This is a genomic window from Hydrogenophilus hirschii (assembly GCF_054656675.1).
The window spans coordinates 342,694-398,987 of the sequence record NZ_BAAHXQ010000001.1 but is presented as its reverse complement, the minus strand read 5'-3'; the positions used below and the strand labels follow the sequence as shown (position 1 = coordinate 398,987).

53 protein-coding genes (2 of these 53 only partly in view) are annotated in these 56,294 nt (G+C 63.1%); 23 read left to right on the top strand and 30 right to left on the bottom strand.

Going from position 1 to position 56,294, the window contains the following annotated elements:
- The 8 genes from ACYQ4Z_RS02020 to ACYQ4Z_RS01985 form a co-directional block, all read right to left on the bottom strand.
- Positions 1 to 2,736: the 5' portion of a 2-oxoglutarate dehydrogenase E1 component gene (locus ACYQ4Z_RS02020; protein ID WP_219973067.1), read on the bottom strand. It extends 96 nt beyond the left edge of the window; the window shows 2,736 of its 2,832 coding nt (coding positions 1-2,736); the start codon lies at positions 2,734 to 2,736; its stop codon lies beyond the left edge, outside the window.
- Positions 2,737 to 2,855: 119 nt separating this feature from the next.
- On the bottom strand, positions 2,856 to 4,148 hold the full coding sequence (gene gltA / locus ACYQ4Z_RS02015) for a citrate synthase (protein WP_217125637.1): 1,293 nt from the start codon (positions 4,146 to 4,148) through the stop codon (positions 2,856 to 2,858).
- A 14-nt stretch (positions 4,149 to 4,162) separates the two neighbouring features.
- A complete protein-coding gene (locus tag ACYQ4Z_RS02010; protein ID WP_119334654.1) occupies positions 4,163 to 4,447 on the bottom strand; it encodes an FAD assembly factor SdhE in 285 nt (94 codons plus the stop codon).
- Between the two features lie 10 nt (positions 4,448 to 4,457).
- Entirely contained in the window at positions 4,458 to 5,168 is a 711-nt protein-coding gene (locus ACYQ4Z_RS02005; protein ID WP_119334653.1) for a succinate dehydrogenase iron-sulfur subunit, read from the bottom strand.
- A gap of 19 nt (positions 5,169 to 5,187) precedes the next feature.
- Positions 5,188 to 6,981, bottom strand: coding sequence for a succinate dehydrogenase flavoprotein subunit (gene sdhA, locus ACYQ4Z_RS02000; RefSeq protein WP_459859896.1), 1,794 nt, complete (start codon positions 6,979 to 6,981; stop codon positions 5,188 to 5,190).
- 3 nt (positions 6,982 to 6,984) lie between these two features.
- A complete protein-coding gene (gene sdhD, locus ACYQ4Z_RS01995) occupies positions 6,985 to 7,332 on the bottom strand; it encodes a succinate dehydrogenase, hydrophobic membrane anchor protein (RefSeq protein WP_219973064.1) in 348 nt (115 codons plus the stop codon).
- Positions 7,326 to 7,712, bottom strand: a complete 387-nt coding sequence (sdhC, locus tag ACYQ4Z_RS01990; RefSeq protein WP_119334650.1) for a succinate dehydrogenase, cytochrome b556 subunit — start codon at positions 7,710 to 7,712, stop codon at positions 7,326 to 7,328. The genes sdhD and sdhC overlap by 7 nt, the downstream gene beginning before the upstream one ends.
- 58 nt (positions 7,713 to 7,770) lie before the next feature.
- A complete protein-coding gene (locus ACYQ4Z_RS01985; RefSeq protein WP_219973062.1) occupies positions 7,771 to 8,496 on the bottom strand; it encodes a GntR family transcriptional regulator in 726 nt (241 codons plus the stop codon).
- Positions 8,497 to 8,651: 155 nt separating this feature from the next.
- Here ACYQ4Z_RS01985 and ACYQ4Z_RS01980 point away from each other — a divergent pair, with 155 nt between their 5' ends.
- The 3 genes from ACYQ4Z_RS01980 to ACYQ4Z_RS01970 all read left to right on the top strand — a co-directional run bounded on the left by ACYQ4Z_RS01980 (position 8,652) and on the right by ACYQ4Z_RS01970 (position 12,099).
- Positions 8,652 to 9,644 (top strand): malate dehydrogenase, encoded by a 993-nt coding sequence (locus tag ACYQ4Z_RS01980; protein ID WP_219973061.1) that lies wholly within the window; start codon positions 8,652 to 8,654, stop codon positions 9,642 to 9,644.
- Positions 9,645 to 9,766: 122 nt separating this feature from the next.
- Positions 9,767 to 10,765, top strand: coding sequence for an HpcH/HpaI aldolase/citrate lyase family protein (locus ACYQ4Z_RS01975; protein ID WP_459859895.1), 999 nt, complete (start codon positions 9,767 to 9,769; stop codon positions 10,763 to 10,765).
- Positions 10,766 to 10,809: 44 nt separating this feature from the next.
- Positions 10,810 to 12,099 (top strand): lytic murein transglycosylase, encoded by a 1,290-nt coding sequence (locus tag ACYQ4Z_RS01970; RefSeq protein WP_459859893.1) that lies wholly within the window; start codon positions 10,810 to 10,812, stop codon positions 12,097 to 12,099.
- Between the two features lie 77 nt (positions 12,100 to 12,176).
- On the opposite strand, the gene pepN is transcribed toward ACYQ4Z_RS01970, so the two are convergent.
- Together pepN and ACYQ4Z_RS01960 are read right to left on the bottom strand one after the other, a co-directional pair.
- Positions 12,177 to 15,089 (bottom strand): aminopeptidase N, encoded by a 2,913-nt coding sequence (gene pepN / locus ACYQ4Z_RS01965; protein ID WP_459859891.1) that lies wholly within the window; start codon positions 15,087 to 15,089, stop codon positions 12,177 to 12,179.
- The gene (locus ACYQ4Z_RS01960) at positions 15,090 to 15,536 is read right to left on the bottom strand and encodes an RDD family protein (protein ID WP_459859889.1); all 447 of its coding nucleotides are present in this window, start codon (positions 15,534 to 15,536) and stop codon (positions 15,090 to 15,092) included.
- Positions 15,537 to 15,655: 119 nt separating this feature from the next.
- Between ACYQ4Z_RS01960 and ilvB the strand changes: the two genes are divergently transcribed.
- The 4 genes from ilvB (at position 15,656) to ACYQ4Z_RS01940 (ending at position 20,924) form a co-directional block, all read left to right on the top strand.
- Positions 15,656 to 17,386: a biosynthetic-type acetolactate synthase large subunit gene (gene ilvB, locus ACYQ4Z_RS01955; protein WP_459859887.1), complete on the top strand. Its 1,731-nt coding sequence runs from the start codon at positions 15,656 to 15,658 to the stop codon at positions 17,384 to 17,386.
- A gap of 10 nt (positions 17,387 to 17,396) precedes the next feature.
- A complete protein-coding gene (gene ilvN, locus ACYQ4Z_RS01950; protein WP_219973055.1) occupies positions 17,397 to 17,888 on the top strand; it encodes an acetolactate synthase small subunit in 492 nt (163 codons plus the stop codon).
- A gap of 36 nt (positions 17,889 to 17,924) precedes the next feature.
- Positions 17,925 to 18,941 carry a ketol-acid reductoisomerase gene (gene ilvC / locus ACYQ4Z_RS01945; RefSeq protein ID WP_119334642.1) on the top strand — a complete coding sequence of 339 codons (1,017 nt, stop codon included), beginning with the start codon at positions 17,925 to 17,927 and terminating at the stop codon, positions 18,939 to 18,941.
- A 105-nt stretch (positions 18,942 to 19,046) separates the two neighbouring features.
- A complete protein-coding gene (locus ACYQ4Z_RS01940; protein ID WP_459859884.1) occupies positions 19,047 to 20,924 on the top strand; it encodes a cation:proton antiporter in 1,878 nt (625 codons plus the stop codon).
- Here the strand turns inward: ACYQ4Z_RS01940 and tilS are convergent.
- Genes tilS through ACYQ4Z_RS01925 form a run of 3 tightly spaced genes read right to left on the bottom strand, consistent with a single transcriptional unit; the run spans position 20,848 to position 23,414 of the window.
- On the bottom strand, positions 20,848 to 21,978 hold the full coding sequence (gene tilS / locus ACYQ4Z_RS01935; protein WP_459859882.1) for a tRNA lysidine(34) synthetase TilS: 1,131 nt from the start codon (positions 21,976 to 21,978) through the stop codon (positions 20,848 to 20,850). The genes ACYQ4Z_RS01940 and tilS overlap by 77 nt on opposite strands.
- Positions 21,979 to 21,991: 13 nt before the next feature.
- Complete coding sequence (locus ACYQ4Z_RS01930; protein ID WP_459860458.1) at positions 21,992 to 22,954, bottom strand: acetyl-CoA carboxylase carboxyltransferase subunit alpha; 963 nt, start codon at positions 22,952 to 22,954, stop codon at positions 21,992 to 21,994.
- A gap of 16 nt (positions 22,955 to 22,970) precedes the next feature.
- Positions 22,971 to 23,414 carry a MaoC family dehydratase gene (locus ACYQ4Z_RS01925; RefSeq protein WP_119334639.1) on the bottom strand — a complete coding sequence of 148 codons (444 nt, stop codon included), beginning with the start codon at positions 23,412 to 23,414 and terminating at the stop codon, positions 22,971 to 22,973.
- Positions 23,415 to 23,580: 166 nt separating this feature from the next.
- Between ACYQ4Z_RS01925 and argH the strand changes: the two genes are divergently transcribed.
- Entirely contained in the window at positions 23,581 to 24,978 is a 1,398-nt protein-coding gene (argH, locus tag ACYQ4Z_RS01920) for an argininosuccinate lyase (RefSeq protein ID WP_438438702.1), read from the top strand.
- Between the two features lie 38 nt (positions 24,979 to 25,016).
- Entirely contained in the window at positions 25,017 to 25,898 is an 882-nt protein-coding gene (locus tag ACYQ4Z_RS01915) for a fructosamine kinase family protein (protein WP_119334637.1), read from the top strand.
- A gap of 42 nt (positions 25,899 to 25,940) precedes the next feature.
- Here ACYQ4Z_RS01915 and grxD read toward each other — a convergent pair whose 3' ends face one another.
- The 4 genes from grxD to hemA all read right to left on the bottom strand — a co-directional run bounded on the left by grxD (position 25,941) and on the right by hemA (position 29,544).
- Positions 25,941 to 26,270 carry a Grx4 family monothiol glutaredoxin gene (gene grxD / locus ACYQ4Z_RS01910; RefSeq protein WP_119334636.1) on the bottom strand — a complete coding sequence of 110 codons (330 nt, stop codon included), beginning with the start codon at positions 26,268 to 26,270 and terminating at the stop codon, positions 25,941 to 25,943.
- Positions 26,271 to 26,334: 64 nt separating this feature from the next.
- A complete protein-coding gene (gene prmC, locus ACYQ4Z_RS01905) occupies positions 26,335 to 27,198 on the bottom strand; it encodes a peptide chain release factor N(5)-glutamine methyltransferase (protein WP_285615251.1) in 864 nt (287 codons plus the stop codon).
- Entirely contained in the window at positions 27,191 to 28,288 is a 1,098-nt protein-coding gene (gene prfA, locus ACYQ4Z_RS01900; protein ID WP_219973045.1) for a peptide chain release factor 1, read from the bottom strand. The genes prmC and prfA overlap by 8 nt, the downstream gene beginning before the upstream one ends.
- Positions 28,285 to 29,544, bottom strand: a complete 1,260-nt coding sequence (hemA, locus tag ACYQ4Z_RS01895) for a glutamyl-tRNA reductase (RefSeq protein ID WP_459860457.1) — start codon at positions 29,542 to 29,544, stop codon at positions 28,285 to 28,287. The genes prfA and hemA overlap by 4 nt, the downstream gene beginning before the upstream one ends.
- Before the next feature lie 70 nt (positions 29,545 to 29,614).
- Between hemA and ACYQ4Z_RS01890 the strand changes: the two genes are divergently transcribed.
- The 4 genes from ACYQ4Z_RS01890 to rapZ are packed head-to-tail and all read left to right on the top strand — an operon-like array spanning position 29,615 to position 33,261.
- Positions 29,615 to 30,295, top strand: coding sequence for a response regulator (locus tag ACYQ4Z_RS01890; RefSeq protein WP_119334632.1), 681 nt, complete (start codon positions 29,615 to 29,617; stop codon positions 30,293 to 30,295).
- Positions 30,276 to 31,691, top strand: a complete 1,416-nt coding sequence (locus ACYQ4Z_RS01885; RefSeq protein ID WP_459859879.1) for a sensor histidine kinase — start codon at positions 30,276 to 30,278, stop codon at positions 31,689 to 31,691. Before ACYQ4Z_RS01890 ends, ACYQ4Z_RS01885 begins: the two co-directional genes overlap by 20 nt.
- A gap of 47 nt (positions 31,692 to 31,738) precedes the next feature.
- Positions 31,739 to 32,299 (top strand): thioredoxin family protein, encoded by a 561-nt coding sequence (locus ACYQ4Z_RS01880; protein ID WP_219973043.1) that lies wholly within the window; start codon positions 31,739 to 31,741, stop codon positions 32,297 to 32,299.
- Entirely contained in the window at positions 32,296 to 33,261 is a 966-nt protein-coding gene (gene rapZ, locus ACYQ4Z_RS01875) for an RNase adapter RapZ (protein ID WP_459859878.1), read from the top strand. The genes ACYQ4Z_RS01880 and rapZ overlap by 4 nt, the downstream gene beginning before the upstream one ends.
- A gap of 24 nt (positions 33,262 to 33,285) precedes the next feature.
- Here rapZ and ACYQ4Z_RS01870 read toward each other — a convergent pair whose 3' ends face one another.
- The 5 genes from ACYQ4Z_RS01870 to ACYQ4Z_RS01850 form a co-directional block, all read right to left on the bottom strand.
- Positions 33,286 to 34,515, bottom strand: coding sequence for an ammonium transporter (locus tag ACYQ4Z_RS01870; RefSeq protein ID WP_119336043.1), 1,230 nt, complete (start codon positions 34,513 to 34,515; stop codon positions 33,286 to 33,288).
- Positions 34,516 to 34,545: 30 nt separating this feature from the next.
- Entirely contained in the window at positions 34,546 to 34,884 is a 339-nt protein-coding gene (glnK, locus tag ACYQ4Z_RS01865) for a P-II family nitrogen regulator (RefSeq protein WP_119334628.1), read from the bottom strand.
- 12 nt (positions 34,885 to 34,896) lie between these two features.
- The gene (locus ACYQ4Z_RS01860; protein WP_219973041.1) at positions 34,897 to 35,628 is read right to left on the bottom strand and encodes a TorF family putative porin; all 732 of its coding nucleotides are present in this window, start codon (positions 35,626 to 35,628) and stop codon (positions 34,897 to 34,899) included.
- A 204-nt stretch (positions 35,629 to 35,832) separates the two neighbouring features.
- Complete coding sequence (locus ACYQ4Z_RS01855; protein WP_459859877.1) at positions 35,833 to 36,993, bottom strand: sensor domain-containing phosphodiesterase; 1,161 nt, start codon at positions 36,991 to 36,993, stop codon at positions 35,833 to 35,835.
- On the bottom strand, positions 36,980 to 37,690 hold the full coding sequence (locus tag ACYQ4Z_RS01850) for a type 1 glutamine amidotransferase (RefSeq protein ID WP_217125604.1): 711 nt from the start codon (positions 37,688 to 37,690) through the stop codon (positions 36,980 to 36,982). The genes ACYQ4Z_RS01855 and ACYQ4Z_RS01850 overlap by 14 nt, the downstream gene beginning before the upstream one ends.
- A gap of 43 nt (positions 37,691 to 37,733) precedes the next feature.
- Here ACYQ4Z_RS01850 and ACYQ4Z_RS01845 point away from each other — a divergent pair, with 43 nt between their 5' ends.
- From ACYQ4Z_RS01845 to zapD, 5 genes are read left to right on the top strand one after another with little or no spacing between them, the layout of a single operon-like run.
- Positions 37,734 to 39,323 carry a biotin--[acetyl-CoA-carboxylase] ligase gene (locus tag ACYQ4Z_RS01845; RefSeq protein ID WP_459859876.1) on the top strand — a complete coding sequence of 530 codons (1,590 nt, stop codon included), beginning with the start codon at positions 37,734 to 37,736 and terminating at the stop codon, positions 39,321 to 39,323.
- The gene (locus ACYQ4Z_RS01840) at positions 39,320 to 40,699 is read left to right on the top strand and encodes a TrpB-like pyridoxal phosphate-dependent enzyme (protein ID WP_459859875.1); all 1,380 of its coding nucleotides are present in this window, start codon (positions 39,320 to 39,322) and stop codon (positions 40,697 to 40,699) included. The genes ACYQ4Z_RS01845 and ACYQ4Z_RS01840 overlap by 4 nt, the downstream gene beginning before the upstream one ends.
- Positions 40,700 to 40,723: 24 nt before the next feature.
- Positions 40,724 to 41,749 carry an SPOR domain-containing protein gene (locus ACYQ4Z_RS01835; RefSeq protein ID WP_119334623.1) on the top strand — a complete coding sequence of 342 codons (1,026 nt, stop codon included), beginning with the start codon at positions 40,724 to 40,726 and terminating at the stop codon, positions 41,747 to 41,749.
- Positions 41,746 to 42,429 carry a dephospho-CoA kinase gene (gene coaE / locus ACYQ4Z_RS01830; protein WP_119334622.1) on the top strand — a complete coding sequence of 228 codons (684 nt, stop codon included), beginning with the start codon at positions 41,746 to 41,748 and terminating at the stop codon, positions 42,427 to 42,429. Before ACYQ4Z_RS01835 ends, coaE begins: the two co-directional genes overlap by 4 nt.
- A complete protein-coding gene (zapD, locus tag ACYQ4Z_RS01825) occupies positions 42,426 to 43,190 on the top strand; it encodes a cell division protein ZapD (protein WP_459859874.1) in 765 nt (254 codons plus the stop codon). Before coaE ends, zapD begins: the two co-directional genes overlap by 4 nt.
- Here the strand turns inward: zapD and ACYQ4Z_RS01820 are convergent.
- On the bottom strand, positions 43,184 to 44,221 hold the full coding sequence (locus ACYQ4Z_RS01820; protein WP_459859873.1) for a Nudix family hydrolase: 1,038 nt from the start codon (positions 44,219 to 44,221) through the stop codon (positions 43,184 to 43,186). The genes zapD and ACYQ4Z_RS01820 overlap by 7 nt on opposite strands.
- The gene (locus ACYQ4Z_RS01815; RefSeq protein WP_438438944.1) at positions 44,218 to 45,096 is read right to left on the bottom strand and encodes an ATP-binding protein; all 879 of its coding nucleotides are present in this window, start codon (positions 45,094 to 45,096) and stop codon (positions 44,218 to 44,220) included. The genes ACYQ4Z_RS01820 and ACYQ4Z_RS01815 overlap by 4 nt, the downstream gene beginning before the upstream one ends.
- A 16-nt stretch (positions 45,097 to 45,112) precedes the next feature.
- Between ACYQ4Z_RS01815 and mltA the strand changes: the two genes are divergently transcribed.
- Positions 45,113 to 46,663 carry a murein transglycosylase A gene (gene mltA / locus ACYQ4Z_RS01810; RefSeq protein ID WP_459859871.1) on the top strand — a complete coding sequence of 517 codons (1,551 nt, stop codon included), beginning with the start codon at positions 45,113 to 45,115 and terminating at the stop codon, positions 46,661 to 46,663.
- Here the strand turns inward: mltA and ACYQ4Z_RS01805 are convergent.
- From ACYQ4Z_RS01805 to ACYQ4Z_RS01790, 4 genes are read right to left on the bottom strand one after another with little or no spacing between them, the layout of a single operon-like run.
- The gene (locus ACYQ4Z_RS01805; RefSeq protein ID WP_459859870.1) at positions 46,626 to 48,152 is read right to left on the bottom strand and encodes an ATP-binding protein; all 1,527 of its coding nucleotides are present in this window, start codon (positions 48,150 to 48,152) and stop codon (positions 46,626 to 46,628) included. The two genes, mltA and ACYQ4Z_RS01805, sit on opposite strands and share 38 nt — an antisense overlap.
- Complete coding sequence (locus tag ACYQ4Z_RS01800; protein WP_438438689.1) at positions 48,124 to 48,405, bottom strand: PP0621 family protein; 282 nt, start codon at positions 48,403 to 48,405, stop codon at positions 48,124 to 48,126. Before ACYQ4Z_RS01800 ends, ACYQ4Z_RS01805 begins: the two co-directional genes overlap by 29 nt.
- Positions 48,405 to 49,619 carry a methionine aminotransferase gene (locus ACYQ4Z_RS01795; RefSeq protein WP_459859868.1) on the bottom strand — a complete coding sequence of 405 codons (1,215 nt, stop codon included), beginning with the start codon at positions 49,617 to 49,619 and terminating at the stop codon, positions 48,405 to 48,407. The genes ACYQ4Z_RS01800 and ACYQ4Z_RS01795 overlap by 1 nt, the downstream gene beginning before the upstream one ends.
- Positions 49,600 to 50,493, bottom strand: a complete 894-nt coding sequence (locus ACYQ4Z_RS01790) for an NAD(P)-dependent oxidoreductase (protein WP_459859866.1) — start codon at positions 50,491 to 50,493, stop codon at positions 49,600 to 49,602. The genes ACYQ4Z_RS01795 and ACYQ4Z_RS01790 overlap by 20 nt, the downstream gene beginning before the upstream one ends.
- Positions 50,494 to 50,580: 87 nt before the next feature.
- Here ACYQ4Z_RS01790 and ACYQ4Z_RS01785 point away from each other — a divergent pair, with 87 nt between their 5' ends.
- Positions 50,581 to 51,900, top strand: a complete 1,320-nt coding sequence (locus tag ACYQ4Z_RS01785) for a sigma-54-dependent transcriptional regulator (RefSeq protein WP_459859864.1) — start codon at positions 50,581 to 50,583, stop codon at positions 51,898 to 51,900.
- Positions 51,901 to 52,002: 102 nt separating this feature from the next.
- Here the strand turns inward: ACYQ4Z_RS01785 and ACYQ4Z_RS01780 are convergent, their stop codons facing one another.
- Positions 52,003 to 52,302, bottom strand: coding sequence for a nucleotidyltransferase domain-containing protein (locus ACYQ4Z_RS01780; protein WP_119336040.1), 300 nt, complete (start codon positions 52,300 to 52,302; stop codon positions 52,003 to 52,005).
- A 62-nt stretch (positions 52,303 to 52,364) separates the two neighbouring features.
- On the opposite strand from ACYQ4Z_RS01780, the gene ACYQ4Z_RS01775 reads away from it, so the two are divergent.
- Positions 52,365 to 52,907, top strand: a complete 543-nt coding sequence (locus ACYQ4Z_RS01775) for a Gx transporter family protein (protein WP_459859862.1) — start codon at positions 52,365 to 52,367, stop codon at positions 52,905 to 52,907.
- Positions 52,908 to 52,982: 75 nt separating this feature from the next.
- Here ACYQ4Z_RS01775 and ACYQ4Z_RS01770 read toward each other — a convergent pair whose 3' ends face one another.
- Positions 52,983 to 53,582 carry a DUF3782 domain-containing protein gene (locus ACYQ4Z_RS01770; protein ID WP_459859860.1) on the bottom strand — a complete coding sequence of 200 codons (600 nt, stop codon included), beginning with the start codon at positions 53,580 to 53,582 and terminating at the stop codon, positions 52,983 to 52,985.
- A gap of 102 nt (positions 53,583 to 53,684) precedes the next feature.
- On the opposite strand from ACYQ4Z_RS01770, the gene tviB reads away from it, so the two are divergent.
- Complete coding sequence (gene tviB / locus ACYQ4Z_RS01765) at positions 53,685 to 54,959, top strand: Vi polysaccharide biosynthesis UDP-N-acetylglucosamine C-6 dehydrogenase TviB (RefSeq protein ID WP_459859858.1); 1,275 nt, start codon at positions 53,685 to 53,687, stop codon at positions 54,957 to 54,959.
- An 80-nt stretch (positions 54,960 to 55,039) separates the two neighbouring features.
- Positions 55,040 to 56,294, top strand: the 5' portion of a protein-coding gene (locus ACYQ4Z_RS01760) for an oligosaccharide flippase family protein (RefSeq protein ID WP_459859856.1). Its footprint extends 134 nt past the window's final position; 1,255 of the gene's 1,389 nt are visible here — the first part of the coding sequence; its start codon is at positions 55,040 to 55,042; its stop codon lies beyond the right edge, outside the window.

Genomic DNA, 56,294 nt, shown 5'->3' with positions numbered 1-56,294 from the left:
CCGTGCCACGAGGAGCAGCCGCTTGCCTTTCCCAAGCATGTTGTCGAGATGCTGACGCGACAGCAGCCAGTACCATGCGCCCTGGTTGCGGGGCTCCTCTTGCACCCAGACGTACTCTTTCAACTGGGTAAAGGGCGCGAGCGCCGCCTCGAGCGCTTTCGCCGGGAAGGGATAGAACTGCTCGAGCCGAATGATCGCGACGTCCTCGATCCCTTTCTCTCGGCGATACGCGGCGAGTTCGTAATAGACCTTACCCGAACAGAAGAGTACCCGTTTCACCTTCTTCGGATTGAGGTCTTCGACCTCGCCGATCACCGTCTGAAAGCCCCCTTGGGTGAAGGCCTCACGCGGCGACGCCGCTTCTTTCAAGCGCAATAGCGACTTCGGCGTGAAAACGACCAACGGTTTGCGGAGCCGGCGCAGCATCTGCCGACGCAGCAGATGGAAGATTTGCGCTGCGGTGGTGGGTTGGCACACCTGCCAGTTGAGCTCGGCCGAAAGCTGGAGGTAGCGCTCGATGCGCGCCGAGGAGTGCTCCGGCCCCTGCCCTTCGTAGCCGTGTGGCAACAACAGGGTGATGCCGCTCAGTCGTCCCCACTTCGATTCGGCCGAAGAGATGAACTGGTCGATCACGACCTGCGCGCCGTTGGCGAAATCCCCGAACTGTGCTTCCCAGATCGTCAGTTGGTTCGGTTCGGTGAGCGAATAGCCGTAATCGAAACCGAGCGTCCCTTCTTCCGAGAGGGTGGAGTCGAACACATAAAACGGCCCTTGCCCCTCTTGGATGTTTTGCAGCGGCACGTAGGTGCCGGCATCCCAGCGCTCGCGGTTCTGGTCGTGCAACACCGCATGACGGTGAAAGAAGGTGCCGCGCCCCACGTCTTCCCCGGAGAGGCGAATGCCAAATCCTTGCGCGACGAGCGACGCATACGCCAGGTTTTCCCCAAACCCCCAGTCGGCCGGAATTTCGCCGCGCCCCATGGCTTTGCGGTCTTCGATGATCTTCTGCACCCGCGGGTGGAGTGCAAACCCTTCAGGAATGGCCGTCAGTCGTTCCGCAAGACGTTCGACTTCGGAAACGGGGATTGCGGTGTCGCACTCGTCGGTATAGGGCTGGCCTAGGAACGGCGTCCAATCGACCGCGTGTTTGCGCACGACGTTATTGACCACCGGGTTGTACAACAATTCACCACGATCGAGTGCGTCGCGATAGCGGGCGATGAACGCGTCGGGTTCGTCTTGCGGGATCACCCCCTCTTGCACCAGTTTTTCGGCATAGCGTGCGCGTGTACCCGGATGCTGCCGTACCTTGCGGTACATCAGCGGTTGCGTCACCGCCGGTTCATCCTGCTCGTTGTGACCGAGTTTCCGGAAGCAGACGATGTCGATCACGACATCTTTCTTGAACTCCTTGCGAAATTCGAGCGCGAGTTGCGTGACGAACGCGACCGCTTCCGGGTCGTCGCCATTGACGTGGAAGATCGGCGCTTCGACCATCTTGAAGACGTCGGTGCAGTAGGTGGTCGATCGCAAATCGCGTGGGTCCGAGGTGGTAAACCCGATCTGGTTGTTGATCACGATATGGACCGTGCCGCCGACCCCATAACCCCGCGTTTGCGAGAAGTTGAGCACCTCTTGGTTGACCCCTTGCCCCGCAACCGCAGCGTCTCCATGGATGAGGATCGGCAACACTTCGTCTTTCGCACTCGGAGTGCCACGCCGCACTTGCCGCGCATAGACCGACCCCAAGACCACAGGGTTCACGATTTCGAGGTGCGACGGGTTGAACGCCAACGAGAGATGGACCGGACCACCCGGGGTCAAGACGTCGCTCGAAAAACCCATGTGGTATTTGACGTCACCCGATGAGAGGTCGGAGGCCTTCTTCCCTTCGAACTCGTCGAAGAGCATTTTCGGCGACTTCCCGAGCACATTGACGAGTACGTTGAGTCGCCCCCGGTGGGCCATCCCGATCACGATCTCTTGCGCCCCGTTCCGCCCGGCAGTACGAATGGCTTCGTCGAGCGCGACGATCGCCGATTCGCCCCCTTCGAGGGAAAACCGTTTCTGACCGACATAACGGGTGTGGAGGTAACGCTCCAAGGTCTCTGCCGCGGTCAACCGCTCCAAGATCCGCTTCTTCTGGTCGGCGTCGAACTTCGGCCGGTTGCGGATCGGCTCCATACGCGCCTGCAGCCACCGCTTTTCCGCGGTGCTGGTGAGGTACATATATTCGACGCCGATGGTGCTGCAGTAGGTCTGCCGCAGCGCGTCGAGGATCTCACGCAGCGTCCCGGTCTGTTTCCCCAACCCCTGGAACGAACCGACGTTGAATTCGCGGTTGAGGTCTGCTTCGGTAAAGCCATAGGTCGAAGGTTCGAGCTCGGCAACCGCCGGTTTTTCGAAGCGCTTCAGCGGGTCGAGATCGGCGATGCGGTGCCCCATGAAGCGGTGGGCGTTGATGAGCTGCAGCGTCGCCACCTGGTACTGCCCATCATCCGAGCCCGTTTTGACGAAGCGGACCGGGCCCATCCGCCCGAGCTGCTCGAACGCGGCGACGATCGGCGAATGGGGCCGCTCGTCGATTTGCGGCCCTTGGGCACGAATCTGTTCGAAATAGGCGCGCCACGCTTCCGGAACCGACATCGGGTCGGCGAGGAAATGTTCGTAGAGCGCTTCCACGAACGGGGCGTTGCTGCCAAAAAGGGCGGAGTTCGCCAAAAAATCACGATACATGGCAGGTCTCTCTCGTTGCGTCACTTCCCTGGTTACACAAAAGGCACAAGGCGCCCCCCAGCGGGCGGCGCCTTGTCGTCAACCGTCAAACGGCGTTCTTCTCCTGGGTTCGTCTGGCATCACCGCTCACTCATCGGAACGACGTCGCGGCGCGGCGAACCGACGTAGAGCTGCCGCGGACGTCCGATCTTGTATTCGGGGTCGGTGATCATCTCTTCCCACTGCACATACCAACCCACCGCACGCGCGAGCGCGAAGATGCAGGTAAACATCGAAGTGGGGATACCGATCGCACGCTGGACGATGCCGGAGTAGAAGTCGACGTTGGGGTAGAGTTTCTTCTCGACGAAGTATTCGTCCTCGAGCGCGATTTTCTCGAGCGCCATCGCCAATTTGAAGAGCCGGTCGTTTTCGAGCCCCAGTTCGCCCAAGACTTCGTGGCAGATCTTGCGCATCAGCTTCGCGCGCGGATCGTAGTTCTTGTAGACGCGGTGCCCGAAGCCCATGAGCTTGAACGGATCGTTCTTGTCTTTCGCACGTTTGATGTATTCGCCGACGCGCGAGACGTCGCCGATCTCTTCGAGCATGCGCAAGCACGCTTCGTTCGCCCCGCCATGCGCCGGCCCCCACAGGCAGGCGATCCCTGCCGAGATACACGCAAAGGGGTTCGCGCCGGAGGAGCCCGCAAGGCGCACCGTCGAGGTCGATGCGTTCTGCTCGTGGTCGGCGTGCAGCGTGAAAATCACGTCCATCGCGCGCACCAACACCGGATTCGGCTCGTACCGCTCGCACGGCGTGCCGAACATCATGTGGAGGAAGTTCGCGGTATAGCCGAGGTCGTTGCGCGGGTACATGAAGGGATGGCCAATGTTGTATTTGTAGGCCATCGCAACGATCGTCGGCATTTTCGCGATCAGGCGGATGAACGAAAGATCGCGGTGCTCTTGATCGGAGAAGTCCATCACGTCGTGATAGAACGCCGAAAGCGCCCCCACGACACCGACCATCACGGCCATCGGGTGGGCGTCGCGCCGAAAGCCTCGGAAGAAGTGGTTCATCTGGTCGTGCAGCATCGTGTGCTGCATCACGTCGCGCTCGAATTTCGCGAGTTCGTCAGCCTTCGGCAGCTCCCCTTTCTTCAGGAGATAGGCGACTTCCAGGAACGAGCACTGTTCGGCCAACTGTTCGATCGGGTAACCGCGGTAGAGCAACTCACCCTTTTCTCCGTCGATATAGGTGATGGTCGAGCGACAGCTCGCGGTCGAGAGGAACCCCGGGTCATAGGTGAACACTTTCGCTTCGGACCCGAGCTTACGGATGTCGATCACTTCGTTCCCGTAGGTCGGGGTCATGATCGGGAACTCGTAGCTTTTACCGTCGATGGTCACCGTTGCGGTGCGTTGTTGCGTCATGATACTTCACTCCTTTATGCGTTTGTCTCACCCCCTGGTGTCCCCAGGAGCTCCTGCGTTTGGCGACGATGTGCCGCCTGAATCTTCGCGATCAGCGCTTGCCAATCGCTACGCGGCGCGGGTTTGGTGCCATGGACCATCGGCCAGAGGTCGTGGTCTTCGAGCGCGAGCATTTCGTCCAGCGCCGCCAACTCGGCATCGCTCAGCTGGTCGAAGCCTTCGGCAAGAAAGGGGCGAAAAACGAGGTCGAGCTCGAGCAACGCCCTGCGGCACCGCCATCGAATTCGCCCTTTCTCCATCGCCGGCACCTCACACCATCCGCGAGACCATCAGGTCTTTGATCTTGCCGATCGCCTTCGTCGGATTGAGGTGTTTCGGACAGACATCGACACAGTTCATGATCGTGTGGCAGCGGAACAACCGATACGGATCGTTCAAATTGTCCAGCCGCTCGTTGGTTGCCTGGTCGCGGGTATCGGCGATGAAGCGGTATGCCGCGAGTAACCCTGCCGGCCCGACGAATTTGTCCGGGTTCCACCAGAACGACGGGCACGAAGTCGAACAACAAGCGCAGAGGATGCACTCGTACAAGCCGTTCAACTCTTCGCGATCCTGCGGCGACTGCAACCGTTCGCGCTCGGGTGGCGGATCGTTGTTGATGAGGTACGGTGTAATCGAGTGATACTGCTTGAAGAACTGCGTCATGTCGACGATGAGGTCGCGGATCACCGGCAAACCAGGCAGCGGACGCAGGACGATCGGCTGTTCGAGCGAATCGAGGTCCGTGAGACACGCCAAGCCATTCTTGCCATTGATGTTCATCGCGTCCGACCCGCAGACCCCTTCGCGGCAGGAGCGCCGAAACGCCAGCGAATCGTCTTTGGCTTTCACTTTCACCAGCGCTTGCAGGAGTTTTTTGTCGGTCGGTTCGATTTCGACCGAGATGTCCTGCATGTACGGTTTTTCGTCCTTGTCCGGGTCGTAGCGATAGATGCGGAAATGGACCACACGGTTGGTCATGGCTAAGGCTCCTTCGCAATCAGTAGGTGCGTTTCGCGAGCGCAATCGGCTGGGTATCGGGGTGCAACGGCTTGAGATGCACCGGTTTGTAAGTCAAACGATTCCCTTCGCGATACCACAGCGTGTGCTTGAGCCACTCTTTGTCGTTGCGGCCGTTCGGAAACTCCGGCGTATCGGGGCAGTCGTCGCGCACATGCGCGCCACGCGACTCTTTGCGCGCCTCGGCCGAGACCATCGTCGCTTTCGCGACCTCGATCATATTTTCGAGCTCGAGCGCCTCGATGCGCGCGGTGTTCCACACCATCGACTTGTCGTTGATGAAGGTGTGCTTGACCCGTTCCTCGACCTGCAGGATGCGTTCGACCCCCTCCTTGAGGAGATTCGCGAAGCGGAAAACGCCTGCATGCTTTTGCATCGCCCGCTGCATGTCGAGCAACACGTCGGCCACCGGCTCGCCGCTCGTTGCGGTGTTGAGGCGATTGATCCGCGCAAGCGACAGATCGGCCGCATCTTTCGGCAACGGCTTCAGACGCAGGTTGCCGCTTTGGATGTCTTCGATCACGGTCTCACCCGACGCTTTGCCGAAGACCAAGAGGTCCAGGAGCGAGTTGGTCCCAAGCCGGTTCGCGCCGTGAACCGAGGCACACGCGCATTCTCCTGCAGCATAAAAGCCGACGACCGGCACTTCGGGATCGTCCCCTTTGGGCACCACCACTTGCCCCTTGTAGTTGGTGGGAATACCCCCCATCTGGTAGTGCACGGTCGGCACCACCGGGATCGGTTCGTTGATCGGGTCGACCCCCGCGAACTGAATCGCGATTTCGCGAATCCCCGGCAACCGTTTCATGATCGTTTCCGGCGGCAGGTGGGTGATGTCCAAGAGCACGTAGTCTTTGTTCGGACCGCAGCCACGCCCTTCGTTGATCTCGGTCACCATCGCACGCGAAACGACGTCGCGACTCGCCAGATCCTTGAGGTTCGGCGCGTAGCGCTCCATGAAGCGCTCGCCGTTACAGTTGCGCAGAATGCCACCTTCCCCCCGCACCCCTTCGGTGATGAGCACGCCTGCACCCGCGACACCAGTGGGGTGGAACTGCCAGAATTCCATGTCTTCGAGCGGAATTCCCGCACGCGCGGCCATGCCCAACCCGTCACCCGTGTTGATGAACGCGTTGGTCGAAGAGTAGTAGATCCGTCCCGCGCCGCCGGTCGCGAAAATGGTCGCTTTCGCGTGGAAGATCGCGACTTTGCCGGTCTCCATCTCCATCGCGGTGACGCCAAGCACATCGCCATCCTGGTCACGGATGAGATCGAGCGCCATCCATTCGACGAAGAACTGGGTACGCGCGCGCACGTTGCGCTGATAGAGCGCGTGCAACATCGCGTGACCAGTGCGGTCCGCCGCAGCGCAGGAGCGCATCACCGGCGCTTCGCCGTAATTCATCGAATGGCCACCGAACGGCCGCTGGTAGATCTTCCCTTCGTCGGTGCGGTCGAACGGCATCCCGTAGTGCTCGAGTTCGATCACCACTTCGTTCGCCTTACGGCACATGAACTCGATCGCATCCTGGTCGCCGAGCCAGTCGGACCCCTTCACGGTATCGTACATGTGCCAATGCCAGTGGTCGGGGGTCGAGTTGCCGAGCGACGCCGCAACCCCCCCTTGCGCGGCAACCGTATGGGACCGTGTGGGAAAGACTTTGGTCAGCACCGCGGTGCGCAACCCCGCTTCAGCGAGTTGCAACGCCGCACGAAGCCCCGCGCCACCCGCGCCGACGATCACGGCATCAAACGTATACTTTTCGACGTTCATCGTTTACAGCCTCCAAAGCACGCGGGCCACCCATGCCAGATAGCCGATGAGTACCAATGCGGTTGCCACATGGAGCGCGATCCGAATTCCGAGTGGCTTGATGTAGTCCATCCAGATGTCGCGCACGCCGATCCACGCGTGGTAGCACAACGACGCGAAAAAGAGGAAGGTGAGGAACTGCATGAGCCGCCCCGAAAAGAGCGCATGCCAGTGTTCATAGGTCATCGCTGGCAACGTCAGCGCCGCAAACGCAAAAATCACCGTATAAAGCGCCATATAGGCAGCCGTGATCCGCTGGATCAGCCAATCCTTGATGCCGTAATGGGCACCCACCACCAGTCGCTTCACCATAGCCAGACTCCCAGAATCACGGTGAGCGCCAAGCTCACCATCAAGACCACGCGGGCACTCTGGCGTGCCGGCTCCAGCTCGATGCCTTTGTGCAGATCGAGGAGCAAGAAGCGAACCCCGGCGCAAAAGTGGTGCAGATAGGCCCAGAGAAGCCCAAACAAGATCAATTTCACGAACCAGTGCCCGACGATCGCCTTATAGGTGGCGAACGTTTCCGGCGAGGTCAAACTCAGGTCAAAGAGATAGATCAGGAACGGCAAAAAGAGAAAGAGACCGCCCCCGCTGATGCGGTGCAGGATCGAAACGATCCCGGGCAACGGCAGCCGGATTTCTCGAAGATCGAGAAACTTTGGCCGGTTCTTCACTTGGGTCTGCATCATCGTCACTCCCCAGGTTGCACAACTCGAGCGCTCACACGAACGCCCCCCCCAAAACCACTCACGTCAGCTCATTGTAGTAGTGATACGACTCGGTTGCATAAAAACCTTTGCGCCACTCGACGGGTCGATCGTTATAAGTATAGGTCACCCGCTCGACGAACAGGAGCGGCGAGCGCTCCCCAACCCCCAGAACTTCGGCAGTCACTCGGTCTGCCGCGACCGCCTTCAGCCGCTCTTCGGCACGCACCATGCGCACGCCGAAACGGGTTTCGAAAAAGCTGTAGAGCGAACCGCGCCACTCCTTGAGGGCATCCAACGAAAACGCCGCAAAGAGGTCTCCCGGCAGGTAGATCTCGTCCAAAACGAGCGGCTTTTGGGCAAAGCGCAATACCCGCCGGAAGATCACGATCGGTGACCCCAACGGAATCTGCAAGATTCGGGAAGCCTCCTGCCCCGCTTTGGCGCGCCAACAGTCGATGGGGACGCTCGTTGCCTGCACCCATTCGCCATCGTCGCGCCGCAAACGCAGAAAACGATAAAACTGCCGGGGGTCGCTGTGCGAGACGACGAACGTCCCCTTTCCCTGCTTGCGCACAAGTAAATTTTCGGCAACGAGCTCATCGATCGCTTTGCGCACCGTACCTTGTGACACACCAAACCGCGCCGCGAGCTCCTGCTCGCTGGGAATGGCTTCGCCGGGACGCCACTCGCGCGCTTCGAGCGACTTCAAAAGGAGCGCCTTGATCTGGCGATAGAGCGGACTGAATGCGGGTGACGGTGCCATAGCGCGAATTGGACCACAAAAAAAACGCGTTGTCTACTATGTCTTGTGTCTTATATAAGACATAAGTTACAATTGACATCAGTAACCCTTGTGCCTATCATAGCGTAGATTCACCGTTTTCGTTCCATTCTGTCCACGCAAAAAGGGAGTAGACCATGGCCAAAGCCCCTGTTCGTGTCGCCGTCACCGGCGCAGCCGGTCAAATCGGTTACAGCCTGTTGTTTCGCATCGCTGCCGGCGAAATGCTCGGTCGCGACCAACCGGTGATTTTGCAGCTCCTCGACCTTCCGCAAGCGCAAAAAGCGGTCCAAGGGGTGATGATGGAGCTCGAGGACTGCGCATTCCCGCTTCTCAAGGAGATGATCGCCACCGACGACCCGAACGTGGCGTTCAAAGACGCCCAAGTGGCCCTGCTCGTTGGCGCGAAACCGCGTGGCCCTGGGATGGAACGCAAAGACCTGCTCTCGGAAAACGCCAAAATCTTCACGGTGCAAGGCGCTGCGATCGGGCAGCACGCCGACCCGAACTGCAAGGTGCTGGTGGTGGGCAACCCGTGCAACACCAATGCCTACATCGCGATGAAAACCGCAGAAAAATATGGTCGGGTGCCGGCGAAAAACTTCACTGCGATGCTGCGCCTCGACCACAACCGGGCGCTGGCGCAGTTGGCGAAAAAAACGGGGCGTCCGGTCGACTCGTTCAAACACCTGGCCGTCTGGGGCAACCATTCGCCAACGATGTACCCCGATTATCGCTTCTGCACGTCGAACGGCGAATCGGTGAAAGACCTCATCAACGACGAAGCGTGGAACCGTGACGTCTTCATCCCCACCGTGGGCAAGCGCGGTGCCGCGATCATCGAAGCGCGTGGCCTCTCTTCGGCAGCGTCGGCTGCGAACGCTGCGATCGACCACGTTCGTGACTGGTGGCTGGGTTCGAACGGGGAATGGGTGACCATGGGCGTTCCTTCGGACGGTTCGTACGGGATTCCGGAAGGCATCGTCTTTGGCTTCCCCTGCGTCTGCGAAAACGGCGAATACCAAATCGTGCAAGGGTTGCCGATCGACGAGTTCTCGCAAGAGCGGATCAACAAGACCCTGGCCGAACTCGAAGAAGAGCGTAATGGCGTAAAAGACCTCTTGCGCTGATCGGGGCGTTTCCGAATAGAAAAAAGCAGAAGGGCGTTCCCTTCTGCTTTTTTCGTTCACGGCACCCTATGGTAGGATTTTTTCCCTATTGACGGCAGAACCGTCGACCGCAAGCGACAGCGATGACCCCATACACCAATCCCGTCACGATCCTCTTTGGCGCCACCCGCCGACCACAACCCATCCCCCCTGTGGTCCACTATTGTGGCCAACCCCGTTTCATGGAGAAGGCGCTCGCGTTACAAGCGCAAGAAGGACCGCGCTTCGACATCACGTTCGATCTCGAAGATGGCGCGCCCGCAGGCGACGAAGCGGCGCACGCCGCGCGCGCAGTCGAATACGTGATGAGTGAAACGAACCGTTTTGGTCGCGTCGGCGTACGCATCCACGACCGGACACATCCCCATTGGTGGCGTGACTTGACGACGCTGCTCCCAGTAACCGCCGAACGGATCGCTTTCGTGACGCTTCCCAAAGCGCGCGCCTATGAGGACGTTGCGGTCGTCGCTGACGCCATCGCTTTCCTGTGCCGCAATGCGGCACGCACCCCGCCACTTCACGTACTCATCGAAACCCATGGTGCGCTCAGAGACGCCTATCGAATCGCCGCGCATCCGCTCGTCGAATGTCTCGACTTCGGGTTGATGGATTTCGTCTCCGAACACCTGGGCGCGATTCCCGCCGACGCGATGCGCACCCCGTTGCAATTCGAACACCCGCACATTCGGCGCGCGAAAACCACGGTGGCGGCAGCGGCGCACGCGGCTGGCAAAGTGCCCGCGCACAACGTCTGCGTCGCACTCGACGACCCCAACCTCGCCTACCATGATGCCCGCCGCGCACGTGACGAATTCGGATTCACGCGGATGTGGAGCATTCATCCCAGTCAGATCGGACCGATCGTCGACGCCTTCACGCCGGACGCCGAGGCGATCCGCGACGCCGAACGGATCTTGCTCGCCGCCGCTGCAGCCGATTGGGGCCCGATCCGCGACCGGGGCCGTTTGCACGACCGCGCCTCGTACCGCTACTACTGGATGGTGCTTGCGCGGGCCCATCAGGTTGGGGTCCCCCTGCCGGAAACGATCGCGGCGTGGTTTGTTCCGGAGTCCAAGCGATGATTCCCTTTCACCCCTGGAATACAACCCGCCCCCGGCGCCACCACATGCGACTTGCCGCGCTGGCGTACATAGCTGCTCTGGTGGCGACACCCGGTGCGGCTGCCCAAGGGGCGCCTGACGCACCTTCGCAGAGCGCTTTTCAGCAGTGCCTTGCCGACCTCAAACCGACCGCAGCAGCGCGTGGGGTTCCCGCGGCGCTCTTCGACCGCCTCACTGCCCGGTTGGAGCCCGATCCACGTGTACTGGCGCTCCTCGATCGCCAGCCCGAGTTCGTCACGCCGATCTGGCAGTACTTGGCGAACTTGGTCGACCGCCGACGCATTGGCGAGGCGCAGGAGGCCCTTGCGGCAAACGGGCCGCTCCTGCGGCAAATCGAGCGACGCTTCGGCGTCGAAGCGGAATTGATCGTTGCGTTTTGGGCCGTTGAGAGCAATTTCGGACGCAATTTGGGGCGTTACGACCTCATCCAGTCGCTTGCCACACTGGCGTGCTTCGGGCGACGGCAAGCGTACTTTCGCGGTGAATTCGTGACGCTGACCGAGATCATCGCGCGCGGTGACATCACGTCGTTACCGCCGCGGGGCTCTTGGGCGGGCGCGTTTGGCCACACGCAGTTCATGCCGAGCACCTTCGCGGTGTACGCCGTCGACGGCGACGGCGATGGCGTACGCGATCTCTACGGGTCGCTTGCCGACGTCTTTGCCTCTACCGCCAACTTCCTCAAACGCTCTGGATGGCGGTACGGGGAACCATGGGGCATCGAAGTGCGTTTGCCTCCCCACTGGCAGAGCACGGCGACCGGTCGCCGAGTGAAACGCACCACACGCGAATGGCTGGAGCTGGGGCTCACCCGTGCCGACGGCAAGCCGTGGGATCCCACGACGCTCCCGGAACGCGCCGCGCTTCTGCTTCCCGCGGGCAGCAACGGTCCAGCGATCCTCGTTTTTCCCAATTACGACGTGCTTTACCGCTACAATGCGGCCGAAAGCTATACCTTGGCAGTAGGGTTACTCTTCGACGCGCTGCGCGATCCAGAGCGAGCCGCCCATTTCGACCCCAAGCAGCCGTTTCGGACGCCATGGCCGACGGACGAACCCCCATTGACGCGAAGCGAAACCGAAACGATCCAATCCCGATTGACCGCCCTTGGGTACGATCCCGGACCAGTCGACGGCGTAATGGGCGCCACCACACGCGAAGCCCTGCGCCGTTTCCAACTCGAATGCTTAGGCGATCCCGCCGCGAGCGGTTGGCCCGACGCGCGAACGCGCGCCGCGCTCACCAACGAAAACGTGGTCTGTCCATCAGCACCACACCGTCAGACGCAACGGTGATCGCGGGCTACGGCGCACGCGCGGAACTGGCGCCGGTCCGGGAAGCGACCGACACCGCTTCCCTACCGCAAAAGACGTTACCGCGCCGTCGCTAAGATCCGTTCGAGGACTTCGCGCACTTCGTTCGAGCGGACCATGGGGGCAACATGCTGCACCGCGGCAAGTGCGGCGCTCCGGTACGGTTCGCACCAGGTTGCGGCGTGTTCGAGCGTCCGCGCAATGCGCGCGGCAACGAGCGGGTTGCGCGCATCGAGCGTGCGCACCACGTCCGTCCACCAAGCCCAAGCCGCCTCGCCCGTCGCGGCACATACCGGCAAGTTGTGCGCAAAAAACGCCAAAACCAACGCATAGACCTTGTTGGGGTTGCTCCACCGAAAACGCGGGTGGTGTGTCAAGTCCCGGACGCGCGCAAAGAGGGTTTCGGGCGACTGCCCTTGCCACGCCCAGCGCGTCGCGTGCCGCTGCAACCATTTGTCGAAGACGATCGCATCGTCCTCATAGTGCTTGGCAAATGCCGCGAGGATGCTCTCGGCCACCGCTTCGTCGGGGTGCGCCAGTGCGGCGTCGAGCACGGCGAGCCGATCGCTCAAATTCGTTGCCGCGTGCCATCGCGCCGAAAGGTGCGCGGCGACGGCACTCGCGGCACCATCCGCCGCGCTCGCCATCGGGCTGCCACTGCGAATCGCCAACAATTTGAGCACGAACGCCACCAACGCACGACGGCCTGCCGCTTGCGGCTCAAAGCGGTAGGGTCCCGTCGTGTCCTGGCGTTCGAGAAGCGCCCACAACGTCTCCGCGGGGATGGCCTGCGCCAGGATTCGCCACCACGCCATGAGCCGCGCGCGGACGGCCACCGGATCGACTGGCCGTGGCGTTTCGTCCCGAACCACCGCTTCACTGGGTGGCGTCAAGAGGCGCACACGGTAATTGGCGTCCAGTGACGCGTCGCATAGCGCCGCGTGCCAGGCGTTGAGGAACGAGCTGCCCCACTCGGCGGAGAAACGGCCATGGTCGTCGATCGCACCCTGCGCCGCAAGGTGCAGCACCTCACCGGCTTGCCAGCGGTTGAAGGGGTCGGGGTCGTGGGCAAAACGACGCAGCAGCCACGCAATCGGTTCCCGACCGTCGGCCGTTTCCGCCCAGCGTACCCGCACGGGCGCCGAAAAGCCGCGCAGCAACGACGGCACTGGGTCATCCTCTGGCATGGGCCCCACGATGCGCCACTGCTTGCGCGGGCGATCGAGCACCAACACGGCGCTTGTGTCGCGTCCCGAAGCGGCAAGCGATGCTTCGCCCGGACTTTCGGCAGTAAACGGCAACGCCCTGCCGCTGCGATCGATCCAACCCATGCGTACGGGAATCACGAGCGGCTTCGCGGCAACGTCCCACCCCGCGAGCCGTTGTTCGAGTGTCAGTTCCAACACCACGCGCTTTTCGGCACCGTGGTGCAACGGCTCAGGCGTCGCAGCCGCTCCCTCGGTCTCGACCCAGCGCCAACGCGCCACCACTTCTGGCGTCCCAGCCGCGTCGTACCAGTGCAAGAATTGCGACAAGTCTCGGCTGTTCGCATCCGCGATCGCGGCGACGAAATCTTCACACGTCACCGCTTGTCCGTCATGCCGTTCGAAATAGGTGTTCAACCCGCGGCGAAAACCTGCCTCCCCCACCAGCGTATGGAGCATCCGCACCACTTCCGCCCCTTTTTCGTAGACGGTAGCGGTATAAAAGTTGTCGATCGCGCGGTAGGCCCGCGGCCGCACGGGGTGACGCATCGGGCCGTCGTCTTCGGGGAATTGCACCGCTTTCAACACCGCGACGTCGTCGATGCGCTTCACCGCCCGCGCACTCGCAGCCGCTTCTGGCGTCGCCGCTGCTTCGGCGAGCCGATCCGCGGAAAACTCCTGATCCCGAAAGACGGTAAGCCCCTCTTTCAGGGTCAATTGGAACCAATCCCGGCAGGTGACCCGGTTACCGGTCCAGTTGTGGAAATACTCATGCCCCACGATTGCTTCGACGTTGGCGTAATCGGCATCGGTCGCGGTCTCTGGCGTCACCAAGACATATTTGGCATTGAAGAGGTTGAGCCCCTTGTTTTCCATCGCGCCCATATTGAAGTCTTCGACCGCCACGATCATATAGCGGTCGAGGTCGAGCACCCGACCAAAGCGCCGTTCGTCCCAGCGCAACGCCGCTTCGAGCGAATCGAGCGCCCATTCGGCTCGGTCGCGGTGCGCCGCTGCGGTCCACACCTGAAGGAGCGCAGGGCGCCCATCGGCCCGCACCACCGTTTTTTCCGTCGCGACCAGATCCGCAGCAACAAGGGCGAAGAGGTAGCTCGGTTTGGGAAACGGATCATGCCAAACGGCAAAATGCCACCCGTTTTCGAGATCACCCGTCGCGACCAAATTCCCGTTGGAGAGCAACACCGGATAACGCGCCTTCTCCGCAGCAAGCCGCACCTGGTAACGCGCCAGCACATCAGGTCGGTCGATGAACGGAACGATGCGCCGAAACCCTTCTGGCTCACACTGGGTAAAGAGGCCGCTCGCCGACTGGTAGAGCCCCGAGAGCGCGCTGTTTTCCGAAGGATTCAGCTGCACCCGTGCTTCCACCCAGACCCGGTCGGGCAACGTGCCTGTGATCTCGATGGCGTCTTGCGCCCGGTTCACCGAACCCACAGGCTGCGCGTCGGCCAATGGGTAGCGCGCAAAGTCACGCACAGAGACTCGATCCGCAGGCCAAACGGTCAATTCGACCAAGGTCACCGCCGAAAAATCGCAATCGAGGCGCAACGAAACGCTGGGATCCGATGCGACCCGTTCGCACGACAGCCACGCACGAACCTCTGTCGCCATCGCGTCGAGACGGAAATCGAGCACCAGGTCGCGAACCCGCCACGCCGGTGGCTGGTAATCCTCGAGCCGAACCACGCCAGCCTGGGTGTCGACGTTCGCGAGCCCCTTGTCGCCATCGCTTGCTGTCATCGCCATTCACCCCACCTTCCAGTCCCACTGGACGATCCGCGTCTTTGCCAAGCGGTCGTGGAGAAAGAGCCCGTCCGGATCGAACCACGACCAGAGAATCCCCACACCGGTGCCGACGCTAAACCAAGCCAAGAGAAAACGGAGCCAACACTGCCCCCAGGACGGCGGGTGTCCGTCGGCCGAGAGGATGCGCAATTTCCAGGTCTTCATCGCGAGCGTTGCGCCGCGCCGCCGCCAATGCCAAATGAAATAGAGGGCAAGCACCGCAAAGAGGTGCACCCAGAGGAGCCAGCCAGGCGGCGTAACATGGCGCACCACACCCACGACGATCCACGGCAACAACACGCCGCCACCGACCACGCCGATCAAAAGCAACAACTCATAGAGCATCGCAGCGAAGCGTCGGCTGCGCGACGCCAGCACCGCTTCTTGGGTTGGGATAGGCTCAGGCACGATCACTTCTTGCGAACGCAACCGATCGATTATGCCGCAACCTTCAGGGATTGACCAAACGACGCGGAACCGTTATGGTTACGGGTTTACCCGTATCCATATCAGCAAGGGATCGTTCCATGCAACTCACCGGCGCAGAGATCGTGATCCGCAGCCTCCAAGAAGAAGGGGTGCGCTTCGTCTTTGGTTACCCCGGCGGCGCGGTGCTGCATATCTATGACGCGCTCTTTCAGATCAACCAAGCCGAACCGGAGCGAGAAATCCGCCACGTGCTCGTGCGCCACGAGCAAGCCGCGGTCCATGCCGCAGACGGCTACGCACGGGCGACGGGCGAAGTGGGGGTTGCGCTCGTCACGTCGGGGCCTGGCGCAACCAATGCGGTAACGGGGATTGCCACCGCGTACATGGACTCGATCCCGGTCGTGATCCTTTCGGGTCAGGTGCCCACCCCGGTGATCGGGGAAGACGCGTTCCAAGAGGTCGACACCGTCGGGATCACCCGTCCGTGTGTGAAACACAACTTTCTGGTCAAGGACGTTAACCAACTGGCCGAAACGATCAAGAAGGCGTTTCACATCGCCCGCACGGGGCGTCCCGGCCCGGTGCTCGTCGACATTCCGAAAGACGTCACCGCGCAATTGGCGGAATTCCACTATCCGAAGACGGTCGCGATGCGTTCGTACAACCCGGTGGTGAAAGGCCATCCGGGGCAGATTCGCAAAGCGGCGCAGGCGCTCCTTGCCGCGAAACGGCCGATGATCTACACCGGCGGCGGTGTCGTGCTGGGCAACGCGGCACCCGAGCTGCGCGCGTTGGTGAAGAAGCTCGGCTACCCGATCACCCAGACGCTGATGGGGTTGGGCGCGTTCCCCGGAAGCGACAAGCAGTTCCTGGGGATGCCCGGGATGCACGGCACTTATGAGGCGAACATGGCGCTGCACCACTGCGACGTCCTCTTGGCGGTTGGCGCACGCTTCGACGACCGCGTGGTCGGTAACGTCTCCCATTTCCTGCAAGAACCGCGCACCATCATCCACATCGACGTCGACCCCAGCTCGATCAGTAAACGGGTTCCGGTCGACATCCCGATCGTCGGCGACGTCAAAGTGGTGCTGAGTGATCTCCTCGCGGCGCTCGAAGCGCTCGATCGTCGCCCGGACGAGGCAGCGCTTACCGCATGGTGGCAACAGATCGAAGCGTGGCGCGCGCGCAACTGCCTGGCTTACACACGAAGCGACACGGTGATCAAACCGCAATTCGTGATCGAAAAGCTCTGGGAAGTCACGAAAGGCGAAGCGATCGTCACCTCCGACGTGGGCCAACACCAGATGTGGGCCGCGCAGTACTACCGTTTCGACGAACCGCGTCGCTGGCTCAACTCTGGGGGGCTGGGGACGATGGGCGTCGGGTTGCCGTACGCGATGGGTGCGAAATTGGCATTCCCGCAGATGCCTGTGGTCTGCGTCACCGGCGAAGCGTCGATCCAGATGTGCATCCAAGAACTCTCCACCTGCAAGCAATTCCGGCTGCCGATCAAGATCGTCAACCTCAACAACCGCTATTTGGGGATGGTTCGGCAGTGGCAAGAGCTCTTTTATAGCGGCCGCTACAGTGAATCGTACATGGATTCGCTCCCCAATTTTGCGGCGCTCGCCCGCAGTTACGGCCATGTCGGGATTCGTGTCGACCGTCCCGAGGAGGTCGTTCCCGCCCTCGAAGCGGCGTTCACCACCCACAAAGACGAACTCGTCTTCCTCGATATCCAAGTCGACCCGCGGGAGAATGTCTACCCGATGATTCAGGGCGGGAAAGGGCTCACCGAGATGATTCTCGGTTCGGAAGAATTGTGAGGATCAGACCATGAGACACGTGATTGCACTGCTGGTGGAAAACGAATCGGGCGCGTTGTCGCGCATCGCCGGGCTCTTTTCGGCGCGTGGCTACAACATCGAATCGCTCACCGTCGCGCCGACCGAAGACGAGAGCCTGTCGCGGATGACAATCGTCACTACCGGCTCGGACGACGTGATCGAACAGATCACCAAGCAGCTCAACAAACTGATCGATACGGTCAAAGTGGTCGACCTCTCCGAATCTCCGCACATCGAGCGCGAACTGATGATGGTGAAGGTCCGTGCCGTGGGATCAGACCGCGAAGAGCTCAAACGCCTGGCCGACATCTTCCGCGCCCGGATCATCGACGTCACCGACACCACCTACGTGATCGAACTCACCGGCAACCAGCAGAAGCTCAACGCGTTTCTGGCGGCGATCTCGCCCGGTCTCATCCTGGAGACGGTGCGTAGCGGCGTCTGCGGCATTGCCCGTGGCGAGCGTATGTTGAAAGCCTGACCGTTTTTTCGCTGTTCCTAATCAAAAGGGGTAACCATGAAAGTCTATTACGAAAAAGACGCCGATCTCTCGCTCATCAAAGGCAAGACCGTTGCGATCATCGGCTACGGCAGCCAGGGCCACGCCCACGCGCTGAACCTCCATGAGTCGGGCGTGAAAGTGATCGTCGGGTTGCGCCGCGGCGGCGCCTCTTGGGGCAAAGCCGAAGCGGCGGGGCTCACGGTGATGGAGGTCGCCGACGCGGTCAAACAGGCCGACCTGGTGATGATTCTGCTTCCGGACGAAGCGCAACCCGCGGTGTACCGCCGTGACATCGAAGCGAACCTGAAGCAGGGCGCGGCGGTCGCGTTTGCGCACGGCTTCAACATCCACTACAACCAGATCGTACCGCGCGCCGATCTCGACGTGATCATGATCGCGCCGAAAGGTCCGGGGCACACCGTTCGTGCCGAATACCTCCGTGGCGGTGGCGTGCCGTGCCTCATCGCGGTGCATCAGGACCAAAGCGGCAAAGCGCGCGATCTTGCCCTCTCCTATGCCGCGGCGATCGGCGGGGCGCGCGCCGGAGTGATCGAAACCACGTTCCGTGAAGAGACCGAAACCGACCTCTTCGGCGAGCAAGCGGTGCTCTGCGGTGGGCTCGTCGAGCTCGTCAAAGCAGGGTTCGAAACCCTGGTCGAAGCGGGGTACGCCCCCGAAATGGCCTATTTCGAGTGTCTGCACGAACTGAAACTCATCGTCGATCTGATGTACGAAGGCGGGATCGCAAACCTCAACTATTCGATCTCGAACAACGCCGAGTTCGGCGAGTACGTCACCGGCCCCGAAGTGATCAACGCGCAGTCGCGCGAAGCGATGCGCAACGCGTTGAAACGGATCCAGACCGGCGATTATGCGAAGATGTTCATCCAGGAGGGGCAGCTCAACTATCCGGCGATGACCGCTCGGCGGCGGCTCAACGCCGAACACCCCATCGAACAGGTGGGGGCGAAGCTGCGCGCGATGATGCCGTGGTTGGTGCAGCACCGCTTGGTCGACCAGAGCAAGAACTGATCGACCCATCTCGATTCGATTCACACCGAAACCCTCACCCTCCGGGTGGGGGTTTTTGCGTGCACGATGTGTACAATTGTCTGACTAAAACTTCATCCTATTCTTATGAACGAAACCGTCTTCCTCACCCTTTCGGGCATCGTCGCCAGCGGCATCTTTGCGCAGTGGCTGGCGTGGCGGACCAACATCCCCGCGATCCTGTTTCTCTTGTTGCTCGGTATCGTTGCCGGCCCAATCACCGGCATTCTCGATCCTGACGCACTTTTCGGTGACCTGCTCTTTCCGATGGTGTCGTTGGCGGTCGCGGTGATCCTCTTCGAAGGGAGTCTCACGCTGCGCTTTGCCGAAGTCCGCGGGTTGAGCCACGTGATCTGGCGGCTCGTTTCGGTGGGGATGCTCGTCACCTGGGCGGTTGCGAGCGGCGCGGCGTATCTGTTCGTCGACCTGAGCCCCGGCTTGGCAGCACTCTTCGGCGCATTGGTCGTCGTGACCGGGCCGACGGTGATCGTACCGCTTCTGAGGTCGGTGCGCCCGAAACGCGCCATCGCCACGATCCTGCGCTGGGAAGGGATCGTGATCGACCCCATCGGGGCGCTGCTCGCGGTGCTCGTCTTCGAATTTCTGGTGATGAGCGCACGCGCGCAAGGCGCACCGTGGACCGACATCTTCTGGCTCTTTGCCAAAGTAGTGGCAGCGGGCGCGCTCCTCGGGTTCATCGGCGGTCAATTCCTCGGGCAATTGCTGCGCCGCCATCTGCTGCCTGAATACCTCATCAACGCCGTGGTTTTGGCGTTGGTCGTAACGGTTTTCACGATCTCCAATGTGCTGGCGCACGAATCGGGGTTGTTGGCGGTCACCGTGATGGGGATCCGTCTGGCGAACATGCGCGGCGTGCCGCTCGACAACGTGCTCGACTTCAAAGAGACACTCACGATCCTCTTCATCTCGGTGCTCTTCATCGTGCTCGCAGCGCGGATCGACTTCGCAACGATCGGCGCCGTCGGTTTTGGCGCGCTCCTTGTGCTCGCGGCGATCCAGTTCGTTGCGCAGCCCTTGAAAGTTTGGGTGAGTGCCATCGGCAGCCCCTTGCGCTGGCAAGAGAAGTTATTGATCGCGTGGATCGGGCCGCGCGGGATCGTCGCCGCGGCGATTTCGGGGCTTTTCGCGTTTCGCCTACAAGCCGAAGGGATCGCTGGTGCGGAAACGATCGTGCCGCTCACCTTCATCGTAATCGTCGGGACGGTATTGATCGCAAGCCTCACCGCTGCGCCGCTCGCGCGTCGTCTGGGCGTAGCCGAACCCGAACCGAAAGGGGTGTTGATTGTCGGTGCGCATGCGTTTGCGCGTGCGCTGGCTCAGGTGCTGGTGAAACTTGGGTACCGCGTGATCCTGGCCGATACCGATTATCTGGCGATCCGCCAGGCCCGAATGGCCGGGCTGGAAACCTTTTTCGGCAACCCGGTCTCAGAAGCGGCAGACCGCAAACTCGACCTCAGCGACATCAATTTCCTGTTGGCCCTCTCGCCTTCGCCGGAGCTCAACGCGTTGGCAGTCCTGCGCTATGAGCGTGAGTTCGGCGCCGGTAACGTCTTCGTGTTGCAAACCGAAGGCGAACGCAGCGGGTCTGCGAAAGCGCGCCTCACCGAGGAGGTGTTGGGCCGCCGGCTCTTTGGCGAAACGGTGACGCTGGAACAGCTCCTCTCGTGGGTAGAAGGTGGTGGCAAGATCTCGACGACCAAATTGACCGAGACCTTCGACTGGGCGGCGTACCAAAAACGCCTAGGAACGCGCGGCGTCGTGCTCCTGACGGTGACACCATCGGGACTCCTCAAAGTCGTGGACGATCATTTCGCACTCAAACCGGGCGCTGGCTGGACGGTGGTTGCTCTGCTTGCGTCTGAGGCGGTCACGGCGTTGGACGAGGTGGCGTCAACCACACCCCCTGCCGATCCGCACACAGCAGCGCCTGCGCCGTCAGCCTGAACGTCCAAGGAGCGTGCTTTCGCGCACTGCGGTGCGCAGCGAGCTGCCGCAGCGCTTCGTCAAGGCGCGCCTCAGGCGGTGGCTGCCAACCGTTTGCCTGTAGCGCCCAGCGCAGCAGATTGCGCTGGCGATGCGCCGGAAGGGCACTAAAGGAATCGAGTCGCCACCGCCCCGCACCGTCCACAATCGCCGCGGCGTCGATTTCGGCCAGGTCCATGAGGCACGCGTGCGCCTCTTGCATCACGCGCGCGGTACGCTCGCTAACGGCGTCGAGCCCTGGCCAGGTACGGCGCAATGCGGGCAACAACGCATGCCGCAGCGCGTTACGACGCATCCCGCCGTGGGCCTTCGTGTCGAACGTCTGGTTGGTGGGATCTTCGTGCCAGGTGATTCTCTGTTCGCGCAGATAGGCAACGAGTGCGCTTTTAGAAGTGGTCAGCAACGGCCGCCACAGATTGAGACGAACCGTGCGACCGTCATACGCCGCAAGGCACGGGTCGCACGCCACACGGGACTCAGGTTCTGAACACACCAGCGGATACGGCCCCCATGGGCGCATTGCGCCCAACCCCAGAACGCCGCTGCCACGCAACAGGCGGAACCAAAACGTCTCCACTTGATCGTCGCGGTGGTGCGCGGTGACGACGGTGATGCGCAACGGCGTCAGCCGGTTTTCGGAGCGCGCCAGCTCGGCTGCCCAATCGTGCGCGAGTGTTGCAAGTGCCCGATAGCGGGCGCGCCGCGCCACCGCCTCCAGCCCCAAACGGGTACATAGGTGCGCATCGACCGTGACGCGCGCGGCAAAGAAAGGGACACCCCATGCGGCGCACTGCTCGGCGCAATGGGCCAGCCACGCGTCTGCTTGCGCTTGCAGACCGTGATGGACGTGCGCAGCGGCAAGCGGCAACGTTCGGCGATGAAAAGGTGGTTTCCCTGCGCGGCGCGCTTCCATAAGGCGGTGCAACAGTGCGGTACTGTCGGCACCCCCGGAAAACGCGACCAAGAACGCGTCGCTTTCTTGCTGCGCGGTATCGAGCGCCGCCCACGGCGGCAACCGGGAGGTGCGCCTACGCGGCGACCTGGAAGCGCCCATACGCGGCTAGCCGTTCTTGACGGCGCGCCAACAAGGCTTCGCGCGAAAGGGCCTGGAGTTCGGACAACGTCTGCGCCAGGTGCGCACCCAGCGTCGCGTACATCTCTTCGGGGTAGCGGTGCGCGCCGCCAACTGGTTCGGGCACCACCGCGTCGATCAACCCCAACTCTTTGAGCCGTGGCGCGGTGATGCCCAGGATCTCCGCTGCGTCGGACGCCTTTTCGGCGCTCTTCCAAAGGATCGAGGCACACCCTTCGGGGGAGATCACCGAATAGATGCTGTGCGCCAGCATCGCGACGTGATCCCCCACCGCGATCGCGAGCGCCCCGCCCGAGCCCCCTTCACCGATCACCGTGACGATCGTCGGGGTTGCGAGCTGCGCCATTTCGTAGATCGCGCGCCCGATCGCTTCCGATTGGTTGCGTTCTTCCGCGTCGATTCCCGGAAAGGCGCCTGGCGTATCGACGAAGGTGAAAAGCGGCAAGCGAAACTTCTCCGCCAATTTCATCAGGCGAACCGCCTTGCGGTACCCTTCCGGGCGCGGCATCCCGAAATTGCGCCGAATCTTCTCTTTCGTGTCCCGCCCTTTCTGATGACCGATCACGACACACGGCTGCCCTCGAAAGCGCGCCAGCCCCCCCACGATCGCCGGATCGTCGGCGACGTGGCGATCCCCTTTGAGCTCGACGAAATCGGTAAAGAGCGCCGCAACGTAATCGAGCGTATAGGGCCTAAGGGGATGGCGTGCCACTTGGGTCGTTTGCCACGCGTCGAGCTTGCGGTAGAGATCTTCGAGGAGTTTGCGTGACTTCTTTTCCAGCTTCTCGATCTCTTCGCTGAGGTCGACCGCACTCCCCTCCTGGGTACGGCGCAATTCCCCGATGCGCTCTTCCAGTTCGACCACCGGGCGTTCGAATTCGAGAAAGACCCGCTTCATCTCGCTCATGAGTGACTCACCCCTGCCGCGGCGGGATATAGATCGTCGCCTCTCCTTCGACCACAACCGTCTCACCAACCAGACAGAGCGTTTCGAGGACGACGCGGCGCTTTTCAGGCACCACCTCTTTCACGGTGACCCGGGCGACGACGGTATCGCCCACATGGACCGGCGCGCGGAAACGGAGCGACTGGCTGAGGTAGATCGCCCCGGGCCCTGGAAGCTTGGTGCCCAATACCGCAGAAATGAAGGCCGCCGAGAGCATCCCGTGCGCGATCCGCTCTTTGAATTGGGTTTGCGCTGCGAACTCCGCGTCGAGATGCACCGGGTTGGTATCCCCAGAGACCCCTGCGAAAGCCAAGATATCGGCTTCCGAAACGGTACGGCCGATTTCGGCAACCATTCCGGGTTGCAAATCGGCGATGTCGTACCCCAAAGTGGCTGCGAAATTGCGCGCCATCGCGTTCTCCCTATGCGCAGTTTTGATTCGAACTATTCTAGCATGCCGCGTTGCGGTAAAAGCGGCTCGGTGCCAGGGGTAGCGTTAGAATGGACGTTGCAACCAGCGTGAAGGGGTTCCGCTACGGTAGACTTATGGCTGAGCAGAGAAGCGCAAGGAAACCGTGATGACAAACGACGCAACGCACAAGGCCTGGTCGGGCCGGTTCGACGAACCGGTCTCGGAACGGGTCAAACGGTACACGGCGAGCATCCCGTTTGACTGGCGCTTGTGGCGCCACGACATCCATGGGTCGCTCGCACACGCGAGGATGCTCGCCAAGCAAGGGATCATCAGCACCGAGGATCTTGCCGCGATCGAACGCGGTATGGCGCAAATCGCGCAAGAGATCGAAAGCGGTGCGTTCGAATGGTCGCTCGACGACGAAGACATCCACCTCAACATCGAACGGCGCTTGACCGCGTTGGTGGGGGATGCGGGTAAACGGCTTCATACTGGCCGCAGCCGCAACGACCAGGTGGCGACCGACATCCGTCTCTGGTTGCGCGACGCGATCGACGAGATCCGCAGCCGCATTCGCACGCTGCAAACGGCACTCTTGGACCTTGCCGAACAGCATGCGGCGACGCCGATGCCCGGATTCACCCATCTGCAGGTGGCACAACCGGTCACCTTCGGCCACCACCTCATGGCCTACGTGGAGATGCTGGAGCGCGACTGGGAGCGGCTCACCGATTGCCGCCGCCGCACCAACCGCTTGCCTCTGGGCGCTGCCGCACTTGCCGGCACCACCTACCCGATCGATCGGTGGGCCGTTGCCGAAACGCTTGGGTTCGAAGAGTTGTGTCGCAATTCGCTCGATGCGGTGAGCGACCGCGATTTCGCGATCGAATTCTTGAGTGCGGCCAGTCTGGTGATGATGCATCTCTCGCGCTTTTCCGAAGAATTGATCCTGTGGATGACGCCCCGCTTCGGTTTCATCGACTTGGCGGACCGCTTCTGCACCGGCAGCTCGATCATGCCGCAGAAGAAGAACCCAGACGTTCCCGAACTGGTGCGGGGCAAAACCGGACGCGTCTATGGCCACCTCGTCGCGATGCTCACGCTGATGAAGGGGCAGCCGCTCGCGTACAACAAAGACAACCAAGAGGACAAGGAGCCGCTCTTCGACGCCGTGGATACGCTGAACGATACGCTCGCGATCTACGCCGAGATGGTCGCGGGTATCCGGGTGAAGCCCGAAGCGATGCGCGCCGCGCTCCAAGAAGGGTTCGCCACCGCAACCGATCTTGCGGACTACCTGGTGAAAAAAGGGGTGCCGTTTCGCGATGCCCACGAAATCGTCGCGCGCGCCGTGCGCGCCGCGGAACGGCAGGGAGTCGACCTTGCCGAGATTCCGCTTACCACACTGCAGCAGTTTTGTCCCCAGATCGAAGAGGACGTGTACGAGGTGCTCACCATCGAAGGGTCGCTTGCAGCACGCGCCCATATCGGTGGCACCGCACCCGAGGCGGTGCAAGCGGCGATCGCGCACGCGCGGGCACGAATCGCGCAACGCGGGTAGCCCGCGATTGGGCTCGGGAGAAGAAACGGCAAGCCGTCATGATCGACTGGTCCACATACCTTCCGGCCCTGTTCGGCCACGCCACCCAAGTCGCCGAAGCCACTGCGCTTGGCGGGCAGTTCGACCGCCATTGGCGCCTGACCCTTCAGGACGGAACGCGGTGGTTCGCCAAAACGGCCCCTGCGGCGGCGGCCGACCGCTTTGCCGCCGAAGCCGATGGTCTCTCGGCACTCGCGCAAACCGGTGCGGTGCGGGTGCCGGAGGTGATTGCGCACGGAGTCGATGCCGACAGCGATACGGCGTACTTGATCCTGACGTGGCTCGACCTTCGGCCGCTTTCCGCAGCGCGCGCCGAAGCGGCGGCACGGGCGTTGGTGGCGTTGCACGAAGCAGCCCCTTTTCCCGACCGCTTCGGCTGGCATCGGGACAATTATTTAGGGGCAACGCCGCAGCAAAACGGTTGGGAACCCAATTGGGCCCACTTTTTCGTAACGCGGCGCATCAAACCGCAGCTTTCCTGGGCCAAACGCAACGGCTTTTCCCGGGACGCAGCGGCGCGCCTCGAAGAAGCGCTGGAGGGGCTGCCGGCACTCTTTCTCGAATATGCCCCTCGAGCGGCGCTCCTGCACGGCGACCTGTGGTACGGCAACATCGCCGAGAGCGCCACAGGTGAGGTGGTGCTGATCGACCCGGCGGTCCATCAAGGCGACCACGAAAGCGAATTGGCGATGATGGAACTCTTCGGCGGGTTCCCGCCCGCGTTTTACGCCGCTTATCGAAAACTTTCGGGGCTTCACCGCGACTACGAACGGCGAAAACCGCTTTACACGCTCTACCACATCCTCAACCACTTCAACCTCTTTGGCAGCGGGTACGCTCGTGAGGCGGAGCGGTTGATCGCGCGGCTCACCGGTGGCTGATGAACGGCGCGTCGACACCCTCCGGGAGCGGCGCGTTGCGGCTCAGGTGGCGACCACACCCGCCTCTTGCAACAGTTTTTGCAATTCGCCGCTTTGGTAGAGCTCGCGCGTGATGTCACAGCCGCCGATGAATTCGCCATTGATATAGAGCTGCGGAATCGTCGGCCAATTGGAGTACTCTTTGATCCCTTGCCGGATCGCCTCATCCTCGAGGACATTCACGGCAAAATAGTCCTTGACGCCACAGAGGTCGAGGATATGGACGACCGTCGCGGAAAAACCGCACATCGGAAATTGCGGCGTTCCTTTCATGTAGAGCACCACCGGGTGCGAAGCGATCTGTTGGCGGATGGTCTCTTGTACGTCGCTCATCGTGTTCTCCATTGGGGTTTGCATCGAAAAACAGACGGTTCCTGTTCTGAACCAACGACCTATTTTACTCGTTCGGACACCGTTTACGTCCGCCGCTGACCCGCTCGTGGCCTGCCAGGTCGCGCCACGTCTGGACGTGCAACAATCCGGCATCGAGAAGTCGGCCACGAACCGCGTGTCCTTGGGTATAGCCGTGTTCGCACAACAACCACCCGCCGGGCGCCAGATAACGCGGCGCTTCTGCAACGATCCGGGCGATCGCCGCAAGGCCTTCGTGCTGCTCCACCAACGCCTGCCGCGGCTCGAAACGCAGATCGCCTTCGTTGAGGTGGGGGTCATCCTCGGCCAGGTAGGGGGGATTGGCGACGATGAGGTCGAAATGCTCATCCCCCAGCCGAGAAAACCAGTCGCTTTCGACGAACGAGACGCTCGCACCCAACCGCTGCGCATTGTGCAACGCGATGAGAAGCGCCGCACGCGAGCGATCGACCGCAACCACCTCCGCGTGGGGCAGCTCCAACGCCAGGGTGATCGCAATACAACCGCTGCCGGTGCCCAGGTCAAGGATGCGCAACGCGGCACCGGCACGTTGATCGGCGACCGCAAGCGCAACATCGACCAGGGTTTCGGTGTCCGGACGCGGAATCAACACTGCGGGCGAAACGTGAAAGGTGCGGCCGTAGAACTCTCGCTCGCCCGTCAAATAGGCCACCGGCTCTCCAGCGGCACGGCGGGTCACCAGATCGCGAAAGCGGCGCCATGCCTCTTCCGGAAGCGTCCGTTCCGGATAGGCCAATAGCGTCGCGGTACGCACCCGCGCCGCATGCGCAAGGAGTATGCGTGCGTCCAGCGGATCGATCCGTTGCCGCGCCCACGCCAACGCCTCGCCCAACGTGGGCAACGCAATATCGTGCGCCGCGTCAGCCATTTTCGTTCGCTTCCCAGGCCGCGAGCGCTTCGGCACGCGCCTCACGGCGCAGCGGCTCGATCACCAGATCGAGCGCACCGTCGAGAATCTGCGGCAATTGGTAGAGGGTCAAATCGATCCGGTGGTCGGTCACCCGTCCCTGCGGAAAGTTGTAGGTGCGGATCCGGTCGGAGCGATCGCCACTGCCGACGAGCTGCCGCCGCACCGCTGCGGTGGCCGCTTGTTGTTCGGCACGACGCCGCTCAGCCAACCGCGCCGCGAGTACCGCAAGCGCTTTCGCCTTGTTGCGGTGTTGCGAGCGATCGTCTTGGCATTCGACCACGATCCCGGTAGGCAGGTGGGTGATACGCACCGCCGACTCGGTCCGGTTCACGTGCTGCCCGCCCGCGCCAGAAGCGCGAAAGACGTCGATGCGCAGCTCTTTCGGGTCGATTTCGGCAACCGCTTCGGGATCCTCCTCCGGCAACACCGCGACCGTGCACGCTGAGGTATGAATCCGCCCCTGGCTTTCGGTCACCGGCACGCGCTGCACGCGATGCCCGCCCGATTCGAACTTCAACCGCCCATAGACCCCTTCGCCGCGAACGTGGGCGATGAGCTCTTTATATCCCCCCAAATCGGATTCGCTCGCCGAGACGATCTCGACCTGCCAGCCTTGCGCTTCCGCGTAGCGGGCGTACATTCGGAAAAGATCGGCAGCAAAGAGTGCGGCCTCCTCACCCCCTGTTCCCGCGCGAATCTCGAGGTAGACGTCGCGCGCATCGAGGGGATCCACGGGCACCAACGCTTCGGCTAGCTGCGCTTCGAGCCGTTCGCGCTCCGCGTTGAGCGCGGCCAACTCTTCTCGCGCCAGCGCGGCAAGCTCCGGGTCGTCGCCGCTTGCGGCCAACTTTTCCGTCGTGGCGATCTCGTCGGTAAGGGCCTGGTAGCGTTGCCACAGTGCCACCGGTTCTTCCAACTGCGCCCGCTGCTGCATGAGCGCGCGGAGCCGCTCGGGATTGGCCGCGGTTTCCGGATCGCTCAACGCCCGGTCGAGCTCGTCGAGCGCATCAGCCATGCGTTGGAAGCGTTCGATCCACGACGCCTTCATCGTTGCGTCTTCTCCCAACCAAAGAGTTGTGGCGCCCAGCGGCTTAACGCCTGACGTGCTTCCGGCGGGGCTTGACGAAAAAAGGTGGTTGGCGCATGCAACCATTTGTTCGTCAGCGCGTGGGTGAGCGCCGCGATCACCGCTTCCGGATCCCCGCCCGCCCGCAATTTCGCCAATGCCCGCTCGCGTTCTGCGGTGGCGATCGTCTCTGCGTGGGTGCGCAACTGGCGAATGAGCGGCACCATCTCTTGCGCGCTCACCCACTGGGCAAACTCGGCCAGGCGGGCGTCGATGATCGCTTCGGCGTCCCGAACCGCCTGCGCGCGGCTTTCCCGTCCCTCCTGCACGATTTGCGCCAGATCGTCGACCGCGTAGAGGAAGACGTCCTGCAGCGCGCCCACTTCCGGCTCGATGTCGCGCGGCACCGCGAGGTCGACCATCACGAATGGACGGTGGCGCCGCTGCTTGAGCGCCCGCTCGACCATCCCCAACCCGATCAACGGCAACGGGCTGGCGGTACTGGCGACGACCGTATCGAACTCCGGCAACAGTTCGGGCAACCGATCGAGCGGATGCGCCTCGGCGGCAAAACGAGCAGCCAGTTGCTCGGCCCGCGCCACCGTCCGGTTCACGATCGCGATCCGCTGCGGCTGCCCTGCGGCGAAATGGGCGACGCACGTTTCGATCATCTCCCCTGCACCGACGAAGAGCACCCGCTGCTCCGCCACCGGCCCGAAAACCCGTTGGGAAAGGCGAACAGCGGCGGCGGCCATCGAGACGACGTTGGCACCGATCGCGGTTTGGCTGCGCACCTCTTTCGCGACCGAAAGCGCCATCTGCATCACGGTCTGGACGTGCTTGCCGAGCGTCCCCGCCGCTTTCGCAAGACGCAGCGCCTCTTTGAATTGCCCGACGATCTGGGTCTCGCCCAGGACCATCGAATCGAGGCCCGAAGCGACACGAAAGAGGTGTCGCACCCCTCCGCTATCCCGATGAATGAAGAGGTGGGGTGTGACCTGCGCCAGATCGGCGTGGCGGTGGGCACAGAGCCACGCGAAGACCGCGTGCGGGTCGCTCGCCGCGACGTAACATTCGGTTCGGTTGCACGTCGATAAGAGCGCCGCTTCGTGAACGCCGATCCCCGCAGCGACGAGCGCGCGCAACAGCTCGGGTAGCTCGGACGGAGCAACCGCAAGTTGTTCACGCACCGGCACCGGCGCAGAGTGGTGGTTGAGGCCAATCGCGAAAAAGGGCATGGGGCGCATTATAGCGAATCGCCAAGCGGCTCCCGTTGTTCGAACCCGACAACCCCATTACAATCGGTTCATGCGCATTTTGATCGTCGAAGACGACCCGGTGATCGCCGAAGGGTTGGCGCGGGCACTCAAACGCGCGGGATACGCCATCGACCTCGTCGCCGACGGCTCCGCTGCCGATGCTGCCCTGGCCGCGACCGAATTCGATTGCGTGATCCTCGACCTCGGATTGCCGAAACTACCCGGAATCGAGGTCCTCAAACGGTTGCGCGCGCGGCAAAACACCACTCCGGTCCTCATCCTGACCGCCCAAGACGGCATCGAAGACCGCGTACGCGGGCTCGACGCGGGCGCCGACGACTACCTCACGAAACCGTTCGACCTGCGCGAACTCGAAGCGCGCGTGCGTGCGCTCACGCGCCGCGGCGCCGCGGCACCCACCCGAGTCAAAGTGGGGCGGCTCACGTTCGACACCGGCGCCCGCCGCGCCTATCTCGACGACGAACCGCTCGAACTCTCGGCACGAGAGCTGGCGATTCTGGAATACCTCCTGTTGCGTCCCGGGCGGTTGGTTAGCAAAGAGCAGCTCCTGGAGCACCTCTGCGGCTGGCACGAAGAGGTCTCGACCAACGCGATCGAAGTCTACCTCCATCGGTTGCGCAAAAAGATCGACGGCAGCGGTGCGGTGATCCGGACCGTACGCGGCGTTGGCTATTGTCTCGACAGCGACCATGCCGTTTCTGATTCCTAAACGACGCGCCGAACCCAACTCGCTCTTCGGTGAGATTCTCGACTGGATGCTCGCGCCGCTGCTCCTCTTGTGGCCGATCACCATCTTCATCACCTATCAGATCGCCACGGAGATCGCCCACCGGCCGTACGATCAGGCCCTTGCCGAACGCGCCCGTTTCTTGATGCGTTTCGTCCTCTTTGCCGACGGAAAACCCAGTTTCACCTTGCCAGCACCGGCGCAATGGATCTTGCATGCGGGCACCAACGCCACGCTCTACTACGAAGTCCGTACCCCGGAAGCCCGCCTTGCGGGCAACGCGCAACTGCCTACCCCCTCGTGGCTGGCCGACATCGACGTGCGCTTCCAAGACATCGACTACCACGGCGAACCGTTGCGGCTGGCCACCTTGGTAGAACGCAAACACCACGACGGCAGGCAGACACTCGTCGCGGTACAGGTCGCGGAAACGGTAAAACAGCGCCAGGCGCTCGTCACCGAGGTGATCACCGGCGTGATGATGCCGCAATTCATCGTGATCCCGATCGCCGTCGTGCTGGTGTGGTTCGGCCTCACCAAAGGACTCGCACCGCTCAGGCGCCTGCAGGCCCACCTGACCCGGCGTCGCCCAACGGACCTTTCGCCGATCGACCTGGAGCGGGTACCCGAAGAGATTCGCCCGCTCATCGAAGCGTTCAACCGCCTGATGGCGCGCCTCGAGGAAAACTTGGCGGCGCAACGCCGCTTCATTGCCGATGCGGCGCACCAAATGCGGACCCCGATCACGGGGCTCAAAATGCAAGCAGAACTCGCCCGGGAAGCCGAAACCCCGGAAGAGCTGCGTGCCGACCTCGAAAAGATCATCGCCGCTGCGGAGCGCACCGCCCGCCTCATCAACCAATTGCTGACGCTTGCCCGCACCGAATCGAGCTCGGAACAGGTCCACCGCTTCCAACCCACCGACTTGGTGGCGTTGCTGCGTGAGGTCGTTGCCGATCTCTACCCGAAAGCGCACCGCAAACGGATCGCATTGGCGCTGGAAAAAGGACAGACCCCGTGCACCATCGACGCCAATGCGCTCATGCTCGGGGAGCTCTTCAAGAACGTGATCGACAACGCGATCACCTATACGCCACCCGGCGGCGACGTGACGATCCGCGTCTGGCAGGAGGGCGCAACGATCCATGTCGCCGTCGACGACACCGGCCCGGGCATCCCACCGGAGGCGCGCGCGCGCGTCTTCGAACCTTTCTTCCGGCTTCTGGATTCGGAGCGATTGGGCGAGGGTTCTGGCTTGGGCCTTGCGATCGCACGCGAAATCGCCGAACAGCACCAAGCCACGATCACGATCACCGAGCCACCCTTCGGGCGCGGCACCCGGGTACGCGTCACTTTTCCTTGCGGTTCGCTACAATAAAATCTGGCGACAACACAGTATCCCATCCCCCACCCAAGGACAGAGCAATGGTCGCGCTCAACACCCCCGTCTGTGATTTTGGCTGGAAAGCGGTCGACTTCGACCTCATCGGCGTCGATGGCAAACGCTACACGCTGGCCGACGTGCGCGGCGAAAACGGTCTGCTCGTGATGTTTATCTGCAACCACTGTCCCTACGTCAAAGCGGTGCTCGACCGGATCATCCGAGACGCACGCGAGCTCCAGGCCTACGGCATCGGTTCGGTGGCGATCATGAGCAACGACCCGGCCGACTATCCGGAGGACTCGTTCGAAAACATGCAACGCATCGCCCGGGAAAAGAATTTCCCGTTTCCCTATCTCTGGGACGAAACGCAGGAAGTGGCAAAAGCCTACAGCGCGGTCTGCACCCCGGACTTTTTCGGCTTCAACAAAGACCTCGAACTGCAATACCGCGGACGACTCGACGCCTCGGGGCGGCAACCCGCACCACCCGATGCGCGCCGCGAACTCTTCGAAGCGATGGTCCAGATCGCCCAGACCGGTCAAGGGCCGCGTGACCAGACCCCATCGATCGGCTGCTCGATCAAATGGCGCGAACCGCAGTGAATGTTTCAGCAAACGGCTTAGCCGCGACCACGGCGCCGCGGCCACCGCGTATCGTCGTCGTGAGCGGCGTCTCCGGTGCCGGCAAGACGGTGGCGCTGCGCGCGCTCGAAGACAGCGGTTTCATCGCGCTCGACAACTTGCCGGTTCCGTTCCTCGTTCCGGTGGTGACCCACATCCTCCACCACGCGCTCGCTACCCCTTCGGCGGAGCGGCGGGAAGGGATCGCAGTCGCGGTCGACATCCGCAGCGGCAACCTCGACGCGCTCCCCGAAGCGCTCGCCGAACTGACGCAGCGCACCGGTATCGCCCCAGACGCGCTCTTTCTCGACGCACGCGACGACGTGTTGCTTGCCCGCTTTTCGGAAACCCGCCGTGCGCATCCGCTCGCCACGGGCACGATGACCGTCGAAGAAGCGATCGCACGCGAACGGCATCGTCTGGAACCCATCGCGCAAGCCGCCCAACGCCTCGACACCAGTCACCTCTCCGCGCAACAGTTGCGCCGATATCTGCGGGAATGGCTACTCCCCGACGGCGCCCCGCGCGCGCCGATCACCCTTACCTTCGAATCGTTCGCGTTCAAACAAGGCATGCCGCTCGACGCCGATCTGCTCTTCGACGCCCGCTGTCTCCCCAACCCCTATTACGATCCGACACTGCGCCCGCTCACGGGGTGCGATGCACCGGTTCAGGCGTTTCTTGCCGCGCAGCCTTTGGTCACCCGGATGGAAGCGGATATTGCGGATTTCATCACCCGCTGGCTTCCCCATTACACCGCAGAACAGCGCAGCTATCTCACCGTCGCGATCGGGTGCACCGGGGGACAACACCGCTCGGTTTACCTCGTCGAACGCTTGGCCGCCCGGTTCATCCCATCGGCACGGGTACTGGTCCGCCACCGTGCGCTCCACGAAAAAGCCCCTTGCGGGGAATCCCGCAAGGGGCAAACGCAACGAGAATGAACTCTGCTCGCTGCAGAGGAGGAATCAGAAGCGGTAGCCGCTTTCCCCGTGCGCCACGATATCGAGCCCTTCGCGCTCCTCTTCTTCCGCGACGCGCAAACCACCCGTAAGCGCCGCCGCGATTTTGTACGCAACGAACGAGACCACGCCGGACCAAACCAATGTGACGATTACCCCTTTGGCCTGGATTACGAGTTGCGACGCAATCGAAAAATCGGCGCTACCGGTACCACCCAGCGACGGTGCGGTAAACACCCCTGTGAGTAATGCACCGACGATCCCACAAACCCCATGCACACCGAAGACGTCCAGCGCGTCGTCAACACCCAACCACCGCTTCAGCTGGTTGACGCCCCAGAGCCCCACCACGCCGGCTGTCGCACCGATGACGAGTGCGCCCATCGGGCCAACGGTGCCCGCCGCGGGTGTGATCGCCACCAACCCAGCCACCGCGCCCGAAGCGCCGCCCAACATCGAGGGTTTCCCCTTGAGGAGCGCCTCACCCGCCAACCAGAGGAGAATTGCCGCTGCGGTTGCAAACAGGGTGTTCAGGAACGCGAGCGCTGCGGTGCTGTTCGCCTCCAGCGCCGAACCAGCGTTGAACCCGAACCAGCCCACCCAAAGCAGCGAAGCGCCGACCATCGTCAGGGGCAAAGAGTGGGGCGTCAGCGCCTCACGGCCATACCCAATGCGCTTACCCACGAGATACGCGCCGACCAAACCGGCGATCCCCGCGTTGATATGCACGACCGTACCCCCCGCGAAATCGAGCGCACCGTCGCCCAGCAACCAACCACCTGGTCCCCACACCATGTGGGCGATCGGCAGATAGGCAAAAGTAAGCCAGATCGCCGTGAAGACGAGCACCGCGGAAAAACGCATCCGTTCCGCAAACCCGCCGACGATCAGCGCCGCGGTAATGCCCGCGAACGTTCCTTGAAACGCGATGAAGGCCATCTCCGGCAGCTTCACCCCCTCGCTGAAGGTATCCGCTAGGCTTTCGAGCGTAACGCCGCTCAAAAAGAGTTTCGCGAACGACCCAAAATACGGGTTACCTTCGGTGAAAGCGAGCGAATAGCCATAAATGGCCCACAGCACCACTGCAAGGGCAAAGGTGGTCATCACCTGCATCAGCACCGAAAGGACATTTTTCGCCCGCACCATCCCGCCATAAAAGAGTGCGAGCCCAGGCATCACCATCATCAACACCAGAAGCGTCGACGTGAGCATCCACGCCACATCCCCTTTGTTCACCATTTCCATCGTTTCGCTCCTATCCATTCCTCACAATGCTGAGGCGTCGGTCTCGCCCGTACGAATCCGAACGACCTGCTCGAGCGGCATGACGAAAATCTTGCCGTCGCCCACCTTTCCCGTTCGCGCCGCCTGGACGATCGCATCGACCACCTGATCGAGCTGCTCGTCCATAACTGCGACATCCACCCGGACCTTGGGCAAGAAATCGACCACGTACTCGGCGCCGCGGTAGAGCTCGGTATGCCCTTTTTGCCGACCGAACCCCTTCACTTCGGTGACCGTCAGTCCGGTAATGCCCGCCTCGTTCAACGCTTCACGCACTTCGTCGAGCTTGAACGGCTTGATGATCGCGCTGACCATTTTCATGATCCGCTCCTCTCAAAAAGTTTTGCCAACACTGAACACCACGCGCGAATCGGCAAGTTTCGAACCGCTGACGTTGGTGTCGACGTAATAAAGCCCCCAATCGAATCCGCCGTAGCTGGCACTCACCCCTACCTTCCAGTCGGTATAGTCAGCGTTGCCGGTGCCGCGAACTACCTGCCGTCCGACGTGGGCCAATAATTTCACGCCAGGCATTACCTCAGGCGCCACGGTGAGATCGTAATATTGACTGCCGTCGGAATTGGGCGCGCCGAAGAGATCGGTGAGCGCATAAGAGATTTTGAAGGTCGCCGGGCCGTATCCCATTGCCCCATAGACCTCGGTGGTATGAGGCGTCTTGAGCCCAGAGGCTGCTTTCCACGCCGCCGAGTAACTTCCCGGGTAGTAGTACTGGAGCAGGCCGACGTCGAAAGCAAGGTCCCCCATCGACCAGCGCTTGCCGCCGTAGAGATCGAGCTCGACGCTGTTGGAACTGCCCGGCGCCGCATCAGAGAGCCAGGAAACGTTCGATCCCCAAAGACCAACGTACCAACCGTCGGCACCCGTCCAATCGACGCCGGCTTGCAACGCCACTTTCTCGTTGGTCTGCGAATAGCCACGGTAGACGTAATCGCTCACCAACGCCACATTGCCGGTGACCGCGCTTTGCGCCGCCGCACCATGGGAAAACAGCGCTGCGGCCACCGCGACGGCACCGCATCCCAGAACCAAAGCCTTCGCTTTCATGGTTTTCTCCTCAGTTGCATGAATCGCAACTTCAGGTGAGCAAGTGGCGTGCCAAAGAAAAAATGATGATAAATCAACGAATTTCGCCACAGCGTGCGCGCAGATGAAGCGCACCGCTTTTATTGCGATGCACCATTGCACCAAAACGGTGCATGACGAGAATCCGTGCGCCAAAAAAATGCACACACTGCACCAACACACGCGTTAGGACTCATCAACCGCGACGTCGGCACACAACACGGCGCTGCCATCACGGCGGGCACAGGCCAGTGTCACCTCCCAATCCCGGTCGGGCAACGCCAGATAGGGTTCGGAAGCAACGATTTGACCCGGTCGCGCGATCGCTCTGCGAAAATAGCTGCGATGCGCCCACGACGCCCCTTCGCCCGCTTCAAGCGGAGCGTAGCGCACAGGATCCAGCGGTCGCCGCCAGCGGCAATGGATCGTCGCTCCAAGCTGCATCCCGTGCCGATTGAGGCAATAAAGGCGCAAGAGCGGCTCTGGCGCCGAGTGACACACCCAAGCCCCCAGCGGTTCGCCCCTCGCCCACCGCGTCACAATCTCGGCAAACCAATCGAAAAGGGAGGGGGGCACGACCGGATCGGGCAGGCGGTCCCGGTCGCTGAGCAGCCACTCCTGTTCGCGCGCAGCGCCTTCGCACAGCCAATGTTCCCACGGCGCCGGAACCCCATAGCGATACCCTTGCACCAAATCGACCCCCGCATCGAGCGCACGTTGCGCTTCGTCGGAGTGCTCCACCCCCTCGGCCAGCGCCAACGCCCCTGCTGCATGGATGAAACCGACGAGATGGCGCAAACTCCGTTGCAAGGAGCGCCGCTCCCCGGCCCGGACGAGGAGGGAACGGTCGATCTTGACGATATCGGGTTCCAGAACGAACAACCGTTCGAGATTCGAGCTGCCCGCGCCGAAATCATCGAGTGCAACCAGACACCCCAACGCATGATACAGATCGACTGCCTGCCGCACCACTGTCAAATCATCGATCGCCGCTTCCAACAGTTCGAGGACCAGCGTTTCGGGGGGAATCGCCAGCTGGCGAAGCAGGACCGTGAAGTGGTCCGGATCGGCCACGTCGTGACGGATCGCATGTGGCGAGACGTTGAGAAAGAGCCAAGTAGCCTCGAAGCGCAACCGCGACCAGACCCCAAGATGACGTAAGCGGGCCGCCAGTTCCCGCGCCAAAGCCGCTTCGTCGTCGCCCTCCGCGGCAAGATAGATGAACGGGGGAACGACGCGCGCACCGTCCTGCACACGCAACAGCGCCTCCCATCCCACCACACGACCGTGGGGCACGCTCCAAATCGGTTGCGCGAAACTGGTCAGTGTCAGCTCATGCACGGACATCGGACACCCCCCGCCACCATTCCCGGTAAAGCCGCATCGCCGTCGCCGTGAGCTGCGGTAAATGGTCGGGGATCGCCGCGACGATCGCCTCGGGCGTCTGCACCGACGCGCTCGCTCCAACTCCCTCTTTCGCCCAATCGGCGCACCAGCGCTCAATCATCGCTTCGGTCATCTCCACGTGGCACTGCAATGCCAAATGCGGTCCCAGCGCAAAGGCTTGCTGGGAACAATGGGCGCTAGCCAGCCACCCGATTGCGCCTTCAGGGAGTGAAAAAGTCTCGCCATGCCAATGAAACGCCACAAAGCGTTCGCAATCGCCGAGCCAACGTCGTCCCTCCGATCGGTTGGTCACCCACACCTCGCCCCATCCAATCTCCTTCGTTGGGTTGCGCGTGACGGTTGCCCCTAAAGCCTTTGCCAACAGCTGGCCACCGAGACAGTGACCGATAACGGGCACCCCACTGGCCACCGCCTGGCGGAGCAACCCAAGGAGGGGTTCGATCCACGGCAACGGATCATTGACGCTCATCGGCCCACCCATCAAGCACCAACCGTCATACTGTTCCGGATCCCTCGGAAGCGGTGCCCCTTGATCGATCGCGATGAGGTGCGTTTCTCCTCCTTGCGCTGCGACGAAATCGGCAAAGGTTCCCGGCCCTTCGATCGGGGAAAAGCGTACAATCGCAATCTGTTTCATCGCTATCTCCTGTTCCCATCCGTTCGAACAAATAGCAAACCCCATGCCAACCGCACCTACGCTGCACTGGCTCGCGCTCGACGCGTGCGCGTCGACCAACGACGTTGCCGCACAGCAGGCCGAATCCCTCGCTCCCGGCCATTACCTGGCCGTCACCGCCCAACGGCAGACCGCGGGCCGCGGTCAAAGCGGCCGACGCTGGACGATGCCGGAGGGTGCCGGAATCGCATTCTCGGTGGCAACCCGCCTCCCGCCCCAGACGAACCTCGAAGGCCTTTCGCTTGCGGTGGGCGCGGCGCTTGCCGAACGATTGGAACTGCTCGACCTCCCCGTTCGCCTCAAATGGCCGAACGATCTGCTCGTTGCGGAGCGCAAACTCGGCGGGATCCTCGTCGAAGCGCAATGGCGGGGGCAAGCGCCGCCGATCGTCGTCGTCGGCGTCGGTCTGAACCATCGTGCGGCACCACGACTCGACGACCGAGATCCCTGGACATTGCCCCCCACCGCGCTTGCCGAGCACCTCACGCTCGTTCCCCCTGCTGAAACCCTGCTGCAGACGCTGGTCGGCGCAGTGGTTGCCGTACTCGAAGACTTCCGCTGCGGCGCAGGCTTCACCCCTTGGCAAGCGGCGTGGTGGGCCCGTGCGGCGTGGCGCGACCGTTGGTTGCAACTGCTGCCCGCGCACGAAACGACAGAACCGCATCTCGTCCGCTTGAGCGGCGTCAACGCCCGGGGGGAACTCCAGGTCACCACTGCGGCAGGGGCACACCAGACGCTGACCTCCGCCGCCGCGCGCATTCGCCCTGTGCCGCTCCTCCTCGATCTGGGAAACAGTCGCGGCAAATGGTATTGGCGGGACGACGCGCAAGGGGCGTTTGCGTACGACGACACGGCACTCGAAGCATGGTGGCAGCAGCTCACCCCGTTGCTGTCCACGATTCCGTGCGTCGTCGGTGTCAGCGTCACCACACCGTCCCGTACCCAGGCGATCACTGCCCGCTTTGCCGCGCATCGCATCCCATGCCATTGGATCGCGCCGAGCCAGCACGGTGCGGGCGTCCTTAACCAGTACCGCAATCCCCAACAGCTGGGCGCCGATCGCTGGGTCACCGCGGTTGGAGCATGGCACGCTGGGTTGGCGCCAGCGGTGATCGTCGGTTGTGGCACCGCGACCACGCTCGACTGGCTCGACGAAACCGGCGCGTTTCGCGGTGGCGCGATTCTGCCTGGCATCGACGCGATGTTCGCTGCGCTCGCAGCCCGCACCGCGCGACTCCCACAGCTCGACCCGCGCCGCGCCGTCGACCAGATCGCGACGGCTCCGTTTCCCCCCACCGATACCGAAACCGCGATCGCCACCGGTGTCTGGCTGGCGCAAAAGGGGGCGATCGCGGCATTCACGGCGCAGGTAGCCAAACAGACTTCGATCCTGCCGCGCGTGATCCTGCACGGCGGCGCCGCACCGCTCCTCTCCCCCCACGTAGACATCCCGCATGAGGTGCGCGATAATTTACTTTTCCTGGGCCTTGCCGCGCTTGCGTGCGCGCAGCCGGAGTCGCACCCCCCTCAGACACCGCCCGAACCACCGACCGGCCCCTCTACACCGTCAACACACAACGAGGAGACATCATGACCGAACCCACCCGCATCCTGCTCCCCGAAAACGAGATCCCGACTCACTGGTACAACATCGTCGCCGACATGCCCAACCCCCCCGCACCACCGCTTGGGCCAGATGGCAAGCCGGTGACGCCCGAACAGATGGGTGCAATCTTTCCCGAACCGCTCCTTGCGCAGGAGATGAGCAGCGAACGGTGGATCCCGATCCCGGACGCGGTGCGAGACGCTTACCGCATCTGGCGTCCTTCGCCGCTCGTGCGCGCGGTCCGGCTCGAACAAGCGCTGAACACCCCGGCCAAGCTTTTCTTCAAGTACGAAGGCGTCTCGCCCTCTGGTTCGCACAAACCCAACTCCGCGGTTCCTCAGGCCTACTACAACCAACTGGTCGGCATCAAGCGGCTCACGACCGAGACCGGTGCCGGTCAATGGGGCAGCTCGATCGCGTTCGCCGGCCAAAAATTCGGTCTCGAAGTGCGGGTCTATATGGTGAAAGTGAGTTACGAGCAAAAACCCTACCGCCGCATCCTCATGCAGACCTGGGGCGCCGAGGTCTTCCCCAGCCCATCGCCCCACACGCAGACGGGGCGAGCGATCCTCGAACGCGAACCCGACAATCCCGGTTCGCTCGGCATCGCAATCTCCGAAGCAGTGGAAGAAGCCGCGAGCCGCGCTGACACCAACTACACCTTGGGGTCGGTCCTCAACCACGTGCTGCTGCACCAAACCGTGATCGGACTAGAAGCCAAAAAACAGTTCGAACTGCTGGGGCTTTACCCCGACGTGATCTTTGGTCCGTGCGGCGGCGGTTCGAGCTTCGGCGGCATCGCCTTCCCGTTCTTGGCCGACAAAATCGCGGGTGACAAACGGGCGGAGCACCTGCGCTGTGTCGCGGTCGAACCCACCTCCTGCCCCACCCTCACGAAAGGGGTCTATGCGTACGATTTCGGTGACGCGTCGGGATTCACGCCGCTCATGCAGATGTACACGCTGGGACACGACTTCATGCCCCCGGGCATCCACGCGGGCGGTCTTCGCTACCACGGCGATTCGCCCCTCGTCTCCCAGCTCTACCACGAAGGGTTGCTGGAGGCACGTGCGGTGCCGCAAGTCGCAACGTTCGAAGCGGGCGTCCTCTTCGCCCGCACCGAAGGGATCCTCCCCGCGCCGGAGTCGTGCCACGCGATTCGCGCTGCGATCGACGAAGCGCTGGCGTGCAAAGAGAGCGGAGAGCCGAAAGTGATCCTCTTCAACCTCACCGGACACGGCCACTTCGACCTCTCCGCGTACGACAAATATCTGCGCGGCGAACTCGAAGACTTCGAATACCCCGCCGAAGCCATCGAAGCGTCGCTGGCGCATCTCCCCAAAGTCGCTGCGCCGACCGCGTGACCGCAGTTGCGGCAGTCGCAAGCAATGCGGTTCGCGATCGCGCTCCTCTTGGTGATCAACGCGCTGCTTTTCGCCGCGCAAAGCGGCCTCGTCTCGCTTCCTGAACCGCCGCGGCCGCAACCGCTGCCGCAACCCCTGCGCAGCGACGCGCTCCAACTCGTTGCCGCAACCGTAGTCGAATACACGCCGGATGGCGCGCATACCCACCGCGACGCAGTAGCGGCAGCCCAATCGCCAATAACACCCCCCCAAACGCCCCCCGCTACTGCACGATCGGAAGTGGCTGCGCGCCCCGCCGACCCGGTCACTGCGGCACTGGCCGGCGCAGCGCCGGAAACCGAAGCAGCCGCACTGGTGGCCCCTACCGCACCCCCCCCTCCAGCGGTCATTACGCACGATACGATCGCGCAAGACAAGCCTCAACCCTCTCTGGAAGCGGTAGCGCCGGCACAGGAACCTGCCGCCGCTTCGGCACCGCAACCACCATCCACGCCGACTCAGCCCGCATCCCCTTTGCCTGAGCACGCCGCGCACGAAACGCATCCAGCTTCCAACACTGTGGCACCACAACCGCCAACAACACCAACAGTCAAAACGCCCGTGCTGCTTTGCCGCCGAACGGACGCCACTGCGGACGAACGCCGCATCTTGGACGAACTGGCCCAGACCGTACCCGGTGTGCAACTCACCGCAACGGCGGAACCGGTGGTCGAATCGTGGTGGGTGGCTACTCCGAAAGCGGCCAATGAAAAACGGGCCCGACAACAAGCGGAAACCCTGCGGCAAAAAGGGGTAACCGATCTCTTCATCGTGCGGGACCCCGGCCCCCATCAGTGGCGCATCTCCTTGGGTATTTTCCGCACCCGTGATCGCGCCGAAAATCTGGTGCGGCTGCTGCGGCAAAAAGGGGTGAGCGAGATCGAGATTCTGCCCCGAACCCAATCGGAGCACTTCACGATTCTGGCCAAAGGGCCCGAACCGGCCCTGGAACGCTTCTTGGGTCGAGCGCAGGCCCGGTTACCCCGCCACAACTGGGAGGCGTGCCGATGACCCCAAAACCCTACCTCGTCGGGCTCACCGGCGGCATCGGCTCCGGTAAAAGCACGGCAGCCGAACACTTTGCGCACCTGGGCGCGGGTGTGATCGACACCGACGCGATCGCCCACGAACTCACCGCCGCAAATGGCGCGGCGATCCCCGCGATTCGTAAGGCGTTCGGCACCCAGGTGCTCACCCCAACCGGTGCGTTGGACCGAGCGGCGATGCGCGCACTCGCCTTCTCCGACCCGGCAGCACGCAAACGGCTGGAGGCGATTCTCCACCCGATGATCCGCGATATCGTCACCCACCGGATCAGCGCGCTGGCGCCCCACCACCCGTATCTCATCTTGGTCGTGCCGCTTCTTGTCGAAACCGGGGCGTACCAAACGCTCATCGACCGCCTTCTGGTGGTCGATTGCCCGCAGGAACAGCAGATCAGCCGGGTCAAAGCGCGTTCGGGGTTACCTGAGGAACAGATCGCCGCAATTTTGGCGGCACAAGCCTCGCGCGCCGAGCGGCTGGCCGCGGCGCACGATGTGATCGACAATAGCGGCGACCGCGCCTACCTCGAAGCGCAGATCGAAGCGCTGCACCGGCAATACCTCGCTGCAGCGGGAGGTACTGTGGCAGAAGGCGCAGCGCCAGGCGGCGTAGCAGCAGAAGGCGCTACGCGGGGAGCCGTACGATGATCCGTTTCGAATTCCCGCTCACCGAACAGGTACGCACCTGGTTGCGACTGGAGGCCACGTGGAGCCGTTGGCGCCACTTCGCTCAGGCGAACACCCCGGACGACCACCACGCCGCCCTGATGGCGCTCTTCGAATGCGTCGATATCGCCGGACGCAGCGACCTCAAGCGGCACCTCATCGCCGCGTTGGAGGCCCTCTGTGCCGCACCGACCGCTCAGGAAACGACGAGCCAACGGCCGCGCCGCATCGCGCTGCACGAACCGGTTGCCCAGGCGTTGGCACTGATCGACGCGTTGCGCCAGCAACCCGGACGGATCGACCACGTGATGCGCACGCAGCCGCTTTTGAACGCGCTGCGCACCCGCGCGCACGTCTCAGGCGGCGTCTGCGCGTTCGACCTCCCGACCTACCACTTCTGGCTCAACCTGAGCGCCGAAAAGCGCCGCGCCGATCTCGACGCCTGGGCGCAACCGTTGCACCCCCTCCTGGACGCGATTGCCTGCGTCTTGGCGCACCTGCGGGCACAAAGCACGCCGCAGACCCATACCGCAGCCAACGGCTGCTACCAGCAACCACTCGACGGGAGACTGCCGAGCCTCATCCAAGTGTGGATCGACTCCGCGCATCGCGTCGTTCCCAAGGTTTCCGCGAACAAATACCAGTTCAACCTCCACTTCATCCCCGTGACCGACGAAGGCGGCATCGGCACGGAAGCGGTGAGCACCCAAACGGTTCCCTTCGCGCTTACGCTCTGCTATTGACCATGCAACCAACCGCGGATCGCCGCGATCCCGTGCGCCCCGGCGCTGAGCGCGTGCGGCAATTCGGCTGCCGTAAGCCCCCCGATCGCAAAGACCGGCACGGGAGGCGCCGCGATCAACGCGGAAAAGCGCGACCAACCAAGCGGCGCGCGCTCCGGATGGCTTTGGGTCGCTGCAACCGGCCCCACCACCCAGTAGTCGGCGTTTAGCGCCTCCGCAACCGCCCGTTCCGAAGCATCATGGACTGACACGCCCAACAGCAACCCGTACCGCAGTACGGGCCGCTTTGCACCGCGTGCCAACAGCGTGCGCGCTGCTTGCGCCGAGAGGTGGCAGCCGTCGGCGCCAACCGCATCCGCCCATTCGGGCGGCCCATTGACGACGACCCGTTCCGCACCCGCCTCGCGTGCGATCGCCACCAACTGCGCGATTCCCAACCGTGACCACTCCGCGGCCGCATTATCCCCCGCCTCCGCCCCCGGGTCGGGCCGCTTTTCCCGAATTTGCGCGATCACCGCACCGTGGGCACGCGCCGCCCGAATCGACGCGGCCCATCGCGCCGCAGCGTCGTGCCACGCAGGCGACCCCACCGGCGCTCCTCTCGATGCGGCGGTAACCTGAGAGACCACCATCAACCGCGGCAGCACAAGCGCCTCGGCTACCGGCGTGTTCGCCGGAAGCATCGGCGCCACCGACCACGCGCCGGGCGTCTGCCACGTCAGCACCGCATGGACGTGCGGTTGCGGCGTACCACGCCACCCCCAGACCTGGAAAAAGTGCAAGGTCACATCGGCGTGCGCGTAGCGGTGGCGGCGACACAACCAGGGGGCGATGCGCGCTGCGGTTAGCTCAAGCCCCAACTCTTCGCGCAGTTCGCGAATGAGCGCCTCACGCGGCGTTTCCCCCGCTTCGATTTTCCCGCCAGGAAACTCCCAATAACCGGGATAGAAGGTGTCCGGCGCACGTTGCCCGAGGAGCACCGAACCCGACTCGTTCCACAGCACGGCCGCGGCAACCGCCACGCGCTTCATCGCGCGTGCCCTTCCGTTCGGTCTGCACCCAGTCCATGCCGTCCCGCCCAATCGCGCGCGAATTGCCACGCCACCCGGCCAGAACGCGACCCGCGCTCGATCGCCCAGACCAGCGCCTCTTGCCGTGCCGCCGCGATCTGGGCGTCGCTCGCACCAAAATGGCGCAACCAGGTCGCCACGATCTCCAAGTATGCCGCTTGGGAAAAGGGATAGAACGACACCCAGAGCCCGAAGCGCTCCGAAAGCGAAATCTTCTCTTCCGTTGCCTCGGCGGGATGCACCTCGCCGCCTACGTGTCGGGTCGCTTCGTTTTCGCTGAAATACTCCGGCATCAGGTGGCGGCGGTTCGACGTCGCGTAAATCAGCACATTCTCGGGCTGCGCCCAAACCGAACCGTCGAGCACGCTCTTCAACGTCTTGTACGCTGCCTCTCCCGGCTCGAACGACAGATCGTCGATGAAGAGCACGAAGCGCCACGGGGCGTCTGCAACCCGCTCCAACAGACGGGGCAGTTCGACGAGATCCCCTTTTTCGATCTCGATCAAGCGCAACCCCTGCGCGGCATATTCGGTCAAGAGCGCTTTGACAAGCGACGACTTGCCGCACCCGCGCGCTCCGGTCAGCAACACGTTGTTCGCAGGCAACCCGCGCAAAAACTGCTCGGTGTTCGCCACCACACGCGCTTTTTGCGTGTCGATCTCACGCAGATCGGCCAAACGGAGTCGGTGTGGATGGCGCACGGGCTCCAAGCTCACCCGAACCCCAACCCTCCGCAACCAAAAAGCGTCGGCAGCGGCCCAGTCGGGCGCTACGAGCGGGGCCCCAGGGTTCGTCGCTTCGAGCGCCACCGCGATCCGCTCCAAAATGGGAACCATCGCTTCCCATGCCATCATGTTGCGATCGAAAACCATTGCGTTCCTCCACACGAACACGCCGCATTGTACCGATCCCGGCGCATGTGACGCGCTACGGCCGCCGCCGCGTCGCCCACCACACGATCCCAACCAGCACCGCGACCACGAGCAACTCGATCCCAGCCACCCACATCGCACAATCCTCCCCGCGTTCGTTTATACTGCCCCGATCATACGCCACAAACCCAACCGTTTGGGAACCCGAACCGTGATACGACGCCGCGCAATCGAACCGCAAAAGGGGCCTTTTCGCCTACGCATTCGCCGTTTCCCGCCCCAGCGCTTTCCGCGTGCACGCCGCTTCTTGGCGCCCCTCCTCTTTGTCGCGACGGCGCTCACCGGCTGTCAAACGGCTCAACAGCCACCGCTTTGCCTCCCCGAAACGGCGCACGCACCGATCGAGCAGCCTGCGGCACCCAAACCGGTTCCGGGCACGCTCACCGCACAGCCCAGCGACTGGGCGGAACTTCCCGGCACCGCGCACGACACCCTAGAAGGCGCACTCACCGCGTTGGCCCGCGCCTGCCCCACCCTCAGCAACCGGTACCGCGAATGGCAGCCTCTGTGCGCGGGTTTGCCCACGAACGCCCCGTTACCCGAGCAGCGGGCATGGCTCCAGACCCACCTGCAACCGTGGCAACTCACAGCCCACACCGCCGATGGCCAGCGCACGACGGGACTCCTGACCGGCTATTTCGAACCGGTGATCGCCGCAAGCCGCACGCCACGCCCGGACCACCCCTTTCCGATCCACGCTCCGCCGCCGGACCTGGTCACCGTCGCGCTCGAAAGCGTCGTACCCGAGACCCGCCACCTTCGTCTCAAAGGGCGGCTGGTCGGCAACCGCGTCGTGCCGTACTACAGTCGCGGCGAAATCATCGCGATGGGCACACGGTTTCCTGCTCCCGTCCTCTTTTGGGCGAAAGACCCGCTCGACCTCTTCTTCCTCCACATCCAAGGGTCGGGGCGCTTGCGCTTGGCGGAAGGAGGCGAAGCGCGCATCGGCTATGCCGACCACAACGGCCACCCCTACCGTTCGATCGGACGGCTCTTGGTCGCGCGCGGCGAACTGCCCCTCGAACGCGCGTCATTGACTGGAATCCGCGCGTGGCTCGAAACCCACCCGCACGCGCGCGATGCGCTCCTAGCGGAAAACCCCAGCTACGTCTTTTTCCGCGAACTTCCGCCCCCAAGTAGCGACCCCGCCGACGGTCCCGTAGGCGCGCTCGGCGTGCCACTCGTTGCGCAACGCAGCGTCGCGGTCGACCCGCGGTTCCTGCCGCTTGGCGCACCGCTGTGGCTCTACGCCCCGAACGCGCCCCAACCGCTCGCGCAATTGGTCGTCGCGCTCGACACCGGCGGCGCGATCCAAGGGCCTCTGCGCGGCGACTTCTACTGGGGGAGTGGGCACGCGGCGGGCGCACGCGCGGGACGCACCAAAGCAGACGCCACCTGGTGGCTGCTTTGGCCCCGGGGCGCCAATCCGCCGGTTACCCGCAACGCGCCGCTTGCGGCAACAGCACGGTAAAGACGGCCCCCCCTTTGGGGCCACGTCGATAGCGAACTTCACCGCCGTTTACGCGCACCAGCTCATGCACCAAGTAGAGCCCAAGCCCGGTCCCGTTGGCGCGGCCGGAGACGAACGGCTCGAACAGCCGCTCGGCAAGCTCGTCGGCTACACCAGGTCCGTCATCGGCCACCGTGAGGCACACCTGCTCGTTCGCTGCCGAGACGGTCACCTGCACCGCGCCCGGTTGCGCCGAGGCAAAGGCCAACGCGTTGCGGACCAAATTGTCGACGATCGTCTGGAGGTGGCGCACATCCACCCACGCCGCGATCGCGTCGCTGCCCTGCACCGAAACGCGCGTTTGCTCCGGCTTGGGCAACTCCGAACACCAACGGCGTAGCCACGCTACCAACGGAACCGCCTCAGGGTTTGGGGGCTGCTGTCTTCCCAGCAGCAGCACCTCGTCGATCAGATGGACGATGCGCGCCGCGTTGCGCTCGGCCAACGCAACCAGCTCCCCGCGTTCGCTGCTCGTTGCGGCATCGCGCAAGAGGTCGAGCGCCTGCATCACCCCGGCCAGGGGATTGCGCACCTCATGCGCCACCCCGGCAAGCAGCAAACCCAGTGACGCCAGCCGCTCCTGCCGGAACGCGCGCTGCACTCCGGCAAAATCGGAGAGAAAGAGCAACCACACCCCGTTGCGATCCGGCATCCCGCCTTTCAGCCGCCACAAACGCCCGTTCTGGCGCCACCACCGCTCCTCACCAGGATGAATCGGCTCAGGCAGGACTTCGGTAAGCGGCTTGTCACTCGGGTCTTCCCCCAACCACGCCACGACGCGGGGGGAGGCGTAGCGGACCACCCCCTGCGCATCGACCCACAACACTCCGTCCGCGAGCTCCTGAACGATGCGATCGTTTACCGTACGCTGCCACGCGAGCAACGCCTGTTGCGCCTGGTGCGCCGCCTCGGTTTGCCGCAGCCGCGTCCCCAACCGCTGCGCCAACCACGCCGCAACGAAAAGCGCTCCACCCGCCGCACCGACCAAAAACGGATCGGTTGCCGCCCACCCTTGCCAGAGCCGCCACAGGTTCTCCCCGAGCAAAGCGAGCGCCGCGACCGCGGCATGAAAGAGCGCGATTTTCGGCACCGCTTCGAGCGCCGCCACCACAACCAGCACGAACAACAGCGTCGGCAACCCAGAGGCGAACCCGCCGCTTGTCGCCAGCAACGCGGCAAACGCAAGGGCATCGACCACCGCGGCCGCCACCGCCTTGTGCGCGGCAACGAGTGTCGCACTGGGCCATACCGTCAGTGCCACCGCAACGGCCAGATAACACGCCGCGGTGAAGAAAAAGAGCGAAGGCGCCTCCCGCCCCAACCCCATCGTCGGGCCACCGACCAAGAGCAACCCGGCAATGACCAACCGCAGCGCGTCGCTGGCGCGTTTCAACGTCCAGGAACGCGACAGAGCAGTGCCGTCACCGGGATCCAAGTTGGCGGTGTTCATCACAACAGAAGTAACGCCCGTTCCGCATTTTGGCTTCGCTCTTGGGGATCAGCACACCACAACGGGCGCACGCCACCAACGCATCTTCCCGCACCGCATTTTCCGGCGCGTCCGCTGCAGCAGGGGGTTCTTGCGTCCGACCCCACCGCCAGCCCCATGGGCGCTCCTGCCTCGGCGCTTGCGGCGCCTGCCAACGGCGCTGGACCCACCAGAGTACGCCCGCCACCACCACGAGCAAAACCAAGTATTTCATCACGCTTCCTTGCCTTTCCGGCCACAACCGGCAACCAACCGCTGCCCCGCGGCATCAAGCGTTTCATCGCGCTTCGCGAAACAAAATCGGATGACGCCGTCGTCGCGGTGGTCGTGGTAAAACGCCGAAACCGGGATCGCCGCAACCCCTACCGTCTCGGTCAGCCAGCGGACGAACGCCGTATCGGGTTCGTGCCGGAAATCGGGATGGTGCGCCAACTGAAAGTAGGTTCCCTGTGCGGGCAGCAGGGTGAACCCCGCTTGCGTCAGCCAACCCCGCAAACGGTCCCGTTTTTGCTGGTAAAACGCCGCCAACCCCTCATAATGCGCCGGTTCGGCCACATAGTCGGCCAACGCCCACTGCTCCGCGTGGCTCACCGTAAAGACGTCGAACTGATGCACGCGGCGAAACTCGGCCATCAGTGGCGCTGCGCCCACCACGTACCCGATCTTCCAACCGGTGACGTGAAACGTCTTGCCAAAACTGAATACCGCCAGCGCCCGCCCCGCAAGCCCCGGTTGTCGCAACACGCTCTCGTGCCGCTCCCCATCGAAGACGATGTGTTCATAGACTTCGTCGGCAAGCACCATCGCATCACTGCCGTCGAGCCGCTCGGCGAGCGCCGCCCAATCGGCTTCGCGCCAGATCGCGCCCGTGGGGTTGTGCGGCGTATTCACCACCACGAGGCGTGTCCGCGCGGAGAAGCAACGATCGAACGTCCCCCAATCGGGTGTATAGGTAGGGGGAAGCAGCGGCACGTAGCGCACCATGCCACCCGCCAGACGTACCGCAGGCGCGTAGGAATCGTACGCTGGTTCGAAGAGGATCACCTCGTCGCCCGGATGGACCAACGCGTGGATCGCCGAAAAGAGCGCCTGCGTCGCCCCTGCGGTCACCGTGATCTCGGTCTCCGGGTCCACCGCAAGCCCATAGCAGCGCGCAAGCTTCGCCGCGATCGCCTCACGCAGCGCTGGCACACCCGCCATCGGCGGATATTGATTCTTGCCCGCACCCAGCCAATGCGCCACCCGCTCCAACAGCGCCGGGTCGGGGTCGAAATCGGGAAACCCCTGCGACAGGTTGATCGCCCCATGCGCCTGCGCGAGTGCGCTCATCACGGTGAAGATGGTCGTACCCACCTCGGGGAGCTTACTGCGCGGCGCCACCGTTGCGGTAAGCCGCGCACCGCCCCGTTCAGGCTTCGGGGTTGGCACCACTCATCACCTCCAAGATTTGCAGCACCGCGATCGAATCCTCTTCCCCTTTGCCCGATCCCACCACCGCGTTGAAGAGCTGCGCAGCAACCGCGGACGTAAGCGCCGGCACGTTCAAACGGTGCGCCTCGTCGAGCACGATTCTCATATCCTTCTGGTGCATCCACGCCTTGAATCCAGGCCGGAAGTTGCGCGCCAACATCCGTGCCCCGTGGTTTTCGAGTACCTTGGAGTAGGCCGAACCCCCCAAAAGCGCTTCGCGAACCCGAGCGGGATCGACCCCTGCCGCGCGCGCCAAGTTGAGCGCTTCCGCTACCGCGACCACCGTGACCCCAGTGAGCACCTGATTGCACGCTTTCGCAACCTGCCCGGCGCCACTCGCGCCCACGTAGGTCACCCTCTTGCCCATCGCTTCGAAAAAGGGCAATACCTCGTGAAACGCTGCCTCGTCGCCCCCCACCATGATCGTGAGCGTGCCTTCGATCGCGCCCACCTCGCCACCGGACACCGGCGCATCGAGCATCCGCACCCCTCGTTCCGCAAGCTGCGCGGCGATCGCTTTCGCCGCACCCGGCGCGATCGTGCTCATATCGACGTGGATATGGCCCGCTCGCGCACCGTGCACGACACCGTTCGGCCCCAACGTCACCTCGGCAACGTCCGGCGCATCGGCCACCATCGAAATCGTCACCGGCACCGCTTCGGCAAGCGCCGCGGGCGACGCCGCCCCGTGTGCGCCCGCATCGAGCAACGGCTGCATCGACGCTGCGCGCCGCGCCCAGACATGGACTTCGAATCCAGCCTTCAACAAGTTCAACGCCATCGGCCGGCCCATCAACCCCAGACCGATGAAACCCACTTTTTGGTTCGCCATCGCGATTCCTCCTTTACCTACCTTCCGGGGTTGGTGCAACCATTATCGCATAGAGCCCGTCGCGCCAAAATCGGGCACAATAGCGCCATGCGTGCGCTCATCATCGACGACGAACCGGATCTGCGCCTCACCCTGAAGGGCTTGCTCGCCCGCTTGGGGTGGGAGGCCGCCACCGCCGCCACCTGTGCCGAAGGGCTTAGCCGCGCGCGCTGCGAACCCTTCGACCTGGTGCTCACCGACCTGCGCCTCCCCGACGGCAACGGGATCGAGCTTGTCGAAGCACTGAGCCAAGAAAAACCGGAGCTTCCCGTTGCCGTGATCACCGCGTACGGCGACATCGACACCGCCGTGCGCGCGACCAAGCTCGGCGCGATCGACTTCCTCACCAAACCGGTCGCGCGTGAACGGTTGGCCAAACTGCTCGACGCAGTACCCGCGCCGACAGCGCCCCCCCCATCGCACGAGGCCGACCCTCAGACGCAACTGATCGGCACCAGTGCGGCGATGACCACAGTGCGTGCGCAAATTGCCCGTTTCGCGAAGAGCCTGGCGCCGGTACTCATCCAAGGGCCTTCGGGTTCCGGCAAAGAGCGCACCGCGCGCCTCCTGCACACCCTCTCCCCGCGCCGCCACGGGCCGTTCGTTGCCGTCAACTGTGGCGCGATCCCTGCAGAACTCATCGAAGCGGAACTCTTCGGCGTCAAAAAAGGGGCCTATACCGGCGCCCACAGCGACCGCACCGGGCTCATCGCCAGCGCAGCGGGCGGCACCCTCTTCCTGGACGAAGTGGCCGAATTGCCGCTGCCGCTCCAACCCAAACTCCTGAGGGTGCTCCAAGAGCGCACCATCCGCCCGCTTGGCGGCACCGAAGAGCGCCCCGTGGACGTCCGCTTCGTTGCCGCAACGCACGTCGATCTGGCTGCCGCAGTGGCCGAAGGGCGCTTTCGTGAAGACCTCTACTACCGCCTGGCGGTCCTGGTGGTCGATCTTCCGCCACTGACCGCGCGCCGTGAGGACATTCCGCTCTTGGCCGAACACCTGATCCAGCGCATCGCGGAACGGGACCAGCTCCCCCCGGCGCCCATCACCCCGGAAGCGCTGGCGTGGCTGCAGCAGCAACCCTGGCCCGGCAACGTCCGCGAACTGGAAAACGTACTCGCCCGTGCGCTCGCGCTCAGTGACGGCGCGATCACGCCACAGTGCCTCACCCAATGCACCCGCGCGCACCCTGCGGCACAGCCCCAACCTGTGGAACAGCCCCCTCAGGCCGACGAGCCACCGCTCACCCCCGAACGGCTGCGTGCCGCGTTGGCAGCGTGTGGCGGCAACCAATCGCGCGCAGCGCAGCAGTTGGGCATCACGCTGAGCCAACTGCGCTACCGCTTACGGAAATGGGGTATTTTCTGAACCCGCGCCCTGTGATTCGTGGGGTAGCTCTAGCGGCGGGGGCAAAAGTGTTTGCTCAATTCCGATGCGCGTTTCGGCAAACTGCCGAACCGTATTCCTCGCTCACAGCAGCTTCCCAGTTCGTAACGCTTCGGCATGAATCGGAAGGCGATCAACCGAGGGATCGAGCACCAAAAGATCGATCGGTTGCTCCCCTAGCCGCATCTGCAACCGGGCCAAACAACGCAACGCCTTGCGTTCGCGATCGGCAATGGGCGTTGCCGACTCCACCAGCAAATCGATATCACCCCCTCGCGCAGTGGGGTCAACCCGAGAACCAAAAAGCCAGACCCGAACCCCCGCCCCAAACACTTCACTGACGGTTGCGCGGATGGTTGCCCGATAATGGTCGGAAAGACGCAGGGACATTGCTATCATTACGACTGACAGTTTGACAGAAACCATTCTATAGCAAACCCAAACGCTTGGCCACACACGCTCACCTCACCCCCACCGCAGAAGACCGCCGCATCGCGCGCTGGAGCGCCGCGGCGATCGCCCTTTCCATTGCGGAGGCCGCGATTCCGCTTCCCATTCCTGGGGTCAAACCGGGGCTTGCGAACATCGTCGTGCTCTGGGTCGGCTGGCGTCACGGCTGGCAAGCGGCGGCATGGGTGAGTCTTTTGCGCGTCTTCGCTGCGAGCATCGCGTTGGGGCAACTTTTCGCGCCGGGATTTTTCCTTGCGCTGGCTGGCGCGATCGCAAGCCTTGCGACGCTTGCCGTCGCTCTGCGGCTCCCGCGGCGTCTCTTTGGCCCAGTCACCGCATCGCTCCTCATGGCGTGGGCGCACATCTGGGGGCAACTGATCCTGGCGCGCCTCTGGCTCGTCCCCCACGACGGCCTCTGGTGGCTGCTGCCGGTGTTTTTGACCACCGCAACGCTCTTTGGCTTGGCAAACGGCTTGGTTGCCGCGTACTTGTTGGCTCACTCGCCCGCTACTTCTGAACCAGCGGCGTCGCCACCATAACCGGTTGCTGGAGAACGACTGAGAAGTGTGCCAGCCGGAGTCAGCTCACCAGTGGCGAGAATGAAGGAATGGTACTCACCACGTCCGTGGCGTAAAGCCCGGCTGGTTGCGCACCACCACGTCGTCGTCGGCTTGCACGAGCACGTAGAGCCCTTGCTTTTCGGCGTAGCGCACGACTTCGTCCGGTGCCCCCATCGCCGCTACCGCGCCGTGTAAGAGCTTATCGGCGTATTCGGGAAACGCCGCTTTGAAGCGGGAAAGACGCTCTAAGTGCTCATCGTCATCATCGGTGGTCAAGCGGCTTTTACACTCCACGGCAATCGCATGATCGCCGTTGATCACCAGAAGATCGATCTCCATCACGGTTTGACCCGCGTCGTCGCGCGCGCGGACGTTGGGCATCACCCTGTGCACCGGGATCCCTTGCTCCTGAAAGAGGCGCACCACCGCCGGTTCGACCATATCCTGCACAAACTGCCCCAGGCGGTTTCCCAACCACCCCAACTGGCGCTCGAGCGCACGGATGCGGCGGTCGGTCTCCTGCATGCGTCGATCGGTCTCCTTGCCCGATTCGCGCAGTTCGCGGATCAGGCGGTCGGTCTCCTTGCCTTGTTCAGCAAGGCCCAGGATCATCGCTTTGAGTTCGTCCCACGAGATTTCGGCAGCGGATGTCATGGTCAGGGCACGGCATTTGGTTATCAAGGTTTTTATTTTACATTCTATCACCTGCGCGTGTGGTCAGCCGCGCAATTCCTACCGGGTGGTTATAATAAGGGCATGAACCTGATCGGACTTCCTATCGCCGTTATTGGGCTCGGGTACGTTGGCCTTCCTGTTGCAGTGGAATTCGGAAAACGCTTCCCTGTTACCGGATTTGACATCAAGCCCGAGCGCATCGCAGCGCTGCAAGCGGGGCACGACACCACCCTTGAAGTTTCCCCTGAGGAACTTGCGGCAGCTACCCATTTGCGCTTGACCACGGACCCTGAAGCGCTTCGCAGCTGTCGCGTCTATATCGTTACAGTTCCTACCCCAATCGACCGTGCAAAACGGCCTGACCTGACCCCGCTCATCAAAGCGTCCCAAACGGTTGGGCACGTGCTCAAACCAGGCGACGTCGTCATTTACGAATCGACCGTCTACCCGGGCGCAACGGAAGAAGTGTGTGTCCCCATCCTGGAAAAAACCAGTGGGCTTCGCTACAACCAAGAGTTCTACTGTGGCTATAGCCCGGAACGCATCAACCCTGGCGACAAAACGCACCGTCTGACGAACATCAAGAAAGTAACCAGCGGTAGCACTCCGGAAGTGGCAGATGCCATCGACGCGCTCTACGCGCAGATCATCACTGCAGGCACTTTCAAAGCAAGCAGCATCAAAGTTGCCGAAGCAGCCAAAGTAATCGAAAACACCCAACGCGACCTCAACATCGCGCTGATGAACGAACTGGCGATTCTCTTCAACAAACTGGGCATCGACACAGACGAAGTGCTCCAGGCCGCAGGCACCAAATGGAATTTTCTGCCGTTTCGACCGGGTTTGGTCGGCGGGCACTGCATCGGTGTCGACCCCTACTACCTCACCCACAAAGCACAGGAGGTGGGACACCACCCAGAAGTGATCCTCGCGGGGCGACGCATCAACGATCAGATGGGCGTCTATGTCGCGGAACAGGTGATCAAATTGATGGTGCGTAAAGGCATCAATCCCGTTGGTGCCAAAGTGCTGGTTTTGGGGCTCACATTCAAAGAAAACTGTCCGGACCTGCGCAACACCAAGGTAGTGGATCTGATCGCCACGCTGCAGGAATACCACACCTGCGTAGACCTCTATGACCCATGGGTCGACCGGCAAGAAGCACAGGCGGAGTACGGTTTGGCATTACTGGAGGTTCCGCCCGAAGCAACCTACGACGCGGTGGTGTTAGCCGTGGCGCACCAGCAATTTCAAACCGCGGGGGCAGCACAAATTCGTCGCTGGCTCAAACCAGACGGCGTACTGTACGATGTCAAGAGTGTTCTGCCGCGCGAAACGGTGGATGGAAGGTTGTAATCGAACTTGCGGTCTGGTTTTCTGCCGTCGCCGCGTCCTCCTGCTTTTGAGGAACTCCACCATTGACTGCCAGGGACGACATGCTCAATGACTTTGGGGAACGAATGATTCGCCCCATTCTGCGCAGCGTTGCTTCGTGGCGACCCGGTGCCTACGCTCGCGATGGCGCGCGCATTTTCGGCTGGCTGCTGCTGCGCGCTGCTGCGCAGGCGGCCAGTGTGCTGCTGCTTGCCCGCTGGCTGGGCGCGGGAGGTTATGGCGCGTTCGTCGCTGCACTGGCCATCGCCAGCTTTTTCACGCCGCTGGCTGGGCTGGGGCTGGGCGGGGTGTTGCTCGTCCGTGGCGCGCGCACGCCCGCTCAAATATCTGTGTTGCAGCGCCGCGCGACGGCGGCATGGGCCGTGGCCAACGCCGTGGTCGTGCCGCTCGCGCTGCTGGCGCTTGCCACCAGCCTGCCCGACGCGCAGCCGCTGTGGGCGCTGGCACTGCTCGTGACTGCGGAAGTGGCCGCTGCCTCTTGGGTCGAACTGTGCGCGCGCTGCGCGCAGACGCGGCAACAGCCGCACCGCTTCGGCGCTATCCAGGCCGGGCTGCCGCTGGCGCGACTGGCGGCGTTGCTCGCCGTGCTGCCGTGGGCGGCGCCGACGCCTGCTGCCTGGATGAGCGCCTACGCCGCCGCCTCGCTGCTCTATGCGGCGGCCTTGGCGTTGATGGCGCGTCAGCCCGAGTCGATGGTTGGGCCTGATGCTGCCCTGCCCACCACCCCCGCGCTGGTGCGCGAAGGGCTGCCATTTGCCGGCGGCGCGGTGGCGATGCGGCTGCAGGCCGAGTTCAACAAGCCGGTGCTTGCACACCTGAGCTTTGCGCAGGCCGGTGCGTTTGCGGTAGCGCAGCGGGTCATCGACGTGGCCACGCTGCCGTTGTTGGCCCTGCAAGAAGCCCTATGGCCACGGCTGTTCGCTGCCGACGCACCCAATGCGCGCCTCGTGCGCACCGGTGCGCTGTTGCTGCTGCTGGCGCTGGCCGCGGGCCTGATGCTCGCGCTGGCCGCACCGCTCTTGCCTGCGCTGCTGGGTGCAGATTATGCTGCCGCGGCGGACGCGCTGGTGCTGCTGGCGCTGCTGCCCGCGGTTCAGGTAACGCGCAACCTTGGCAAGACTTGGCTGATCGCCAACGTCTCCAACGCCGCGCTGTACGGGGTCTACACCGCGAGTGCCGCTGCCGGTGTGCTGCTGGCCTTGCTGCTTGTGCCGCGCTGGGGGCTCGATGGGGCGGTCGGGGCGATGTATGGCAGCGAGGGAATGGCAATAGCGGTGGCTGGAATCGTAGCGATCT

Excerpts from the sequence above, each read along its gene's own strand:
- gltA (WP_217125637.1), bottom strand. The coding sequence starts at position 4,148 with ATGACGCAACAACGCACCGCAACGGTGACCATCGACGGTAAAAGCTAC.
- ACYQ4Z_RS02010 (WP_119334654.1), bottom strand. The coding sequence starts at position 4,447 with ATGGAGAAAGGGCGAATTCGATGGCGGTGCCGCAGGGCGTTGCTCGAG.
- ACYQ4Z_RS02005 (WP_119334653.1), bottom strand. The coding sequence starts at position 5,168 with ATGACCAACCGTGTGGTCCATTTCCGCATCTATCGCTACGACCCGGAC.
- sdhA (WP_459859896.1), bottom strand. The coding sequence starts at position 6,981 with ATGAACGTCGAAAAGTATACGTTTGATGCCGTGATCGTCGGCGCGGGT.
- sdhD (WP_219973064.1), bottom strand. The coding sequence starts at position 7,332 with ATGGTGAAGCGACTGGTGGTGGGTGCCCATTACGGCATCAAGGATTGG.
- sdhC (WP_119334650.1), bottom strand. The coding sequence starts at position 7,712 with ATGATGCAGACCCAAGTGAAGAACCGGCCAAAGTTTCTCGATCTTCGA.
- ACYQ4Z_RS01985 (WP_219973062.1), bottom strand. The coding sequence starts at position 8,496 with ATGGCACCGTCACCCGCATTCAGTCCGCTCTATCGCCAGATCAAGGCG.
- ACYQ4Z_RS01980 (WP_219973061.1), top strand. The coding sequence starts at position 8,652 with ATGGCCAAAGCCCCTGTTCGTGTCGCCGTCACCGGCGCAGCCGGTCAA.
- ACYQ4Z_RS01975 (WP_459859895.1), top strand. The coding sequence starts at position 9,767 with ATGACCCCATACACCAATCCCGTCACGATCCTCTTTGGCGCCACCCGC.
- ACYQ4Z_RS01970 (WP_459859893.1), top strand. The coding sequence starts at position 10,810 with ATGCGACTTGCCGCGCTGGCGTACATAGCTGCTCTGGTGGCGACACCC.
- pepN (WP_459859891.1), bottom strand. The coding sequence starts at position 15,089 with ATGGCGATGACAGCAAGCGATGGCGACAAGGGGCTCGCGAACGTCGAC.
- ilvB (WP_459859887.1), top strand. The coding sequence starts at position 15,656 with ATGCAACTCACCGGCGCAGAGATCGTGATCCGCAGCCTCCAAGAAGAA.
- ilvN (WP_219973055.1), top strand. The coding sequence starts at position 17,397 with ATGAGACACGTGATTGCACTGCTGGTGGAAAACGAATCGGGCGCGTTG.
- ilvC (WP_119334642.1), top strand. The coding sequence starts at position 17,925 with ATGAAAGTCTATTACGAAAAAGACGCCGATCTCTCGCTCATCAAAGGC.
- ACYQ4Z_RS01940 (WP_459859884.1), top strand. The coding sequence starts at position 19,047 with ATGAACGAAACCGTCTTCCTCACCCTTTCGGGCATCGTCGCCAGCGGC.
- ACYQ4Z_RS01930 (WP_459860458.1), bottom strand. The coding sequence starts at position 22,954 with ATGAAGCGGGTCTTTCTCGAATTCGAACGCCCGGTGGTCGAACTGGAA.
- ACYQ4Z_RS01925 (WP_119334639.1), bottom strand. The coding sequence starts at position 23,414 with ATGGCGCGCAATTTCGCAGCCACTTTGGGGTACGACATCGCCGATTTG.
- argH (WP_438438702.1), top strand. The coding sequence starts at position 23,581 with ATGACAAACGACGCAACGCACAAGGCCTGGTCGGGCCGGTTCGACGAA.
- ACYQ4Z_RS01915 (WP_119334637.1), top strand. The coding sequence starts at position 25,017 with ATGATCGACTGGTCCACATACCTTCCGGCCCTGTTCGGCCACGCCACC.
- grxD (WP_119334636.1), bottom strand. The coding sequence starts at position 26,270 with ATGAGCGACGTACAAGAGACCATCCGCCAACAGATCGCTTCGCACCCG.
- prmC (WP_285615251.1), bottom strand. The coding sequence starts at position 27,198 with ATGGCTGACGCGGCGCACGATATTGCGTTGCCCACGTTGGGCGAGGCG.
- prfA (WP_219973045.1), bottom strand. The coding sequence starts at position 28,288 with ATGAAGGCGTCGTGGATCGAACGCTTCCAACGCATGGCTGATGCGCTC.
- hemA (WP_459860457.1), bottom strand. The coding sequence starts at position 29,544 with ATGCCCTTTTTCGCGATTGGCCTCAACCACCACTCTGCGCCGGTGCCG.
- ACYQ4Z_RS01890 (WP_119334632.1), top strand. The coding sequence starts at position 29,615 with ATGCGCATTTTGATCGTCGAAGACGACCCGGTGATCGCCGAAGGGTTG.
- ACYQ4Z_RS01885 (WP_459859879.1), top strand. The coding sequence starts at position 30,276 with ATGCCGTTTCTGATTCCTAAACGACGCGCCGAACCCAACTCGCTCTTC.
- ACYQ4Z_RS01880 (WP_219973043.1), top strand. The coding sequence starts at position 31,739 with ATGGTCGCGCTCAACACCCCCGTCTGTGATTTTGGCTGGAAAGCGGTC.
- glnK (WP_119334628.1), bottom strand. The coding sequence starts at position 34,884 with ATGAAAATGGTCAGCGCGATCATCAAGCCGTTCAAGCTCGACGAAGTG.
- ACYQ4Z_RS01860 (WP_219973041.1), bottom strand. The coding sequence starts at position 35,628 with ATGAAAGCGAAGGCTTTGGTTCTGGGATGCGGTGCCGTCGCGGTGGCC.
- ACYQ4Z_RS01855 (WP_459859877.1), bottom strand. The coding sequence starts at position 36,993 with ATGTCCGTGCATGAGCTGACACTGACCAGTTTCGCGCAACCGATTTGG.
- ACYQ4Z_RS01850 (WP_217125604.1), bottom strand. The coding sequence starts at position 37,690 with ATGAAACAGATTGCGATTGTACGCTTTTCCCCGATCGAAGGGCCGGGA.
- ACYQ4Z_RS01845 (WP_459859876.1), top strand. The coding sequence starts at position 37,734 with ATGCCAACCGCACCTACGCTGCACTGGCTCGCGCTCGACGCGTGCGCG.
- ACYQ4Z_RS01840 (WP_459859875.1), top strand. The coding sequence starts at position 39,320 with ATGACCGAACCCACCCGCATCCTGCTCCCCGAAAACGAGATCCCGACT.
- ACYQ4Z_RS01835 (WP_119334623.1), top strand. The coding sequence starts at position 40,724 with ATGCGGTTCGCGATCGCGCTCCTCTTGGTGATCAACGCGCTGCTTTTC.
- coaE (WP_119334622.1), top strand. The coding sequence starts at position 41,746 with ATGACCCCAAAACCCTACCTCGTCGGGCTCACCGGCGGCATCGGCTCC.
- zapD (WP_459859874.1), top strand. The coding sequence starts at position 42,426 with ATGATCCGTTTCGAATTCCCGCTCACCGAACAGGTACGCACCTGGTTG.
- ACYQ4Z_RS01820 (WP_459859873.1), bottom strand. The coding sequence starts at position 44,221 with ATGAAGCGCGTGGCGGTTGCCGCGGCCGTGCTGTGGAACGAGTCGGGT.
- ACYQ4Z_RS01815 (WP_438438944.1), bottom strand. The coding sequence starts at position 45,096 with ATGGTTCCCATTTTGGAGCGGATCGCGGTGGCGCTCGAAGCGACGAAC.
- mltA (WP_459859871.1), top strand. The coding sequence starts at position 45,113 with ATGTTGCGATCGAAAACCATTGCGTTCCTCCACACGAACACGCCGCAT.
- ACYQ4Z_RS01805 (WP_459859870.1), bottom strand. The coding sequence starts at position 48,152 with ATGAACACCGCCAACTTGGATCCCGGTGACGGCACTGCTCTGTCGCGT.
- ACYQ4Z_RS01800 (WP_438438689.1), bottom strand. The coding sequence starts at position 48,405 with ATGAAATACTTGGTTTTGCTCGTGGTGGTGGCGGGCGTACTCTGGTGG.
- ACYQ4Z_RS01790 (WP_459859866.1), bottom strand. The coding sequence starts at position 50,493 with ATGGCGAACCAAAAAGTGGGTTTCATCGGTCTGGGGTTGATGGGCCGG.
- ACYQ4Z_RS01785 (WP_459859864.1), top strand. The coding sequence starts at position 50,581 with ATGCGTGCGCTCATCATCGACGACGAACCGGATCTGCGCCTCACCCTG.
- ACYQ4Z_RS01770 (WP_459859860.1), bottom strand. The coding sequence starts at position 53,582 with ATGACATCCGCTGCCGAAATCTCGTGGGACGAACTCAAAGCGATGATC.
- tviB (WP_459859858.1), top strand. The coding sequence starts at position 53,685 with ATGAACCTGATCGGACTTCCTATCGCCGTTATTGGGCTCGGGTACGTT.